The 55,770-nt window shown below is 61.0% G+C and carries 55 protein-coding genes and 4 tRNA genes (1 of these 59 only partly in view); 18 read left to right on the top strand and 41 right to left on the bottom strand.

The features are described 5' to 3' along the window. A partial coding sequence (locus tag E8E91_RS21060) for a transposase (RefSeq protein WP_280378514.1) occupies positions 1-194 on the top strand: 194 nt, incomplete at its 5' end. 52 nt (positions 195-246) lie between these two features. On the opposite strand, the gene E8E91_RS21065 is transcribed toward E8E91_RS21060, so the two are convergent. The 3 genes from E8E91_RS21065 to E8E91_RS21075 form a co-directional block, all read right to left on the bottom strand. Next, positions 247-322: transfer RNA gene (locus E8E91_RS21065), tRNA-Thr, on the bottom strand. 45 nt (positions 323-367) lie between these two features. Next, positions 368-2,020 (bottom strand): Wzy polymerase domain-containing protein, encoded by a 1,653-nt coding sequence (locus tag E8E91_RS21070; RefSeq protein WP_280378516.1) that lies wholly within the window; start codon positions 2,018-2,020, stop codon positions 368-370. A gap of 68 nt (positions 2,021-2,088) precedes the next feature. Further along, positions 2,089-2,541: a pilin gene (locus tag E8E91_RS21075; RefSeq protein WP_280378518.1), complete on the bottom strand. Its 453-nt coding sequence runs from the start codon at positions 2,539-2,541 to the stop codon at positions 2,089-2,091. 246 nt (positions 2,542-2,787) lie between these two features. On the opposite strand from E8E91_RS21075, the gene pilB reads away from it, so the two are divergent. Genes pilB through yacG form a run of 5 tightly spaced genes read left to right on the top strand, consistent with a single transcriptional unit; the run spans position 2,788 to position 7,392 of the window. Further along, a complete protein-coding gene (gene pilB / locus E8E91_RS21080; protein WP_280378520.1) occupies positions 2,788-4,491 on the top strand; it encodes a type IV-A pilus assembly ATPase PilB in 1,704 nt (567 codons plus the stop codon). Positions 4,492-4,493: 2 nt separating this feature from the next. Continuing rightward, positions 4,494-5,711, top strand: a complete 1,218-nt coding sequence (locus E8E91_RS21085; RefSeq protein WP_280378523.1) for a type II secretion system F family protein — start codon at positions 4,494-4,496, stop codon at positions 5,709-5,711. 3 nt (positions 5,712-5,714) lie between these two features. Then, positions 5,715-6,587, top strand: a complete 873-nt coding sequence (locus E8E91_RS21090; RefSeq protein WP_280378526.1) for an A24 family peptidase — start codon at positions 5,715-5,717, stop codon at positions 6,585-6,587. Beyond that, positions 6,584-7,195, top strand: a complete 612-nt coding sequence (coaE, locus tag E8E91_RS21095) for a dephospho-CoA kinase (protein ID WP_280378528.1) — start codon at positions 6,584-6,586, stop codon at positions 7,193-7,195. Before E8E91_RS21090 ends, coaE begins: the two co-directional genes overlap by 4 nt. Beyond that, entirely contained in the window at positions 7,192-7,392 is a 201-nt protein-coding gene (yacG, locus tag E8E91_RS21100; RefSeq protein WP_151131890.1) for a DNA gyrase inhibitor YacG, read from the top strand. The genes coaE and yacG overlap by 4 nt, the downstream gene beginning before the upstream one ends. A gap of 9 nt (positions 7,393-7,401) precedes the next feature. Here the strand turns inward: yacG and E8E91_RS21105 are convergent, their stop codons facing one another. The 4 genes from E8E91_RS21105 to E8E91_RS21120 form a co-directional block, all read right to left on the bottom strand. Beyond that, on the bottom strand, positions 7,402-7,617 hold the full coding sequence (locus tag E8E91_RS21105; RefSeq protein WP_280378529.1) for a hypothetical protein: 216 nt from the start codon (positions 7,615-7,617) through the stop codon (positions 7,402-7,404). 118 nt (positions 7,618-7,735) lie between these two features. After that, the gene (locus E8E91_RS21110) at positions 7,736-8,422 is read right to left on the bottom strand and encodes an energy-coupling factor ABC transporter permease (RefSeq protein ID WP_280378531.1); all 687 of its coding nucleotides are present in this window, start codon (positions 8,420-8,422) and stop codon (positions 7,736-7,738) included. Then, complete coding sequence (locus E8E91_RS21115) at positions 8,419-8,886, bottom strand: FAD/FMN-containing dehydrogenase (RefSeq protein WP_280367002.1); 468 nt, start codon at positions 8,884-8,886, stop codon at positions 8,419-8,421. The genes E8E91_RS21110 and E8E91_RS21115 overlap by 4 nt, the downstream gene beginning before the upstream one ends. Before the next feature lie 4 nt (positions 8,887-8,890). Continuing rightward, the gene (locus E8E91_RS21120; protein ID WP_280366999.1) at positions 8,891-9,313 is read right to left on the bottom strand and encodes a GNAT family N-acetyltransferase; all 423 of its coding nucleotides are present in this window, start codon (positions 9,311-9,313) and stop codon (positions 8,891-8,893) included. A gap of 133 nt (positions 9,314-9,446) precedes the next feature. On the opposite strand from E8E91_RS21120, the gene E8E91_RS21125 reads away from it, so the two are divergent. The 3 genes from E8E91_RS21125 (at position 9,447) to E8E91_RS21135 (ending at position 11,694) form a co-directional block, all read left to right on the top strand. Beyond that, positions 9,447-10,073 carry a DUF1780 domain-containing protein gene (locus tag E8E91_RS21125; protein WP_190827026.1) on the top strand — a complete coding sequence of 209 codons (627 nt, stop codon included), beginning with the start codon at positions 9,447-9,449 and terminating at the stop codon, positions 10,071-10,073. Positions 10,074-10,161: 88 nt separating this feature from the next. After that, the gene (locus E8E91_RS21130) at positions 10,162-10,335 is read left to right on the top strand and encodes a DUF3094 family protein (RefSeq protein ID WP_190827024.1); all 174 of its coding nucleotides are present in this window, start codon (positions 10,162-10,164) and stop codon (positions 10,333-10,335) included. Between the two features lie 60 nt (positions 10,336-10,395). Next, a complete protein-coding gene (locus E8E91_RS21135; protein WP_280378534.1) occupies positions 10,396-11,694 on the top strand; it encodes an NAD(P)/FAD-dependent oxidoreductase in 1,299 nt (432 codons plus the stop codon). A 138-nt stretch (positions 11,695-11,832) separates the two neighbouring features. On the opposite strand, the gene E8E91_RS21140 is transcribed toward E8E91_RS21135, so the two are convergent. The 3 genes from E8E91_RS21140 to E8E91_RS21150 all read right to left on the bottom strand — a co-directional run bounded on the left by E8E91_RS21140 (position 11,833) and on the right by E8E91_RS21150 (position 12,080). Continuing rightward, positions 11,833-11,908: transfer RNA gene (locus E8E91_RS21140), tRNA-Lys, on the bottom strand. Positions 11,909-11,918: 10 nt separating this feature from the next. Then, a tRNA-Pro gene (locus tag E8E91_RS21145) sits at positions 11,919-11,995 on the bottom strand. Positions 11,996-12,004: 9 nt separating this feature from the next. After that, positions 12,005-12,080, bottom strand: a tRNA-Asn gene (locus tag E8E91_RS21150). 204 nt (positions 12,081-12,284) lie between these two features. Here E8E91_RS21150 and E8E91_RS21155 point away from each other — a divergent pair. Next, a complete protein-coding gene (locus tag E8E91_RS21155; protein ID WP_280378537.1) occupies positions 12,285-14,570 on the top strand; it encodes a DUF1631 domain-containing protein in 2,286 nt (761 codons plus the stop codon). Positions 14,571-14,590: 20 nt separating this feature from the next. Then, the gene (locus E8E91_RS21160) at positions 14,591-14,932 is read left to right on the top strand and encodes a PilZ domain-containing protein (RefSeq protein ID WP_280378541.1); all 342 of its coding nucleotides are present in this window, start codon (positions 14,591-14,593) and stop codon (positions 14,930-14,932) included. Positions 14,933-14,991: 59 nt separating this feature from the next. On the opposite strand, the gene clpB is transcribed toward E8E91_RS21160, so the two are convergent. From clpB to rluD, 3 genes are all read right to left on the bottom strand, one after another. Further along, positions 14,992-17,556, bottom strand: coding sequence for an ATP-dependent chaperone ClpB (gene clpB, locus E8E91_RS21165; RefSeq protein ID WP_280378544.1), 2,565 nt, complete (start codon positions 17,554-17,556; stop codon positions 14,992-14,994). Between the two features lie 191 nt (positions 17,557-17,747). Beyond that, positions 17,748-18,473: a peptidoglycan editing factor PgeF gene (pgeF, locus tag E8E91_RS21170; protein ID WP_280378546.1), complete on the bottom strand. Its 726-nt coding sequence runs from the start codon at positions 18,471-18,473 to the stop codon at positions 17,748-17,750. Continuing rightward, positions 18,470-19,444, bottom strand: a complete 975-nt coding sequence (gene rluD / locus E8E91_RS21175) for a 23S rRNA pseudouridine(1911/1915/1917) synthase RluD (protein ID WP_280378549.1) — start codon at positions 19,442-19,444, stop codon at positions 18,470-18,472. Before rluD ends, pgeF begins: the two co-directional genes overlap by 4 nt. 147 nt (positions 19,445-19,591) lie before the next feature. Here rluD and E8E91_RS21180 point away from each other — a divergent pair, with 147 nt between their 5' ends. Continuing rightward, a complete protein-coding gene (locus E8E91_RS21180; protein ID WP_226283539.1) occupies positions 19,592-20,611 on the top strand; it encodes an outer membrane protein assembly factor BamD in 1,020 nt (339 codons plus the stop codon). Positions 20,612-20,670: 59 nt separating this feature from the next. Here the strand turns inward: E8E91_RS21180 and E8E91_RS21185 are convergent, their stop codons facing one another. Beyond that, on the bottom strand, positions 20,671-22,302 hold the full coding sequence (locus E8E91_RS21185) for an NAD+ synthase (protein ID WP_280378556.1): 1,632 nt from the start codon (positions 22,300-22,302) through the stop codon (positions 20,671-20,673). A gap of 172 nt (positions 22,303-22,474) precedes the next feature. Between E8E91_RS21185 and E8E91_RS21190 the strand changes: the two genes are divergently transcribed. From E8E91_RS21190 to E8E91_RS21200, 3 genes are read left to right on the top strand one after another with little or no spacing between them, the layout of a single operon-like run. Further along, complete coding sequence (locus tag E8E91_RS21190; protein ID WP_280378610.1) at positions 22,475-22,711, top strand: PP0621 family protein; 237 nt, start codon at positions 22,475-22,477, stop codon at positions 22,709-22,711. After that, a complete protein-coding gene (locus E8E91_RS21195) occupies positions 22,701-24,302 on the top strand; it encodes an ATP-binding protein (RefSeq protein WP_280378559.1) in 1,602 nt (533 codons plus the stop codon). Before E8E91_RS21190 ends, E8E91_RS21195 begins: the two co-directional genes overlap by 11 nt. Before the next feature lie 2 nt (positions 24,303-24,304). Further along, the gene (locus E8E91_RS21200) at positions 24,305-25,642 is read left to right on the top strand and encodes a sigma-54 dependent transcriptional regulator (protein ID WP_280378562.1); all 1,338 of its coding nucleotides are present in this window, start codon (positions 24,305-24,307) and stop codon (positions 25,640-25,642) included. A gap of 106 nt (positions 25,643-25,748) precedes the next feature. On the opposite strand, the gene E8E91_RS21205 is transcribed toward E8E91_RS21200, so the two are convergent. From E8E91_RS21205 to murJ, 19 genes are all read right to left on the bottom strand, one after another. Beyond that, positions 25,749-26,165 (bottom strand): type IV pilin protein, encoded by a 417-nt coding sequence (locus E8E91_RS21205; RefSeq protein WP_280366974.1) that lies wholly within the window; start codon positions 26,163-26,165, stop codon positions 25,749-25,751. Beyond that, entirely contained in the window at positions 26,162-29,614 is a 3,453-nt protein-coding gene (locus E8E91_RS21210; protein WP_280378565.1) for a PilC/PilY family type IV pilus protein, read from the bottom strand. Before E8E91_RS21210 ends, E8E91_RS21205 begins: the two co-directional genes overlap by 4 nt. A 16-nt stretch (positions 29,615-29,630) precedes the next feature. Next, positions 29,631-30,143: a PilX N-terminal domain-containing pilus assembly protein gene (locus E8E91_RS21215; RefSeq protein ID WP_280378567.1), complete on the bottom strand. Its 513-nt coding sequence runs from the start codon at positions 30,141-30,143 to the stop codon at positions 29,631-29,633. Between the two features lie 16 nt (positions 30,144-30,159). Next, positions 30,160-31,191, bottom strand: a complete 1,032-nt coding sequence (locus E8E91_RS21220; protein ID WP_280378570.1) for a PilW family protein — start codon at positions 31,189-31,191, stop codon at positions 30,160-30,162. Positions 31,192-31,201: 10 nt separating this feature from the next. Further along, positions 31,202-31,639, bottom strand: coding sequence for a type IV pilus modification protein PilV (gene pilV, locus E8E91_RS21225; RefSeq protein ID WP_280378572.1), 438 nt, complete (start codon positions 31,637-31,639; stop codon positions 31,202-31,204). Further along, a complete protein-coding gene (locus E8E91_RS21230) occupies positions 31,636-32,190 on the bottom strand; it encodes a GspH/FimT family pseudopilin (RefSeq protein ID WP_348532223.1) in 555 nt (184 codons plus the stop codon). The genes pilV (E8E91_RS21225) and E8E91_RS21230 overlap by 4 nt, the downstream gene beginning before the upstream one ends. Before the next feature lie 172 nt (positions 32,191-32,362). Continuing rightward, positions 32,363-33,454 carry a glycine oxidase ThiO gene (thiO, locus tag E8E91_RS21235; RefSeq protein WP_280366960.1) on the bottom strand — a complete coding sequence of 364 codons (1,092 nt, stop codon included), beginning with the start codon at positions 33,452-33,454 and terminating at the stop codon, positions 32,363-32,365. Between the two features lie 196 nt (positions 33,455-33,650). Beyond that, a complete protein-coding gene (locus E8E91_RS21240; RefSeq protein WP_280378576.1) occupies positions 33,651-34,190 on the bottom strand; it encodes a GspH/FimT family pseudopilin in 540 nt (179 codons plus the stop codon). An 8-nt stretch (positions 34,191-34,198) separates the two neighbouring features. Then, positions 34,199-37,363: a PilC/PilY family type IV pilus protein gene (locus tag E8E91_RS21245; protein ID WP_280378578.1), complete on the bottom strand. Its 3,165-nt coding sequence runs from the start codon at positions 37,361-37,363 to the stop codon at positions 34,199-34,201. 24 nt (positions 37,364-37,387) lie between these two features. Next, a complete protein-coding gene (locus E8E91_RS21250) occupies positions 37,388-37,870 on the bottom strand; it encodes a PilX N-terminal domain-containing pilus assembly protein (RefSeq protein ID WP_280378580.1) in 483 nt (160 codons plus the stop codon). Further along, positions 37,867-38,997, bottom strand: coding sequence for a PilW family protein (locus E8E91_RS21255; protein WP_280378581.1), 1,131 nt, complete (start codon positions 38,995-38,997; stop codon positions 37,867-37,869). The genes E8E91_RS21250 and E8E91_RS21255 overlap by 4 nt, the downstream gene beginning before the upstream one ends. Continuing rightward, entirely contained in the window at positions 38,994-39,542 is a 549-nt protein-coding gene (gene pilV, locus E8E91_RS21260; protein WP_280378583.1) for a type IV pilus modification protein PilV, read from the bottom strand. The genes E8E91_RS21255 and pilV (E8E91_RS21260) overlap by 4 nt, the downstream gene beginning before the upstream one ends. 5 nt (positions 39,543-39,547) lie before the next feature. Next, positions 39,548-39,931, bottom strand: coding sequence for a type IV pilin protein (locus E8E91_RS21265; protein ID WP_280378612.1), 384 nt, complete (start codon positions 39,929-39,931; stop codon positions 39,548-39,550). 1,018 nt (positions 39,932-40,949) lie between these two features. Continuing rightward, complete coding sequence (ispH, locus tag E8E91_RS21270; protein WP_280378585.1) at positions 40,950-41,897, bottom strand: 4-hydroxy-3-methylbut-2-enyl diphosphate reductase; 948 nt, start codon at positions 41,895-41,897, stop codon at positions 40,950-40,952. Between the two features lie 29 nt (positions 41,898-41,926). Next, the gene (gene fkpB, locus E8E91_RS21275; RefSeq protein WP_280378587.1) at positions 41,927-42,364 is read right to left on the bottom strand and encodes an FKBP-type peptidyl-prolyl cis-trans isomerase; all 438 of its coding nucleotides are present in this window, start codon (positions 42,362-42,364) and stop codon (positions 41,927-41,929) included. Beyond that, positions 42,357-42,860 carry a signal peptidase II gene (lspA, locus tag E8E91_RS21280; protein WP_280366935.1) on the bottom strand — a complete coding sequence of 168 codons (504 nt, stop codon included), beginning with the start codon at positions 42,858-42,860 and terminating at the stop codon, positions 42,357-42,359. Before lspA ends, fkpB begins: the two co-directional genes overlap by 8 nt. Next, positions 42,853-45,687: an isoleucine--tRNA ligase gene (gene ileS, locus E8E91_RS21285; RefSeq protein WP_280378589.1), complete on the bottom strand. Its 2,835-nt coding sequence runs from the start codon at positions 45,685-45,687 to the stop codon at positions 42,853-42,855. Before ileS ends, lspA begins: the two co-directional genes overlap by 8 nt. Positions 45,688-45,702: 15 nt before the next feature. Next, on the bottom strand, positions 45,703-46,641 hold the full coding sequence (gene ribF / locus E8E91_RS21290; protein WP_190826979.1) for a bifunctional riboflavin kinase/FAD synthetase: 939 nt from the start codon (positions 46,639-46,641) through the stop codon (positions 45,703-45,705). 110 nt (positions 46,642-46,751) lie between these two features. Continuing rightward, complete coding sequence (murJ, locus tag E8E91_RS21295; RefSeq protein ID WP_280378591.1) at positions 46,752-48,287, bottom strand: murein biosynthesis integral membrane protein MurJ; 1,536 nt, start codon at positions 48,285-48,287, stop codon at positions 46,752-46,754. Positions 48,288-48,504: 217 nt separating this feature from the next. Between murJ and rpsT the strand changes: the two genes are divergently transcribed. Beyond that, the gene (rpsT, locus tag E8E91_RS21300; protein WP_069082204.1) at positions 48,505-48,780 is read left to right on the top strand and encodes a 30S ribosomal protein S20; all 276 of its coding nucleotides are present in this window, start codon (positions 48,505-48,507) and stop codon (positions 48,778-48,780) included. A 116-nt stretch (positions 48,781-48,896) separates the two neighbouring features. Here rpsT and E8E91_RS21305 read toward each other — a convergent pair whose 3' ends face one another. The 5 genes from E8E91_RS21305 to rplU form a co-directional block, all read right to left on the bottom strand. After that, positions 48,897-49,361, bottom strand: coding sequence for a CreA family protein (locus E8E91_RS21305; RefSeq protein WP_280378592.1), 465 nt, complete (start codon positions 49,359-49,361; stop codon positions 48,897-48,899). A 15-nt stretch (positions 49,362-49,376) separates the two neighbouring features. Beyond that, a complete protein-coding gene (gene proB, locus E8E91_RS21310) occupies positions 49,377-50,495 on the bottom strand; it encodes a glutamate 5-kinase (protein WP_280366926.1) in 1,119 nt (372 codons plus the stop codon). 80 nt (positions 50,496-50,575) lie between these two features. Continuing rightward, the gene (cgtA, locus tag E8E91_RS21315) at positions 50,576-51,793 is read right to left on the bottom strand and encodes an Obg family GTPase CgtA (protein ID WP_280366923.1); all 1,218 of its coding nucleotides are present in this window, start codon (positions 51,791-51,793) and stop codon (positions 50,576-50,578) included. Between the two features lie 140 nt (positions 51,794-51,933). Further along, a complete protein-coding gene (gene rpmA, locus E8E91_RS21320) occupies positions 51,934-52,191 on the bottom strand; it encodes a 50S ribosomal protein L27 (protein ID WP_190826969.1) in 258 nt (85 codons plus the stop codon). Between the two features lie 24 nt (positions 52,192-52,215). Continuing rightward, complete coding sequence (gene rplU, locus E8E91_RS21325; protein ID WP_044872190.1) at positions 52,216-52,527, bottom strand: 50S ribosomal protein L21; 312 nt, start codon at positions 52,525-52,527, stop codon at positions 52,216-52,218. A 245-nt stretch (positions 52,528-52,772) separates the two neighbouring features. Between rplU and E8E91_RS21330 the strand changes: the two genes are divergently transcribed. Next, positions 52,773-53,741: a polyprenyl synthetase family protein gene (locus E8E91_RS21330; RefSeq protein WP_280366920.1), complete on the top strand. Its 969-nt coding sequence runs from the start codon at positions 52,773-52,775 to the stop codon at positions 53,739-53,741. Between the two features lie 129 nt (positions 53,742-53,870). Further along, on the top strand, positions 53,871-54,113 hold the full coding sequence (locus E8E91_RS21335) for a hypothetical protein (protein ID WP_280366918.1): 243 nt from the start codon (positions 53,871-53,873) through the stop codon (positions 54,111-54,113). 139 nt (positions 54,114-54,252) lie between these two features. On the opposite strand, the gene E8E91_RS21340 is transcribed toward E8E91_RS21335, so the two are convergent. From E8E91_RS21340 to E8E91_RS21350, 3 genes are all read right to left on the bottom strand, one after another. Continuing rightward, positions 54,253-54,870: an FKBP-type peptidyl-prolyl cis-trans isomerase gene (locus tag E8E91_RS21340; RefSeq protein ID WP_151131830.1), complete on the bottom strand. Its 618-nt coding sequence runs from the start codon at positions 54,868-54,870 to the stop codon at positions 54,253-54,255. 83 nt (positions 54,871-54,953) lie between these two features. Next, positions 54,954-55,259, bottom strand: coding sequence for a DUF6482 family protein (locus tag E8E91_RS21345; RefSeq protein ID WP_280378594.1), 306 nt, complete (start codon positions 55,257-55,259; stop codon positions 54,954-54,956). A gap of 124 nt (positions 55,260-55,383) precedes the next feature. Continuing rightward, positions 55,384-55,770: the 3' portion of a TIGR00645 family protein gene (locus tag E8E91_RS21350; protein WP_151131826.1), read on the bottom strand. 108 nt of this gene lie beyond the right edge of the window; the window shows 387 of its 495 coding nt (coding positions 109-495); its start codon lies beyond the right edge, outside the window; the stop codon is at positions 55,384-55,386.

Genomic DNA, 55,770 nt, shown 5'->3' on the forward strand with positions numbered 1-55,770 from the left:
GCTACGACTGCTACCAGAACGCCCTGGCCGAACGGGTCAACGGCATCCTGAAAAATGAACTGCTGACCCACACCCCAGCGCACCTGGAACAGGCCCGTCGGATGGTGCGCGAGGCCGTGGATATTTATAACCGGGAACGCCCTCACCAGGCCCTGCAATACAAAACGCCCGATGCGGTGCATCGGGCGTTTTGAGGCCTGGAGCTTAGCCTGATAGGTGTAAACCTATTTCAGGACTAGACAATCATGGTGCCGGTAAGAGGAATCGAACCCCCGACCTTCTCATTACGAATGAGCTGCTCTACCGACTGAGCTACACCGGCGTGCGGGGCGTAAGTTATCAACCCCGCAATGGCAATTCAATCATGTCATTCATCACGATCCATGGAAGCGAGCTGGGGGTACTTCTCCACCAACGCGTCAATCCCGTTCAGCGCCTCCCGATACAACTCCTCGCCATGCAATGACTTCAACCGCATGAGTTCGATCCTTGCCTGATCAGGGTGATTGTTCAAAGCAAGTGCTAACGCATAACGGAACAAGCAAGGCGGATAGGGATATCGATGAGCGATTTTCCGCATTTGCTCCAGTTGCCCCTCATCCATACCAGGAGCTGCTTCTGTCCGGGCAAAACGGAGAAACTCCCGCAACTGCGTCAGCAATACGATATCTGGTGCAGCCTGTTCTGCACGAAGATTTCCGATGCGAGAACTTTCGAAACGCATCAATCGATGATCTTCTTCGGCAATCCCATATTCCTGCCACACCCAACCCAACGATACAACGCCGAAGACCAGAACAAGGCCGCCCAGCCAACGAGGCAGAGCAAAGGCATTTGGCAGCCCCATATCCGCCTCAAGCATTCCAAGCAAAACCCCCGCCGGGATCAGAAAGTAAGCATATTCAAGGGGAAGCTCAAGCATTCCATGCAATAGTATCAACCCTACCGCCAAGACACCGAATACGCTTTCCTTCGACTTGGCCTTTATTGCCAGCCAACTAAACCAGCAGGCAAAGAACGCAACGATTGCCACGCCGATAACCGGCCCATTCCAGATCAGGATATCAAGAACGATGTTATGGCTGTGTTCCACAACCAGCGCAACCGGATAGACCAGCGATACGCCGATCTGCGCCACACTCACCTGGTTCCAGCCATATCCCCACGGACCACCCTGCATTACCGCCAGGATCATCTGCCACCAAAGATCCAATCGATGGAGAGCCTGCGCGTGCTTGGCCACACCTAGAGCGTACAAATGCAATATTTCTGCAATTTCAGGAAGCAGCAAGACAAATAGTGCATAAACAGCAGCCAATAAAATTACATGGAAAACCTTCAGCTGAAATTCCGCCCCCCTCGCCTTTACCCCCCACCAACCAACAAAGACCAATACTCCCATCCATGGCGTTCGAGACTCGGTCAGAGCCATACAGAAAAGCAACACAACGGCGACAAATGCTGCAGAAATCGCGGTAAACTTCCTGAACTCGTAAAGGTAGGCGAGAGCAGCCAATCCCAAACTCAATAAAGTCGCCAGATTATTCGGCTGAGCGAAATTGGCGTATGGCCGCCCCTTGATCGGAAGATCCATGATCCAAACGGTTTCAGTCACACGCAACCACTGACCAACGGCCATCAGCGCAGAGATTGTCGCCCCCAGTAGAAAGGTCCAAGTGATTGCCAAATAGACCTGTTCTTTCGAATAGCTCGACAAACCCTTGCCTATCAAGACTGCGAGCGCCAATGCAACGATATAGGCAAAAGCAATCAATGCATCACCGGCGAAATATATCTTCCCCACCAAGAACTGAATCAATGGAATGCAGGCCACGACCAAGCCTGTGAGAGAAAGCCAGGAGACAGGAAATTGACCCGAATATAAAGCTGCGCAAAACAGCGCAAAAAGCGAAAGAAATGCCATGTAGTCGCTATAAAATGCGACCCAGGGAAAATAATGATTCGGCACCAGCCAGGAAAGCATTAACAGCAACATCCCCAGCCACAGAAACCTGTTCAATCTTCACTCCCCAAAAAAAAGGAGAGCATAGCTCTCCTTTTTTCACGTAACGTATAACTTTCGATTAATTAACCGCGGCAAGAGCCTGGACGGAACTCAGCCGGAATGGTACCAGCGCAGACCCAACGAACTACCGCTTGACCAGTCGTAGGAGCCACGATGGCAGTAGCACTGCTAGACGGAGTCAGAGTAATGGTGCCGGTCACGCCTTGGCCAAGGTTGCGAGAGGTGACGGTAACAACACCAGTGGTGCCCGCAGTAGTGACACTTTGCACGAACTGAGACGTAGGGGAAGCCGACTCGCAACCCCACTGGTTATTCGCTGGCAACGAGGCGGAGGTGCTCGACTGGAACACTTCGGTGATGGTAGTGCGGCAAGCGCTTGCTGCCAGAATCACTTCCGACACACGAGCACGGACAGTGTAATTCTGGTAAGCCGGCAGGGCGACCGCTGCCAGAATGCCGATAATTGCCACAACGATCATCAATTCGATGAGAGTGAAGCCTTTTTGAGCCTTCATAATTCATTTTCCCTCAAATGGTGGTTTCCAGGCCAATCGACCTACCCCACCTCTGCACACACCGTGCCACATTGGAAACAAGTAGCAACAAAGCAATTTCCGAGGACATTTATTGATCCCACCCAGACCATGTGTGACCACGTACACCAGCAACTGCCCATTTTTGTCACTCACGCACAGAGGATTTGGCGAGGCAATACAACTACGTTATAAGGCAGTGTTAATCCCTACCCGCCGACCTTCGCCATGACAGAAACTGCTCCCCCTCTCTCGGGACTGGCCAGACAACTGGTACTGATCAACCTTCTGGATGAACGAAGCGCTCTTCAGGCTCACGCCCAGGCGCAGCGGAACAAGATTCCGCTCATTACCTATCTAGTTCAGAACAAGCTGCTTAAAAGCCGCGTTCTGGCTGAAATGGCCGCCGAGCAATTTGGCGTCGCCTTTCTTGATTTGAGCAGCATCGATCGAGAGAGCCAACCTCGGGACCTGGTGAGTGAGAAGCTGGTACGCCAGCATCGTGCAATGCCTCTGTGGCGCAGGGGCAACAAGCTATTCATTGCCATATCAGACCCTACTAATCATCAAGCGGTCACTGACATACAGTTCAGTACTGGCCTCAATACTGAGGCCATCTTGGTAGAGGACGACAAGCTCGGCGACGCAATTGAAAAGTTTTTTGACAACGCCTCCAGCGGCATGGAGGACTTGGGTGATGTCGACCTAGACGGCCTTGATGTCGAAGCGGTGGACGAGGATAAGCAAGACGGTGGAAGCGTCGATGCTGACGACGCTCCAGTCGTGCGCTTCGTCAACAAAATGCTACTGGATGCCATCCGTGGTGGCTCGTCCGACTTGCATTTTGAACCCTACGAGCGCTCCTACCGGGTTCGTTTCCGTACTGATGGCATGCTGCACGAGGTGGCCAAACCGCCAATTCAGCTCGCTAGCCGTATCGCTGCGCGCCTGAAAGTCATGGCCGCTCTGGATATCTCCGAACGACGCAAGCCCCAGGACGGCAGGATCAAGATGAAGATTTCTAAAACGAAATCCATTGACTTCCGCGTCAACACCTTGCCCACCCTTTGGGGCGAGAAGATCGTGATGCGGATCCTCGACCCCACCAGTGCGCAGATGGGGATTGATGCTCTCGGTTATGAGGAAGATCAGAAGGAGCTTTACCTGGCGGCGCTGAAACAGCCACAAGGCATGATTCTGGTAACCGGCCCCACCGGCTCGGGTAAGACGGTTTCCCTCTATACCGGCATCAATATCCTCAACACCGTGGATATCAACATCTCCACCGCCGAAGACCCGGTGGAAATCAACCTGGAAGGCATCAACCAGGTCAACGTCAACCCCAAGCAAGGCATGGACTTCGCTCAAGCGCTACGTGCCTTCCTGCGTCAGGACCCGGACGTGATCATGGTGGGCGAGATCCGCGACCTGGAAACGGCGGAGATCGCCATCAAGGCCGCGCAGACCGGCCACATGGTGCTGTCCACCCTACACACCAACAGCGCCGCCGAAACCCTGACCCGCCTGCGCAATATGGGCGTGCCGGCGTTCAACATCGCCACCTCGGTCAACCTGATCATCGCCCAACGCCTGGCACGCAAATTGTGTGGCCAGTGCAAGAAGGAGCATGAGGTCCCACGGGAAACATTGCTCAAGGAAGGCTTCCCAGAAGATCGGATTGGCAGCTTCAAGCTATACAGCCCGGTGGGCTGCGAAAACTGCAACCAAGGCTACAAGGGCCGAGTCGGTATTTATGAAGTGGTTAAAATCACGCCGGCCATGCAGCAGCTTATTATGGAAGAAGGCAATTCCATCCAGATTGCCCAGCAGGCGCGCCGCGATGGCTTCAATGACCTGCGAACCTCGGGTCTGGTGAAAGCCATGAACGGCATCACCAGCCTTGAGGAAGTCAACCGCGTGACCAAGGATTAAGCATGGCGGACAAAGCGCTTAAAAACAGTACCTTCGCATGGGAAGGTACCGATAAGAAAGGCTCCAAGGTCAAAGGTGAAATTTCCGGCCAGAACCCTGCGCTGGTAAAAGCCCAGTTGCGCAAGCAAGGCATCAACCCGACCAAGGTACGCAAGAAATCCGCCTCCCTGCTTGGTGCTGGCAAGAAGATCAAGCCCATGGACATCGCCCTCTTCACTCGCCAACTGGCCACTATGATGAAGGCTGGCGTGCCCTTGATGCAGTCCTTCGACATCATTGGCGAAGGTTTCGAGAAGCCGGCAATGCGCACACTGGTGAACGAGGTCAAGCAGGAGGTCTCCTCTGGTAATAGCCTGGCTAACTCGCTGCGTAAAAAACCCGAATACTTCGACGAACTCTATTGCAACCTGGTGGACTCCGGCGAACAAGCCGGTGCGCTGGAGACGTTGCTGGATCGCATTGCCACTTACAAAGAAAAAACTGAGGCCCTGAAGGCCAAGATCAAGAAAGCAATGAACTACCCGATCGCAGTGATCGTGGTAGCGATCATCGTTTCGGCAATTCTGCTGATCAAGGTGGTACCCCAGTTCCAATCGGTATTTGCGAACTTTGGCGCCGAACTTCCGGCCTTTACACTTTTCGTCATCGGGCTCTCAGAACTCCTGCAAGAATGGTGGTTTATCGTACTAGCCGGATTCTTCGGAGTCGGCTTCGCCCTCCAGCAGGCACATGGGAAGTCGGAGAAGTTCCGCGATTGGCTTGACCACGCTGTACTGAAACTGCCAATCGTCGGCGACATCCTCTACAAGTCAGCTGTAGCCCGTTTTGCCCGCACCCTAGCAACCACCTTCGCTGCTGGCGTTCCCTTAGTGGACGCCCTCGAATCTGTGGCGGGTGCCAGTGGCAATGTGGTGTTCAAGAACGCGGTGATCAAGGTCAAATCTGACGTCTCGACAGGCATGCAGCTGAACTTCTCCATGCGCACTACCGGCGTCTTCCCCGCCATGGCCGTACAAATGACTGCCATTGGTGAAGAGTCCGGCGCTCTGGATGACATGCTCGATAAGGTCGCCAGCTTCTATGAGCAGGAAGTGGATAACGCCGTTGATGGCCTGACCTCGTTGATGGAACCCATGATCATGGCGGTCCTCGGCGTACTGGTCGGTGGCCTGATCATCGCCATGTACCTCCCCATCTTCCAACTCGGCAACGTCGTCTAAAAAATGCAGTTGATCGACTTTCTGGCCAGCCACGCGCTGGCCTTTGTTTTATGCGCGCTCCTGCTCGGCTTGCTGGTGGGCAGTTTCCTCAACGTGGTGATCCACCGCCTGCCGGCGATGATGATGCGCGACTGGCAGGAACAGGCCCGCGAGGCTCTGAGCTTGCCAGCCGAGCCGAAAGGGCCGGTGTTCAACCTCATCCTGCCGAACTCCCGCTGCCCCCATTGCAGCCATGAGATCCGCGCCTGGGAAAACATCCCGGTGGTGAGTTACCTGGCGCTTGGTGGAAAGTGCTCCTCCTGCAAGGCCCCCATCAGCAAACGCTACCCCCTGGTGGAACTGTTGTGCGGCGTGCTATCTGCCTATGTGGCGTGGCACTTCGGGCTCAGCTGGCAGACCGGCGCTTTCCTGGTGCTGACCTGGGGCCTGCTGGCGATGAGCATGATCGACGTCGACCATCAGCTGCTACCGGATGCGCTGGTCCTGCCGCTGCTCTGGCTTGGCCTGATCCTCAATAGCCAGGGCCTGTTCGCCAGTCTGGAGGACGCGCTCTGGGGCGCTGTCGCCGGCTATATGAGCCTCTGGTCGGTGTACTGGCTGTTCAAGCTGGTGACCGGCAAGGAAGGCATGGGCCACGGCGACTTCAAATTGCTGGCGATGCTCGGTGCCTGGGGTGGCTGGCAGGTGCTGCCGCTGACCATCCTGCTGTCGTCCCTGGTGGGCGCCGTACTGGGCGTGATCATGCTGCGCCTGCGCAACCAGGACACCGCCACTCCCATTCCCTTTGGTCCTTACCTGGCGATTGCCGGCTGGATTGCGCTGCTCTGGGGTGATCAAATAACGGCGACCTATCTGCAGTTCGCCGGTTTCAAATGAACAAACCCTGGATCCTTGGCCTCACGGGCGGCATCGGTAGCGGCAAGAGCGCCGTAGCCGCCCATTTCAGCGACCTTGGTGTGCATCTGGTAGATGCCGACCAGGCCGCACGCTGGGTAGTGGAGCCCGGTCGCCCCGCCCTGGCGAAAATCGCCGAACACTTTGGCAATGAAGTACTGCAGGCGGATGGCCAGCTTGACCGCGCAGCCCTGCGCCAGCGCATCTTCGAGAACGCGGATGAACGCCGCTGGCTGGAAAGCCTGCTGCACCCGCTGATTGGCCAGGAGATCAGTCAGTACCTGGCGCGCGCCGAGTCGCCATACGCAATTCTCGTCTCGCCATTGCTGATCGAGTCCGGCCAGCATCGCCTCACCCAGCGCGTGCTGCTGGTGGACGCTCCGGAAACCATGCAGATCCAGCGCACCATGCAACGGGACAAAGTGCCCGAGGAGCAGGTCCAAGCCATATTGAAGGTCCAGGCCAGTCGTGAAGAGCGCCTGAAGCACGCCCACGACGTACTGCTCAACGACCGCGGCCTGGATTGGCTGCGCGCCGAAGTGGAGCGCCTGCACAACTTCTACCTGACCCTGCGAGGAGGCCAACCATGAGCCAACCCGTCACTGTGGAGTGCCCGACCTGCGGCGCTCCAGTGGAATGGGGCCCGCAAAGCCCTTCCCGCCCCTTCTGCTCCGAACGCTGCAAGCTGATCGATCTTGGCGCCTGGGCCGCCGAGGAGCACGCGATCCCTGGCGACAATCTGGAAGACGATCTGTTCTCCGGCGACCTACCGCCGCGCGAACATTGATCCAGCGACTCAGGGGCGCATGAAGCTGTAATCGCGCTCCGGGTCGAGGTTTTCCGCCAGGAAGGTCAGCTCCTGAGCCAGATCGTCTGCCGGGCGCAGCTTCGCGCTGTGCTCGACCACCGCGCTCAGCAAAGCGCGCAATACCAACTCCTCGCTGAAACCGTCCTGCTTCGCCGCTTCCAGACTCTGTCCCAAGGCGGCCCTTGCCCAATCGTGAATTCCCATGCTGCCTGATCCCGTGCTGGTGGATGAAGGAGCCATCCACCCTACGGAGAGCCGTGTGGCGGAAACCATGATTCAGATCAGGCGCCTGGACGGAATGGAGCGGACGAATCCGCCATCATCAACGGGATTCATCGTCCTTCCAGGGTGCCTGGAGGTAACGGGTGCGGTTGAAGGTTTCCAGCCAATCCGGGCAGAACACCACCAAGGCTGTCACTGCGGTGCCGTTGATGAAGGCTTCGGGAAACATCACCAGCCAGAGATAGCCGATGAAATCTTCAAGCCAGGGCGGCATCGGGAAGATCCCGTCCACCCATAGCAACCCCAGCCCGATCAGCACGCAAAGCAATGCAGCCAGGGCCGCCGGGAAGAAGCCGCAGCAGAAGATGTACACGAACAGGTTGCGCGGCTGGTAATGCTCGACCCACTTGGCGCATAGCTCGGTGACGAGCACCGGCAGCAGCACCAGCAAAGCACCATTGACGCCCAACGCCGCCAGATCCTGCTTGCCCAGCGCCAGCAGGCCAAGTTGGGCTACCAGGCCGCCCAACACCGCCAAAGGCCAATCCAGCAGTAGGGTTACCGCGGTCAGGCCGATGAAGTGATAGGACACACCGGACTCGAAGTCCCGCCGCATCAGCCAGAGCAGAAAGAGCGCCAGTACCGTACCGAATAACAGATGCTGGCGACGAAAATCGCTGAACAGTTCGACCCAAGGCGCGCGCCATACCGCCCAGGCGATGGCGGGCAAGTAGATTGCCCAGCCGAGCCCCAGGGTTTCTGTCGACAGGAGTTCAGCGGAGATCACGGCGCCAGGGACTCCAGTGCGGCGCGCAGGGCCGCAGCATCACTGAACTCCTTCTGCTCGGTGAGCCTGCCATGGTCAAGCTTCAGCCAGAGCACGCTGGACTCGCTCCCCGGATAACGGCTGACGACGCGAGACTCGCGATCAAGCAGGACGCGATAGCTGTAGTCGCGCATGGCAGGCACCGCGAAGAGCGAAGAGATCATCGACGGCATGCGGCTGATGTCAGCCACGAAGACGGCATGGCGCGCCTCGAGGTAACCCTTGGGTTGCCCCTCCAGCGCGGCCTTCACCAGCTTGCCGCCATCCATGCTCCGCGCCACCAGCAATACCTGCAGCCCGTCGTCCAGGCTGTAGGGCTGATCGTACTGGTCCAGCAGGGTCCAGGGCGCCAATCGCTCACCCACTTCCAGGGCATGGCTGAAGGTGGCCAACAAACCCAGAATCAAGCCAACGCAAATCCGCATCGATTCAGTCTCCAGTAGTCGAGTAGACCCGAATGTCCTCACGCTCAGACCAGCCCCGCTGCATCTGCCAGAAGGCCAGCGCCTCGGGCGCATCCTCCAGGACGAATACATGGGACTTGCGAATGCCCAGAACAGTCAGGCGTCGCAGTGCTTCCTGCAGCAAGGCCCGGGCCCAACCCTTGCCGCGGAATGGTAAGTCGACCACCAAGTGCTGCAGGTAGCCACGGCGTCCGTCATGGCCCACCAGCAGGCTGCCGGCCACCCGCCCGTGATCATCCTCAAGCAACAGGCAAAGATCGGGATTGCGCTGCAGATAGGCGCAGAACGGTTCCAGCTCGTCCTCCGCGCGCAAACGGATTCCCGGCGTGCGGCGCCAGAGCGCGAGCAAGGCAGCATGATCAGCGGCGGTGACGGGGCGAATGCGCATCGAGGGCTCCGGGCAGGTCCTGAAAGTTTACACCGCGCTCATATCAGACAAGCTGCGCGCATTTGTCGCGACGGTGCCGCCGCTGGCGCTTCGGGCTACCCAGAGCACTGGCCGGGAGGCTAAGCTGCGGGACATGAACGAGTCCGACTATCTGCGCCTGCTGACGCGGCAGGCCGAGCAAGCCAACGACTTTCTGTCGAATGCGCGCAAGTGGGAACGCGAGCGCTGGGTCTGCCAGCGACTTCTGCAGGCGCTCAACCTGCCCTATCGACTCGATGATTTCAGCACCGGCCAGGAGCCTCCGGATGTGCAATTCCGCGAGGCCAACTTCGAAGTGTTCTTCGTACTGGATGAAGGACGTCGCCTCAACGAGGAATGGCGCGCCGAACTGGAGCGCCGACGCAGTGCCTTTTCCCTTGCCCAACTGGTACGCCGGGAAGGCCGCCCCAAGCGCATCGCCGCCGCCGAACTCCAGGCGCGCCTGGCACCAACCTTGCGCAAGAAGGCTCGCAACTATGGTGAGCGCGGACTCGACCTCGGTGATCTCGATTTGCTCGCCTTCGTCAATCTCAAACGCGCCACGCCGGACTTCAACAGCCCTTTTCCACCACCCACGGAATACCTGCGCCAGGGCTGGCGTTCGTTGTCGCTGGTGGGGCCGAATTTCGCTCGGGTACTGTTCGCCCACGGGGACGCACCCGACTTCCTGCGCAGCAACCTTGGCCGGACCATTCTTTTCGATGTTGGAATCGGCCTGTAGAGGGCAGCACGCAAATTTCCCTCGCCGCGCGTTGAGCCCCTGTGAATTCGCCGGCTAGAATGCCAACCACTCCAAAGTCGAGGCCTCCATGCCCAGCCGCCTGACGCCAGAAGACCAGCAAAAGGTCGACCAGTACCTGAACCTTCCCCAGCACCAGGTGGAACGCCAGCCGTTCCGCCCATGGCGCCTGCTGTGGATAACGCTGGCCATCGTCGTCGCCCTGGGCATCCTCAGCCGCCTCCTGAGCCGACTGGTGCTATGAGCTGCCTCCTGCGCTCGCCCTCGGCGAAAAAGAATTCCTATAGCCTTGCGAGACTTTCCCATGTCCCATCGTATCGTGATCGTCGGCGGCGGCGCCGGCGGCCTGGAGCTCGCTACCCGTCTGGGTAGAACCCTCGGCAAGAAAGGCCTGGCCAAGATTGTCCTGGCCGACGCCAACCTCACCCATATCTGGAAACCCCTGCTTCACGAAGTGGCCGCCGGTTCGCTCAACTCCACCGAGAACGAGCTGAACTATGTGGCCCAAGCCAAGTGGAACCACTTCGAGTTCCAGCTGGGCCGTATGAGCGGGCTCGACCGCAAACGCAAGGTCATCCAGTTGGCCGCCACCCATGACGAGGACGGGCGCGAACTGGTGCCTGCGCGCGAACTGGCCTACGACAGCCTGGTTCTCGCCGTCGGCAGCACCACCAATGACTTCGGCACTGAAGGCGCGGCTCAGCACTGCATCTTCCTCGACACCCGTGAACAGGCCGAACGCTTCCACCGCAAGCTGCTTAGCCACTATCTTCGCGCCCATGCCCAACAGGATGCCAACGAGCAGATCAGCGTTGCCATCGTTGGTGCCGGTGCCACCGGCGTTGAACTGGCCGCCGAGTTGCACCACGCCGCCCACGAGCTCGCTGCATACGGACTGGATCGCATCCAGCCGGAAAACATGCGCATCACCCTGATCGAGGCCGGTCCACGCGTGCTGCCAGCCCTGCCCGAGCGCATCAGTGCTCCAGTTCACAGCACCCTGGAAAAACTTGGCGTCACCGTAATGACCGGCGCGGCAGTCAAGGAAGTGACCGCCGATGGCCTGCTTACGGCGCAAGGCGAGAAGATCCCCGCCAGCCTAAAAGTCTGGGCTGCGGGCATTCGCGCGCCCGCGCTTCTGAAGGATCTGGACGGACTGGAAAGCAACCGCATCAACCAGCTCGTTGTGCGCCCCACCCTGCAAACGACCCGCGACGACGACATCTTTGCCTTCGGCGACTGCGCGGCCTGTCCGCTGGGTGACGGCACCGATCGCAACGTGCCTCCTCGCGCCCAGGCGGCGCACCAGCAAGCCTCGCTGCTGGTGAAGGCCTTCAAGCTGCGCCTGCAGGGCCAGCCGCTACCGGACTATCAGTACAAGGACTACGGCTCGCTGATCTCACTGTCGAGCTTCAGCGCCGTCGGCAACCTGATGGGCAATCTCATGGGCAGCGTGAAGCTGGAAGGCTGGCTGGCGCGGATGTTCTACATCTCGCTCTATCGCATGCACCAGATGGCGCTGTACGGCGCTTTCCGCACCTTCCTGCTGATGCTCAGCGACCGTATCGGCCGCAGCACCGACCCGCGCCTGAAACTGCACTGACAGGGACCGGGCAAGGTGGAAGTCCACCTTGCCCGGCATATGGCAATGCCAGCCGGCGCGCCGGAAGAATTGCGGAAAACAAAAAAGCGGTAAGGCTTTCGCCTTACCGCTTCTTCGGACCTCCCGAGAGGTCTTGTATGGTGGGTCGTGTAGGATTCGAACCTACGACCAATTGGTTAAAAGCCAACTGCTCTACCGACTGAGCTAACGACCCAAATTTGAGGTGGTCGGGGTAGAGAGATTCGAACTCCCGACATCCTGCTCCCAAAGCAGGCGCGCTACCGGACTGCGCTATACCCCGTCTGGAAGTTGGCTCCGCGACCTGGACTCGAACCAGGGACCCAATGATTAACAGTCATTTGCTCTACCGACTGAGCTATCGCGGAACTTCGATCTTCCAACTCTTCTTCGCTTCGCTGTTTGCTTTAGCGCTTCAGAGGCGCGCCATTTTACGGATAGCGAACAAGCTGTCAACCCCTAAAAAAACGAATTCCGACAATGATTTGCAGAAAGCCGCCCGAGTGCTATACCTGACCCGTGGCGAGATCGTTGCAGGTCGTGGTCGCGGCCTGTCTCTCTACAGGACGGCTATGAGCAATCAGGATCGACCCCCACCCCCTCCAGGCCCCGTGACGACCCTGGCCAGCCGCGGCATACAGCCGCGCTTCGGTGATTTGGTACAAAGCTGCCGCAAGCTGGTGATGAACCGGCTGGCGGAGCATATGACCAATGTTTTCGGCAAGGTGGACGACACCCTCTTCGAATGCGCCGAAAAGGCCGAGAACAATCAGGTCCAGACCCTCTTCTTCGACAGCATGCGGGATATCCGCAAGCAGCGCCCGCAAATAGAACGTCTTTACCACCAGCGCATCGCCAAGAGTTTCGAAGATTTTCTCGGCGGCAAGCTGAAGGCTGGACCGAATGCCGGCGAGTTGGACGCTGACAATCTGGAACTGATAGAGAACGACGAATACGAGGAAAGCCTGCTGGTCACCAACATGGTCAGCCGGGTGAAGGCGCGGTGTTCACAATCCCTGTTCGCCCTCGACCAGCGCCTGGCGGTACTCAATGGCGGGCGCAAACTGGCGGATGACGACAATCCCTTCGGGCCGCAGGCCGTCGCACTCGCCTTCCGCGAAGCGCTCGAACCCTGCCCCTTCCCGCTGCGGATCAAGACCATCCTCTATATGCTCTTCGACCAGCACGTGATGCACGGTCTGGACAACATCTATGAAGCACTCAACCAGAGGCTGATCCAGGCCGGCATACTGCCCAACCTGAAGTACAGTGTGCAGCGCTCGGCCTGCGCACCGAGCCCTTCTTCGCCGGCCGCCGACCAGAAGCCCTCATCCGAACAGGCTGCGCAGGCACCCGGCCCCCTGGACCTGAGCGGGGCACCACCCAGCGACCCGGGCCAACTATTCAGTGGCCTGGCCACTTTGCTGGGTGAACGCCGTCAGCACCACAGCGACGCGCCACTGCCCGGTGGTACACCAAGTATTTCGAGCTTCGCCCCACGCGGCGCGACCCGTACCTACAGCGCGGCAGAATTGCTGGAAGCCCTGAACCGCTTGCAGCAGCAGTCCGCCCAGGACCTCGCCAGCAAACTGCGCCAGCCGCAGCGCGTTGAAGGCCTGAAAGCCGACCTGCAACAGCAATTGGAGAGCCACAGCAGCCTGCCGGGCCAGCAGAAACTCTCGGATTACGAAGCCGACGTGATCGACCTGGTGGGGATGCTCTTCGACTTCATCCTCGATGACGACAATCTCTCCGATGTCTACAAGACCGCCCTCTCCCACCTGCACACGCCCTACCTGAAGGTTGCGCTGCAGGACAAGGCGCTCTTCACGCAGCACCATCACCCCGCCCGGCGCTTGCTCAACAGCATGGCCCAGGCCGGCGTGCTTTACGCCAGCGAAGGTGAAGAACGCGGCCTGCTGGCGAAGATGCATTGGGTCGTGGAACGCGTCGTCCATGGTTTCAGCGGCGACCTGCTGTTGTTCGACAGCCTGCTGGATGAGTTCAACGAATACATCGGCACACTGCGGCACAAGGTGGAACTGCGCGAACAGCGCGCCGTGGAAGCCGCCAAAGGGCGCGACAAACTGCTGGGAGCCCGTCAGCAGGCCGTCGACACGGTGGGACGCCTTCTGGTGGACCGCGAACTGCCCGGCATGATCCAGCACTTTCTCGAACTCACCTGGACTGACGTGCTGGTCTTCGTACTGCTCCGCCATGGCGAGCGCAGCGGTGAATGGCAACGCTCGGTGGAAGTCGCCGAGCAACTGGCCTGGAGCGGCACTCCGCTGGACGCCAACGGCCGGGCCCGCCTGCAGCAGCTGCGCATTCCCATGCTGGAAGACTTGCGCAAAGGCCTGGAACTGCTGGGTGGCTATCACGAGGACGGCATCCGCCGCCTGCTTCAGGATCTGGTCGCCTGCCAGCATGCGGTCCAGTCGCAGCAGCCCCAGGTGGCGGCACGCATAGAAAGCCCGCTACCGGAGAGCAAGCTGGGCGAGATGCTCGGAGAAGACGCCGAGCTGGCCAAGGCCCCGCAGCCGGCCAGCCTGTCCAGCCGCGCGCAGGCACTGATCAAGGAACTCGCGGGCGTCGAATTCGGCACCTGGTTCGAGTTCATCGATGGGCCGGAAACCCGCGCCCTCAAGCTGTCCTGGTACAGCCCGACCACTCGCAATTACATGTTCGTCGACCACAGCGGCCAGCGCGTAGCAATCATGCCTATTACCCAGTTGGCCCTGGACATGGAGCAAGGACTGGCACGCCTGGTCCCGCCGGAACGCAATATCCCGCTGGTGGATCGCGCCCTGGGCGCCATCTACCGGGTACTGCAACGCTTTACCGGCCGCACCGCCTGAGCCCGCAGCAGGAGTTCACCATGGAAGAACGTCGCCAGCACAGCCGCTTTGCCACAGAGCTGCAGCTGGAAGTATTCGATCTGCATTCAGGACAGCGCCTGGGGCGTATCGTCGACCTGTCGATGGACGGTTTCATGCTGCTGAGCGAATTGCCGCTTGCCGCCGACTCGGTTTGGGAATGCCGGCTCGTGCCTCTGACCTGGGTGGAAGGACTCAAAGAAATCCGCCTGGGCGCGGACTGCCTGTGGACTCGCATGGCCGAGGACCAGCGCAATTGCTGGGCAGGCTTTCACATCATCGACCTGGCCGAAGATCAGGCCACCGTCCTGGAAGACCTGCTGCAGTCCATTCGTACGCCATAGCGCAAACGATGAAGATGAAAAAGCCCCGCAGTGCGGGGCTTTTTCGTGAGTGCTGCCGATCAGCTGAAGAGGATCTCGTCGCCCTCAACCCTCGCAGCAACGGTGGCACCCGGCGCGAACTGGCCAGCCAGGATCTGCTGGGCCAACGGGTTCTCGATCCAGCGCTGGATTGCCCGCTTCAGCGGACGCGCACCGTAGACCGGGTCGTATCCAACTGCAATCAGCTTATCCAGAGCTTCGGGGCTCAGCTCCAGACTCAGTTCACGCTCGGCCAGGCGTTTGCGCAGACGCTGCAGCTGGATCTCCGCAATACCGCCTATCTGGTCACGACCCAGGGGTTCGAACACCACCACTTCGTCGATCCGGTTGATGAACTCGGGACGGAAATGCGCACTTACCGCATCCATCACCGCGGCGCGCTGCGCCTCACGGTCGCCCACAAGCTCCTGAATCTGCGCGGAACCCAGGTTGGAGGTCATCACCACAACCGTATTGCGGAAGTCCACGGTACGGCCGTGACTGTCGGTCAGGCGACCATCTTCCAGCACCTGGAGCAATACGTTGAATACGTCCGGATGGGCCTTTTCCACCTCGTCCATCAGCACCACGGAATAGGGTTTGCGACGCACGGCTTCGGTCAGGTAGCCGCCTTCCTCATAACCGACGTAGCCCGGAGGAGCGCCGATCAGGCGAGCCACGGAGTGCTTCTCCATGAACTCGGACATGTCGATGCGCACCAGTGCTTCCTCGGTATCGAAGAGGAACTCGGCCAGCGCCTTGCACAGTTCGGTCTTGCCCACGCCGGTCGGGCCGAGGAACAGGAAGGAACCGCTCGGGCGATTCGGATCGGCCAGGCCCGCGCGGGAACGACGCACCGCGTTGGCAACGGCAACGACCGCCTCGTGCTGGCCGATGACCCGCTTGTGCAGGCCGTCTTCCATGTGCAGGAGCTTCTCCCGCTCACCTTCCATCATCTTGGCCACCGGGATGCCGGTCCACTTGGAGACGACTTCGGCGATCTCTTCGTCGGTCACCTTGTTGCGCAGCAACTGGTTCTCGGTCTTGCCGTGCTGGTCGACCATCTGCAGGCTGCGCTCGAGGTCCGGGATCACCCCATACTGCAGCTCAGCCATGCGTTGCAGGTCACCCTTGCGGCGGGCAGCCTCCATGTCCTGGCGCGCCTGTTCGATTTTCTGCTGGATCTGCGCCGAGCCTTGTACTTCGGCCTTCTCGGACTTCCAGATTTCCTCCAGGTCGGCGTATTCGCGCTCCAGACGGGCGATGTCCTCCTTCAGCTTCTCCAAACGCTTCAGGGCGGCGTCATCGTCCTCCTTCTTCAGTGCTTCCTGCTCGATCTTCAGCTGGATCAGGCGGCGCTCCAGGCGGTCCAGGGCTTCAGGCTTGGAGTCGATCTCCATGCGGATGCGGCTGGCCGCTTCGTCAATGAGGTCGATGGCCTTGTCCGGCAATTGGCGGTCAGTGATGTAACGGTGTGACAGCTTGGCCGCGGCGATGATCGCGCCGTCGGTGATGGTCACGCCGTGGTGCACCTCATAACGCTCCTTGAGGCCGCGCAGGATGGCGATGGTGTCTTCTTCACTCGGCTCATCCACCAGCACCTTCTGGAAGCGGCGTTCCAGCGCGGCGTCCTTCTCGATGTATTGGCGATACTCGTCCAGGGTGGTGGCGCCAACGCAGTGCAGCTCACCGCGGGCGAGGGCCGGCTTGAGCATGTTGCCCGCATCCATGGCGCCTTCGGCCTTGCCGGCGCCGACCATGGTGTGCAGTTCGTCGATGAACAGAATGACCCGGCCTTCCTGCTTGGACAGTTCGTTGAGTACGCCTTTCAGGCGCTCTTCGAACTCGCCACGGAACTTGGCACCCGCGATCAGCGCCCCCATGTCCAGGGCCAGCAGGCGCTTGTCCTTCAGGCCGTCAGGCACTTCGCCGTTGACGATGCGCTGGGCCAGGCCTTCGGCGATGGCGGTCTTGCCGACGCCAGGCTCACCGATCAGCACGGGGTTGTTCTTGGTACGGCGTTGCAGGACCTGGATGGTGCGACGGATCTCGTCGTCACGGCCGATGACCGGGTCCAGCTTGCCGTCTTCGGCGCGCTTGGTCAGGTCGACGGTGAACTTGTCCAGCGCCTGGCGGGATTCTTCGATGTTGGGGTCGTTCACGGCCTGGCCGCCACGCAAGTTGGCGATGGCGTTCTCCAGCGCCTTGCGGGTCACGCCCTGGCCAAGCAGGAGCTTGCCGAGACGGGTGTTTTCGTCCATCGAGGCGAGCAGCACCAGCTCACTGGAGATGAACTGGTCGCCCTTCTGCTGGGACAGGCGATCGGCCTGGTTGAGCAGGCGCGCCAGGTCCTGGGACAGGTTCACGTCGCCGGTGGGATTCTGGATCTTCGGCAGATGATCGAGTTCGCGGGTCAGGCCCTGACGCAGGGCCACCACGTCGAAGCCCACCTGCATCAGCAGGGGCTTGATCGATCCGCCCTGCTGGTCGAGCAGGGCCAGTACCAGGTGTACGGGTTCAATGGCCGGGTGGTCATGGCCAACTGCCAGGGACTGGGCATCGGAGAGCGCCAGTTGCAGTTTGCTGGTCAAACGGTCTATTCGCATGGGTTCGTCCTTCCTTCAGATAGCGGGCGGCGCGGTGACGGCACCAGATACGAAAAGCCCGCCGGGATGAAGCTTAGATAGGGACGATTCTGTGCGATTCAACCTTTCCAGATTTGATCGGGATCATGGGGCCGACTGGACAGCTGGCTGCGGGAACGAATTCATTCACGCCGCCAGCGAGGTGGAAAACCTCAGTCGGCCAGCCAGACGAGGCTGGCAAAGCGGCCCGTGCGAGAGGCGCGGCGATAGGAATAGAAACGCGGATCGCTGACGGTGCAGAAGCCGCCGCCATATACCGCGTGGATGCCGCGTGCGGCCAGCCGGATGCGTGCCAGTTGGTAGATATCGGCCATGTGCTTCCCTTCGTTGACGCTGGGCCGGAAGGCCTCGCTCGCTTCGGGATGACTGGCAATGAAGGCTTCACGCACCTCGGGACCGACCTCGAAGGCCGTCGGGCCGATGGCCGGGCCGAGCCAGACCAGCACCTCTTCCGCCGGCAAGGCAAGCGCATCCAGGGTCGCCTCCAACACGCCATTGGCCAGGCCACGCCAACCGGCGTGGGCAGCCGCGACCTTGCTACCGGCGCGGTCGCAGAACAGCGCCGGCAGGCAGTCGGCCGTCAGAACCGCGCTGGCGACGCCGGGTTCCGCAGTCCAGCTGGCATCCGCCTCGTCCACGCGACCGGGATCGGCCTGCACGACATGCACGCCATGCACCTGGCTCAGCCAGGCAGGCCGGCACGCCAGGGTAGAGGTCAGCACCTGGCGATTCCTATCGACGGCGAGTGGATCGTCGCCAACGTGGCTGCCGAGGTTCAGGCCCTCGAAAGGAGGCAGGCTGAAGCCACCATCGCGGGTGGTGACACAGGCCTTCACCCGCGCAGGCGCAGGCCAATCGGGCTTCAGCCAGTTGCTCATTGCTCGAAAGACTCGCGATCCTGGCGCAGCAGGCTGAGCAGCCAGACGAAATCGTCAGGCAGCGGGGACTCCCACTTCATACGCTCGCCGCTTACCGGGTGGTCCAGTTCAAGGAAGCGCGCATGCAGGGCCTGGCGCGGGAATTCCTTGAGGGTCTGGATCAGCGTTTGGTTCGCTGCCGGCGGAATGCGGAAACGACCGCCGTAGACGGGGTCGCCCACCAACGGGTAGTTCACATAGGCCATGTGCACGCGAATCTGGTGGGTACGGCCGGTTTCCAGCTTGACGCGGGTGTGGGTATGCGAGCGGAAGCGCTCCAGCACGCGATAGTGGCTGACGGCGGGCTTGCCGCCGGCAACGACGGCCATACGCTGGCGCTGCTGGCCGTGACGACCGATGGGAGCATCCACCTTGCCACCGGAGGTGATCACGCCGACCACCACTGCTTCATAGATGCGGCTCACGCTGCGCGCCTGAAGCTGTGCCACCAGGCTGGTGTGGGCTTCAAGGGTCTTGGCCACCACCATCAGGCCGGTGGTGTCCTTGTCCAGGCGATGGACGATGCCCGCTCGCGGCACATTCTCCAGCCCCGGCACATGGTGCAGCAGGGCATTCAGCAAGGTGCCGTCGGCATGCCCTGCGGCCGGATGCACCACCAGGCCGGCAGGCTTGTCCAGCACCAGCAGGTGCTCATCCTCGTAGACGATGTCGAGCTCGATGTCCTGGGCCACCCACTCGCCCTGGGCCTCCTGCTCGGCATTCAGCTCCAGCTGAGCGCCGCCGTACACGATGTCGCGCGGACGCAGCACGCTGCCGTCAACGGTCAGGAGCCCGTCCTTGATCCAGCCGGCGAGGCGGGAACGGGAGTGCTCGGAAAAAAGTTGTGCAGCGACCTGATCGAGACGTTGCCCACCCAATTCGGACGGGACCTCGGCGCTGAGTTGAATGACCTGCTTGGTATTAGAAGACATGCTCGGGAACGGAGGGGGCGCAGCCTTTGGTTTCGGTTGCGCGCTTGTGGTTAAATACCGCGTCTTTGTCCCGGGGGTTCCGGGGCGCCCATCATAACAGGACGGCTCCAGCCAAGACAGCCAGCCGTCACAGGGACGCAAGCCGCCATGCAAGTGAAACACCTGCTGCTGATCGCCACTCTCGCCCTCGCCGCCGCCTGTTCCTCCAATAAGGAAGTGGTGGACGAGAACCTGAGCGAAGCCGAGCTGTATCAGCAGGCCCAGGCCGATCTGGACAACAGCAGCTACACCCCCGCCATCGCCAAGCTCAAGGCCCTGGAATCCCGCTATCCCTTCGGCCGCTACGCCGAACAGGCCCAGCTCGAGCTGATCTACGCCTATTACAAGAACGTCGAACCGGAAGCTGCCAAGTCCGCCGCCGAGCGCTTCATCCGCCTGCACCCGCAGCACCCGAACGTTGACTACGCCTACTACCTGAAAGGCCTGGCCTCCTTCGAACAGGACCGTGGCCTGCTGGCACGCTTCCTGCCGCTGGACATGACCAAGCGTGACCCGGGCGCCGCCCGCGACTCCTACAACGAGTTCGCCCAGCTCACCAGCCGCTACCCGAACAGCCGCTACGCCCCGGATGCCAAGCAGCGCATGATCTACCTGCGCAACCTGCTGGCCGCCTACGAAATCCACGTTGCCCACTACTACCTGACCCGCGAGGCCTACGTCGCCGCCGCCAACCGCGGTCGCTACGTCGTGGAAAACTTCCAGGAAACCCCCGCGGTGGGTGATGGCCTGGCCGTAATGGTCGAGGCTTACCAGCGCCTGGGCCTGAACGAGCTGGCTGCTTCCAGCCTGGAAACCCTGAAGCTGAACTACCCGGACCACCCGACCCTGGTCGACGGCCAGTTCGTTCCGCGCGAAGAAGAAGCCGACAACCGCTCCTGGCTGGCCAAGGCAACCCTGGGCCTGATTGAGAGCGATGCGCCGCTGCCCCCGGGCGAAACCCGCGCCGCCCAGGACGTGATCAAGCAGTACGAAGACGCCAAGGAACAGATCCCGGAAGAGCTGCTGCCGGAGAACCAGGACGAAGTGCAGGAAGAACAGCACGAGTCCGAAGCCAACCAGAACGACCGTTCCTGGTTCAGCTACATGACCTTCGGCCTGTTCGACTGAGCGACGCCGCGATAAAGGAAGGGAGGCCAATGGCCTCCCTTCTTCGTTTCAGCCCTGCCTCAATCTCCCAACCGCCATCCCGAAGTGATGGGATAGCGCCGGTCCCGCCCGAAGCCCCGCTGCGTCACCCGGATGCCCACCGCGGCCTGGCGCCGCTTGTATTCGTTGCGATCGACCATGCCCAGCACCCGGTTCACGGTGTCCTCATCGAACCCCTCGGCAATGATGGCGTTGGCCGACAGGTCATGTTCGATGTAGAGCTTGAGAATCTCGTCCAGCACCGGATAGGGCGGCAGCGAATCTTCATCTTTTTGCCCCGGGGCCAGCTCTGCCGAGGGCGGCCGCTCAATCACCCGTGGCGGGATCACAGGGCCCAGGCTGTTGCGGTACTCGGCTAGACGGAAGACCAGCGACTTCGGCACATCCTTGAGCACATCGAACCCGCCGGCCATATCGCCATACAGGGTCGCGTAGCCCACCGCCAGCTCGCTCTTGTTACCAGTGCTCAGCACCAGGCTGCCCTTCTTGTTGGAAATGGCCATCAGCAGCGTGCCGCGGCAACGCGCCTGCAAATTCTCCTCGCTGGCATCTCGGGAATGACCATCGAACACCGGCGCCACGACCTGCTGGAAAGCCTCAACCACAGGCGCAATGGGCAGTACCCGATATCCGACGCCAAGCAGTTGTGCCTCAGCCTCGGCATCCTCCAGGCTGATCTGCGCCGTGTAGTGGTAGGGCATCATCACGGCCTCCACACGCTCCGCCCCCAGAGCATCGACGGCCACCGCAAGGGTCAAGGCCGAATCGATACCGCCAGACAATCCCATCACCACACCCTTGAATCCATTCTTCCGAACGTAGTCGCGCACCCCCATCACCAGCGCCTGATAGACACTTGCCTCCAGCTCCGGTAGCTCGGCGCAATGGGTCCGGCGTGGCCGCCAGACCCCGTCCTGCAATTGCAGATCTACCGGGTAGAGGCCTTCGACGAATGCCGGCGCGCGCTGGCAAATCATCCCGCCGGTATCCATGACGCAACTGCCGCCATCGAACACCAGCTCGTCCTGGCCACCGACCTGGTTCACGTAGATCACCGGCATCTCGCCCTCGGCCACCCGCTCGGCCAGCACCTCCTCGCGCTCCAGCTGCTTGTCCAGATGGAAGGGCGATGCATTCAGGCTGAGCATCAGCTTCGCCCCGGCAGCGCGGGCCTGGGCCATGGGTTCGGGAAACCAGATGTCTTCACAGATCGACAGCGCCACCGCCACACCCTTGATGTCGACGACGCACGGCTGCTGTCCGGACTCGAAGTAGCGTTTCTCGTCGAATACCCGGTAATTGGGCAGACACTGCTTGTAGTAGCTGGCCAGTAACTGGCCATCGGCGATTACCGCGCAAGCGTTGTAGCGCAGCTCATCTTCCAACCAGGGATAACCGACCACGAGGTAGATGCCGCGCACTTCGTCGCGCAGCCGCTGCAGCCCCATCTCGATTCGCCGCTGCATGCTGGAGCGCAGCAGCAGGTCCTCCGGCGGATAGCCGCACAGGGACAGCTCGGGGAAGACGATGACATCCGCTTCCCAGGCCTCGCGGGCGGAGTTCGCCGCCTCGATTATCCGCTCGACATTGCCCTGGACGTCGCCGACACGGAAATTGAGCTGGGCCATCACGATTCGCAGGTTTTGGCGCATGGCCGCCTCCCGAGCGTTGTGCGAGGCATCGAATGCGCCTCAAGGCCACCATACTCCGGCGCGTCCGCAGCGAAAACCACGCAAGTTGCACCAGCGTGCGGCCGATCTCTGTGCGCAGGCAACCGGCTTGGCTAAACTGCCTGCTTTCCACCAAGAAGAGAGCACCTTCGGCATGTTTCGCCTGCTGTTCTGGATTGTCGTGATCTTCGCCGCCATCTGGCTGTGGCGCCGCTTCAAGACTCCCTCGACGCCCCGCCCCAAGCCACGCCAGCAGGACGAAACACAACCGATGGTGCGTTGCGCACAATGCGGTGTTCACGTTCCTCGCAACCACGCCCTGTCCCAGGACGATCGCTGGTACTGCAGCCGGGCCCATCTGGAACAGGGCCAGGGTTCCGGTGAACGCTGATACCCGCCCCCTCCCGACCGGGCTCAGCGCCCAGGGGCGACGCATCTTCCGTCTCTACAGCCTCTACCGGCTGCTGATCGGCCTGGTGCTGGTCCTACTGATCTCCAGCGAAATGGACGACCGTCTGCTGGATCTCGCGCGGCCCGACCTGTTTCGCAACGCCAGCTGGTTCTACCTGATCCTGAACGCCCTGATCGCCGCGCTGGTGCCCCGCCCGAGGAGCATGGTGCAGGTCTTCAGTCTGGCCGTGGTGGATGTGTTGCTGCTGTCTTGCCTGTTCTTCGCGGCAGGCGGCACGCCGAGTGGCATCGCCAACCTCATCGTGGTCTCAGTGGCCATCTCCAATATCCTCCTGCGCGGGCGTATCGGGCTCCTGGTGGCCGCCGTGGCGACTATCGGGCTGATTTACCTGACCTTCTACCTCAGCATCAGCCAGCCCGCAGCCGCCAGCCAATTCGTCCAGGCCGGCGGTTTCGGCACCCTGTGTTTCGCCGCAGCGCTATTCATCCAGGGGCTGAGCCGACGCCTGCAACTCAGCGAGACGCTTGCGGAGCAGCGCGCAGAGGATGTGGCGAGTCTGGAGGCGCTGAACGCCCAGATCCTCGAGCGCATGCGCACCGGCATCCTGGTGCTTGACCCTCAGAACCTGGTCCTGCTCGCCAACAATGGCGCCCAAACCCTGCTGGGCAAGGACAGCCTGTCGGGGCGCCCCCTGAACAGCCAATGCCCGGAGTTGCTGGAAAGCCTGCAGCTCTGGCTCGCCAACCCAACCCTCCGGCCGCAGAGCCTCCAGGCGTTCGCCGATGGCCCGACGCTGCAACCGAGCTTCGTCCACCTCCAGCGGGGCGGTCAGCAGAACACCCTGGTCTTCCTCGAAGACATCTCGCAGATCGCCCAGCAGGCCCAGCAGCTCAAGCTCGCGTCCCTCGGCCGCCTGACGGCCGGCATCGCCCATGAAATTCGCAATCCCCTGGGCGCCATCAGCCACGCGGCCCAGCTGCTGCAGGAATCGGACGAACTTCAGAGCCCGGATCGGCGCCTGGCGCAGATCATCCAGGACCACTCGCGGCGCATGAACCTCGTGATCGAGAACGTGCTACAGCTGTCCCGCCGTCGACAGTCGGAACCGCAATTGCTGGATCTCAAGTACTGGCTGACCCGCTTCGCCAGTGAGTTCCGTACCTCCTCCGGCCCTAACCAGACCCTGCACCTGAGCACCCTCGGCAGCACCCTGCAGACCCGCATGGATCCGCACCAGCTCACCCAGGTGCTGACCAACCTGGTGCAGAACGGCCTGCGCTACAGCAGCAAGAAAAACACCCAGGGCCAGGTCTGGCTCAAGTTGTTCCGCGACCCCGAAAGCGACCTGCCAGTACTGGAGGTGGAAGACGACGGGGAAGGCGTTACGCCTGAGCAGGTACACAGTATCTTCGAGCCCTTCTTCACCACCGAAAGCAAGGGCACTGGCCTGGGCCTGTACATCTCCCGCGAACTCTGCGAGAGCAACCAGGCCCGCCTTGACTACAAACCGCGCGAGCACGGAGGCAGTTGCTTCCGCATTACCTTCGCCCATCCGCGCAAACTGAGCTGACCATGACCCGACAGAGAGCCCTGATCGTCGACGACGAGCCCGATATCCGCGAATTGCTGGAAATCACCCTCGGCCGGATGAAGCTCGACACCCGCAGCGCCCGCAACCTCAAGGAAGCCCGCGATTGGCTGGCCCGCGAGCCCTTCGACCTGTGCCTGACCGACATGCGCCTCCCCGACGGCACTGGCCTGGAACTGGTGCAGTACATCCAGCAGCGCCACCCGATGGTCCCGGTGGCGATGATCACCGCCTACGGCAGCCTTGATACCGCCGTGAACGCGCTCAAGGCCGGGGCCTTCGACTTCGTCACCAAGCCCGTGGATCTCGGCCGCCTGCGTGAACTGGTCAACACCGCCCTGCGCCTCAGTTCTCCCGACGAGGGCGAAGCGCCGGTAGACGGTCGACTGCTGGGCACCTCACCGCCCATGAACGCCCTGCGCAAACAGATCCAGAAGCTCGCCCGCAGCCAGGCGCCGGTGTACATCAGCGGCGAGTCGGGCAGCGGCAAGGAGCTGGTGGCGCGGCTGATCCACGAGCAGGGTCCGCGCGCCGAACGCCCCTTCGTGCCGGTCAACTGCGGTGCCATTCCGTCCGAGCTGATGGAAAGCGAATTCTTCGGCCACAAAAAGGGCAGCTTCACCGGCGCGGTGGAAGACAAGCAGGGCCTGTTCCAGGCCGCCAATGGCGGCACCCTGTTCCTGGACGAAGTAGCCGATCTGCCACTGGCCATGCAGGTCAAGCTGCTGCGCGCCATCCAGGAGAAAGCCATTCGGGCCGTGGGTGGACAGCAGGAAGTGGTGGTCGACGTACGCATCCTCAGCGCCACCCACAAGGATCTGGCCGCCGAAGTGACCGCCGGCCGTTTCCGTCAGGACCTCTACTACCGCCTCAACGTCATCGAGCTCAGCGTGCCGCCGTTGCGCGAGCGCCGCGAGGATATCCCGCTACTGGCCGAATCCATGCTCAAGCGCCTGGCCCAGCAGAGTGGACTGCCCGCCGCCAGCCTCGCCCCGGAGGCCCTCGACAAGCTCAAGTGCTACCGCTTCCCCGGCAACGTGCGGGAGCTGGAGAACATGCTCGAGCGTGCCTACACGCTCTGCGAGGATGACCAGATCCAGGCCCGCGACCTGCGCCTTGCCGAAGCCAGCGGCGCCGCCGACACCGGAGAGGCCAGCCTGGCGCAGATCGACAATCTGGAAGACTACCTGGAAGACATCGAGCGCAAGCTGATCATGCAGGCGCTCGAAGAAACCCGCTGGAATCGCACCGCCGCGGCCCAGCGCCTGGGCCTGACCTTCCGCTCGATGCGTTATCGCCTGAAGAAGCTGGGCATAGACTGACACCGGCCCTCAAGAGCCAGCTCACCAACGGGCTGGCTCCTACAAATGCCTCTGGAGTGCAGCAGGCGCTGGATGGCAAAACCACCACGAACTTACCCGCTAATACCTACCAGCACTCGGCCACGGTGCGCGTCGCATTGGCCAGCGTGCGCGCACCGGTGTGGCTGATCTGGAAGTCGCCGCACGGGTCACCCGCCATGCTGCCGGTTCGGGTGGCCCGCAGCTGGAAGGTGGTTGCGGTCGCCGCCCCTTGAGCAGCAAGGGTGAAGTTGGCCGCCCCCGAAGCGGGCGTCTGTGTGGCGAAAACGGCAGCGAAATTCCCGTTGGTATCCAGGTAGGAGCTGTGGGTGGAGTAATAGCGCTCCAATGCCTGAGCACCCTCCATCAGGGCGGCCTTGGCTTCGGCCCGCTTCCCACGTCGCACGTGCTCCGTGTAGCTGGGATAGGCAATTGCGGCGAGTATGCCGATCACAGCCACCACGATCATCAGTTCAATCAGCGTGAACGCCTTGCTGTTCTTCATCGAATCTGGTTCCAGGACTGGCGGCCTTCCAGCACGTTCAAGGTATTGGCTGCAGGAATGCAATCGTCCACCCCGGTACCGCGGCAAAGCCAATATTTCTGCGGGTCGATCAAGTCGAACGAACCGGTGGGTATGCTGCCTGTGGAGCCGATACCGGACGGCGGGAGCTTCTGCCCACCGACGTCGACCATATCGGCTTCGGTGAACTTGCCGTCCTTGTTCAGATCCAGCAAGACGTAGTTGAGCCGCCCGCCGGTGGCCATGTCGAGCACCATGGTCCAGCCGGAGCCGCCGGCCTGGCAGGGATCGGAGGACGGGATGGCAGTCTCGACGACCAGGCGATTGAGCAGAATGCGCGGGGAGAAGATCATCCGCTCGCCCTGGGCCCCCAGAGATGGTGAGGTCAAGTCGAGGTACCAGCCCCGCTTGGTGGTCCAATCCAGGCCATTGGCCGGCGCATCCACGACCCTGACATCACGCGAGAACGCTTTACCCTCAAGAAGGATTGATCGCGATTCGAGCGCCGAGCGACCAGTGAAGGCAATGGAGGAACCATTGCTGGCCTTCTTGTCCCAGATTCCATAGATGGTCTGCGTGCCCAGATCCACGACATCCCCTGAGCTATACAGGCGCCCGGTGCCGAAGTAGACCACCGCACCTTTGGCCTCGCCGTCCGGATGGTAGGCGATCTCCGGTTTGACGGTGATGGGTTGGCGTGTGCCTTGGGCATTGGCCGCCACATACAGCGGCTGCGGCTTGTTGCCTGACTTCAGGCTGACCTCGAAATCGCCAACGCCGGAACCATTGCTCTTCAGGTTGAATTTCCAAAGGTTACCGTTGAGGTCACCGGCATAAACGTCCTGCACATAGATATTGCCGGCGTCGTCTGTGGCGTACACGAACGACGGGCTGGAAAGACCACCGGTGGAGGTTCCTGCGCGGACCTTGTTCACCGCACCAGTAGCAAGATCGACGATGAACAGTACGGAGTCATCATTGGTGCTGCCGTAGCCATTGCCGAAGATGGCCGCCCAGCTGCCATCCTTCATGCGCCCCACCAACGGTTCGCCGAAGTTATAGCCCAGGTCAGCGTCGTCCTTGATCTCCCAGAGCACCTTGCTGGCACCGAAACCACTGGTGGAGACATCGGTAACGTCGAGGGCGAAGACAGTCTTCCCACCTGCTCCCAGGCTGCCGAGCAGCACGGTTCGCCACTCGTCGTTCAGACGGGCATCACGGATATGCAGCTTTCCATCCACGAAGTAGCGGTGCTTGTAATCGCTGTTGGCCAGGAGCTTGACGTTATCCAGCACGCCACTGGGCATGTAGCCGAAGAGCTCGTTGCCGTCGTTGGCGTTGAAAGCATGCAGGAATCCGTCGTTGGCGCCGACGAACAGCACCGGCGCCTTGCTTGCCTTGGCAGCAACGAACTGCGCATAGCTCTGCCCATTGTTCGGCACTGGCACGCGGCCATGGAAGCCCCAGTCCTGCTTGTTGGCGAGCACCAGGGTGGAGTTGACGATATCGCCGAGCAAGGTCGAACGCTTGCGGTACTTCAGCCCAGCCGGCGCCTCGTTGGCGCGGCTGCCCATCAGGTAGTTGAACAGCGCCTCGTTGTTGTCGAAGCGAGCCTTGAGGTCAGTCGACAGGTCACCCCAGCTCAGGGCTACGCCATGGTCCCTGCCTGCGGCGCCGTTATGGGTGAACAGGCTACGCGTACCTGTGCCCAACTTCCGCCCTGCCTCCCACACGTCCTTGAATACCACCCCGGCACTGGTCTGTGTCGGACGTTTGGCCAGCAACTTGCCGGACCAGTCTGCACTGCTATAGAACGCCTCATAGACCAAGGTATTGCTGTCCAGGCGACGAGCGTTGGGTACTGCCGAGGTATTCGACCCGGTGCGGTCGGCAATCGAGGCCAGGGTATCGCCCAGCGCTGTGGCGAACTGTTGCGGGTCCTGGGCACTGAAAAAACCACCCCGACTGTTCACTGCCGCGTGCAACAGATCATCCAGCTTGCCCGGCTCGCTAGTGGCCGGATCGGGCCAGGTCACGGAAGCGCCGGTGCCAATTGCAGCGAAAGCTGTTTTCGGATCGATGGTCCCACTCACCCCCAGGCCCACGCCAAAGGTCACCATGTGCTGCCAGAATGCGGGATCGGACGGATCGGTCGGCACCCGGTTGGCCAGGTCGGAATGCAGGTCGCGGCTCCAGTAATACATGGCCACGTCAGCCAAGGTGTCTTTCTGACTGTCGCTGAATGGGGACTTCGGCACGTAACGGTAGGACTCCCCATCCGGCCCAGTGATCACCGGGCCGTTGCTGTTGTCCACATTGGCACGCGCAGCTTTCTTGGAAGCGGCATCGTTGTTCCAGTAGCCGTCGGTGGTCAGAATCGTGTAGCTCTGGCGGCAGGAATACTCCTTGCCTCCCGTCTGGCCGGGAGTCGAACTCCACGGTCCGGGGGCGTCAGTGCGGGAGAAGTACTCACCGGCATCCCCCAGGGCCCGGCGCAATGGCGTGCCCCCAGAAGCCGAGGCGGCGAACAGCCAATTGTAGAACTCGGAGCGACCGCTACCCTCGAAACGCCTTACGCCTCGCACCAAGGTGTCGGTGTAGCCCCCGTCAACGCTTTGTCCTGTCACGTTGATCGCGCCGTAGCCTACCCGGACGTCGCCGGACAACCCCGAAAACGCCTGGCTTACACCGGCCTTGGCCGACATCATGCGGCTGCGGTAATAGGAGAACCAGTTGGCAAAGTTCTGCTGCTCGGCCGCCCCCACACTGCGCTCGGTATAGCAGGCGTCCTGACGCGGATTGCTGGAGCAGGAGCCCCCGCCAACATAGTCGTAATAAAACGCAGCAACACCGCCCGTTGCCGCCCCTACGGCGAAACCGTTGTAGTACTCCACGTCGCTGCAACGTTTGTTGAGGCACTCATAGCTGCTGGGCGAAAAATAGTCGTCCATGATCGCCATGTAGTTGCTGCCGAGGTTGACCGTCTGCCCTCCCGCATAACCATCCACGTATGCGGCCGAAAAGCTCGCATTGGCATAGCGCTGCCCGTCGCTCTTGATTGGCGGCAGGTACTGCACGGACGGGTTGTAGTAGGACTTGTTCAGGTGGCTGGAGGCCAGGTAACGATGACCGCTCTTGGGGCAGAAATGCAGATTATTGCCGGCGTACGCGCCCCGCCCCGTGCACTCCTTGCGCTCATACCAATCGCCTGTGCGCTCGAGGTAGGAAGGCTTCAGATCGTCCGGCAGAAAGCCCCAGCGCATCGACCCGGAATCGTCCAGGATGAACATGAGGTTCGGCTCGACCTGGCCGCCCAGGTTCAAAGGAATCTGCGACGGCACGAAGGCCGCCAGGGCGCTATGGCTGATGCCAGCGGTCAGCAGACCGGCGACCATTACCCGTACCGCAAATAGGATTTTCGACCTGATCATTTGCGTCTCCCTTCGATCAGTTCTGGCTGCGAATGGCAATGGCCACGGTGGAGCGCAGGTGTACTTCAGCGTCCCCGCTGCCGTATCCGGTGGCTTCGACATTGAACAGATACGTCCGGCTCAGGCAGTCAAAGGCGCGGTTCTCGGCGATCGAACCATCGGTTTCGCAAATGAAGGAGTTCGCCCCACCCGAGGCGCCGTAGAAACTGCGCACCCGGCAGTCCGGTTGCTGAGGTTTGGCATTGAGCTCAGCCGGAGGCGACCACTGTGCCTCTGTCACAACAGGACAATCAGTGCTTGCCTGGAAGAGTTGGGCCGGGTCGACGCTGGCCTCCACCTGCTGACGTACATAGGCCTCGCCGACCCGCAGTGCGCTTTCCGCCGCCTGGAACGCCACGTTGTAATCCCGGGCACCACCGGCCATGCGCTCTTGCAGGGTGCTACTGGACATCGCCGTCACCCCGAGCACGGTCAAGGCCAGGATTGCAATCAGGCAGACCAGCAGCACCGCCCCTTTTTGCTCTTGCATATTCATCCTTGTCTTGTCAGTCAATCCGATTGCGCAGGGCTACTACCGTGCTGAATACCTGGCGCAGTCGCCCATCGGCCGCCACTGTCGCGCCACCGAATTGGATGGCCTGGTCCTGCGCCCCCGTAACCCGTTCCTCGCTGACCAGCAACAGATCGAACTTCACCGTACGGACATCGCTCCAGCGGTTGGCCGCCTCTACCTCGGTAGGACTCAGGTAGGCCTGAACGCCCACATTGTTGCCCGCCGCGACACCGAAGCTGGTGCGCAGGGACTCCACGCCCTCGATGACCTCATTGGTCTGCACTGGAACCTGCGCCGTGTCGCGGACGAACAGGGCACGGACCGGCTGCCCAGTCACCGAGGTACGGCCGGTATCGGCAACGTAGAAGGTCTTATGAGCGAACCCCACCACCCGCGCCGGACTGGTGAACTGGATATCGGAAAACTTGAAACCACCGCACTTGGCGTTCTTGTCGTTGTTGCCAGCGGCATGGGTGAGGGTCACTTGACCGGAGCCGGATGAATTCGGCTTGTTGGTTATGCGGACGACCACCGCCTTTTCCATGTCCAACACCATCACCGCATGATCTTTCTGCATGCTCGGGCAATAGGCTGTGACCTTGAGATTTGCGTTCTGCCCGGGCTTGAGAAGCTCGCCGGCAGTGAGGAAGGACTCGCAGCCGTCGTTGGCGAAGATAGACAGCTCGTCGGTACCCACTGCGCCCAATCCGCCAGCCGCGGCGTTACGCTTGCCCCAGATCGGGCGATTCATCGAGCCCCATTCCGCTGCGGTCCCGTTACTGGCCACCACGCAGATATCCTTTTCATCAAGCCGGGTTCCCACCCCCACCCCTGCAGGACGTAACTCAGCAGCCAGGTACTGAAGAGCGAAACGACCATTCTCCTGCAGGTGGCCGGCCGCCCCCTGGAGCAGAAAGGTATTCTTGTTGCTGATGAATACTTGGAGCACTGCCAGGCTGATAACCAGGCCAAGTGCCATGGCCACCATCAGTTCCACCAGGCTCAAGCCGTGTTGCTTGCGCATGCGCACCCCGTCAAATCTGCGTGACGAAGGAGAATTGCTGGGCGTTGCTTCCACCTACCCTCTCCTCGTTCCATTGCACGACAACCGTGAAACGATCACCGTTCTGCACGACTCCGCCATTCCCGTCGGGCAGTTGCTGCGCCAGGTTGGCCCGCCACTCCGCCAGGTCTCGTTGGAACGGCAGGCAAGTCTCATTCGCTGGGTCGCAAGGCAACTCGGCACCGATTGCCAGGTTGTAAAACCCGGCCTGCGCATCCCCTCGGGCCGCACGCATCCGGTCCGCCATCTCATAGGCCAGGAAGATTGCGTGAGTGCGTGCAGATGCCGTCTGATTGGCCTTCAGCGCGGTGAGTTGCATGGCCGCAAGCCCCAGAACACCTATTGAGAAGAGCACCAGCGCGACCAGGACCTCTATCAGAGAGGCCCCACGCTGAAATTCGAATTTCACTGGCAATCCCCCTTCTGCTGGGAGATCGATCCGGACAGTTCGATAGAGATCGTGCGATTAAAGGCGGCGCAATCGAGGCTGGAGTCCTTCACCGCCAGATCGAGATTCACCCTGGCGGCACTCAACAGGCGCCCCTGAGAATCGAAGAGGACACTCTGCAACCCGTCGGGCTCGACTGCGAACAAAGACAGCGGCGCGAACCGCCGCAACTCCTGACTATCACGCTCGCGCAGCACCTGCCATGCGCCGTCGGCGGCCAGCGGCCCGCGCACCCTGATCGTCTGCGCGCCCTGCACAGCTTCGCGCCGCGCATAGTTGAGCATGTCGGAAAACGCGCTCAATTCCGCTGACGCCCGACTGTTGCGAAGCAATTGGGAGAGATTCGGTGCTGCCAGGCCGATCAGAACCACGAGCACGGCTAGCGTGACCAGCAGTTCGATCAACGTAAAACCTCGTTGCGACATTCCCTGCCCCTCCCAAACTGAACGGTGCGAACTCGAGCGGGCGAGTGCCCGCGCAACGAAGCTTCCTGCTCCTGCTTTGCCAGACATCCATGACAAACGGTCGAATTTAACGACCAGCGGCAAATTGTGCGCGAATAGTAGCTGAGTGGGACGTTCGTTTTAAATTGGGTTTTGCGATCTGCGAGCTTGCCCACAAGAATGGGCAAGCTCAAAGGGGCACAGCGAAGCGCGCGATACCCAAGCGGGCATCAGGATGCGGTTAGCCCAAGCGGCCCTTGGGGGCATAGGGCTGCGGGTCGATGACGGGTTCCCGGCCAAGGAGAAGGTCCGCCAGCAATTGGCAGGAGGCAGGCGCCAGTACCAGCCCGTTGCGGTAGTGGCCGCAGTTGAGCCAGAGACCGTCCACTCCGGGCACCGGCCCGATGAAGGGAATCCCTTCCGGCGACCCTGGACGCAGCCCCGCCCAGTGCCCTACCAGCTCGGCATCCGCCAGTTGCGGCAACAACTCGAAGGCAGAAGCCTTCAGGCTTTCCAGGGCTTCGTCCGTTGGCGTCTTGTCGAAGCCGGCGTGTTCCAGAGTGCTGCCCACCAGAATATGGCCATCGCGACGCGGAATCGCGTAACGCCCCTTGGCCAGAACAATGGCGGGGAGGAAATCTGGCGCGCATTTGAAAAGAATCATCTGCCCCTTGACCGGCTCCACGGGCAGCACCAGCCCGAGGCTGGCCAGCAGCTCACCACTCCAGGCGCCGGCCGCCAAAACCACGCGATCGGCCAACAGATCGCCTTCAGCCGTGCTCACGCCAAGAATGCGCCCGCCGTCGCGGATGAAACCGCGCACCTCACAGTTCTCGCGCAGGGAAACATTCGGCATCTGCAAGAGGGCTTCCCGTAACGCCCGGGTCAGGCGCGGATTGCGCACATTGGCCACACCGGCCATATGAATGGCATGCCGATAGCCCGCTCCCAAGGGCGGCACCGCAGCGTGCACCCGCTCCATGGTCACCGATGCCAGCGGCCGCCTTTCCTGTGCAGCCCAGGCTAAAGCCTCAGCTTCATCTTCAAGGTCCAGCCAGTACAGGCCGGTCTCATGGACCTCGGGGTCTATCCCCGTTTCAGCGAACAGGCGCTGACCCAGACCGGGGTAGTAGTCCTGGGACCAATGGGCCAGCGCCGTCACGGCGGAGGAGTATCGCCAGGGATAGAGAGGCGAGACGATGCCACCGCCAGCCCAGGAGGATTCGCGTCCACATTCGCCCTTGTCCAGCAGGCAGACTTCAGCTCCTGCTTGCGCCAGCGAGTATGCAGACAGCAACCCGATAGCCCCCCCTCCGACCAACAACACGCGCATGGAACCTCCAGAACAACGGAAACATCCGAAGCGTCGCTTGAGTCAGGAACCCAAAGGGCTCGCCTCACACAAACGGCGCATGGACAATAGGATCTCGACACCACGGTGAGGGCAAGGCCCGGCTCCGGGTGGGAGATTCTAAGTCAGGGAGGTGGTAATGCACGTTCTCACGCACAAAAAACCATCCAGACACCTTTCAGGAGCAGGTGCCCGAGGTGGTCTTTGACACAGAAGTCCGTCCTGTGAGACTGATCGAAACCGACCGTTCCTGGGCCCCAACAGTTGGAGATGCACGGCAGACTTTCAACACCGTACTCACAGACGCGATCCCCGAGGGCTGGAATGCAATGCTGTGGGCAGAGGCAGTGATCAGGAACCCGCTTGGTGCCGCTGGATGGCTCTGGATCACGGTGCCGGTTGAACTTCGGACGATCCAGCCTTGCTGCCAGCCCCCCGACGAGGCACAGGTCGTGCCGTTCGCAGAAGCACAGAGCGTGACCGCCTGATTACGCTTGATTGCTTCGCTTCGCGCCAGCGCGACGCCCCCTACCAAGTCGCTGGCCTGGGATCGCAGTTTGCTGCCCAAGGTCACGTCGGTAAAGGTTGGGATGGCGATCCCGAGCAGGATCGCCAGGACCGCCAGTGTGACCATCAACTCGACCAACGTGAAACCGGATTGCCGGGACCAGCCGAAAACAGCAGGGCCGGACACTTGATCGATGACTTCGCGGCTCATATCAGGTATCACTTCTCAATGTTCCAGAACACTCGTGCCTTGGGTTGTACGGCAATAGGCGGCGCGGGTGGCTCGCCACCCTCGAGCGAGGAGTCTTTGCCGCAGCCAATACAGAAGGGCACGGTGGGTCCGTTGTCGAGCTTGACCAGGCCGGCTACCGGCGAAGGCGGCAAACCATCGCCTACCAATTCAGCGTAGCGCTCTCCGTTCTTGCCTTCGGCATTCTTGAAGTTGATGTTGTAGACCCTCGCATCCCCCAGGTTTGGCGTACAGGATGCCGTGTCCAGAGGTCTCGGCCTGTGGGTACTGAAGCTCACGTTACCGAATATGGTCAAGGCAGAAGTCACAACCTGCTCGGTTGGAGACATTGCGAGGTACCAGCCTTTCTTCAGGTCGAGCGCATCCTGGGCTGGGGTCGATGTGCCGGTAATGGCAAACAAAGACGCTTTGCACAGGATGGAAGCCCCCAGGCAGTTACCCGTTTCCGAAGAAAGCCATTCGGTGTCCGTGGGGCGGTCCTTGAGCATGAAGAAATAGTTTTGTACCCGCGCCGCATCATCATAGGCGCTGATGGGCTTTTCTCTGTCTCCCGACCCGAGCAGAAGGACATAGGTCCCATTGTCGTTGACCACATCGGGGCCAAAGATGAACTTACGTGCATCCACCCCGGTTCCACCCAGAGACGCAATCTGCGTAATGGTCCAGGAGCCCGGAGCGGTCGAACCAATTGGCGAATTGGGGGTAGCGCCCGAGATGCGATAGACGTTTCCGCTCAAGTCGGCCGCATAGGCGAACCTGACCATGCCGTTGGCATCCTTGGCAACGGTGATATCACCCACTACACCGCCAGCGGTCGGGAAGGATTGCTTGATCACCCCTGTTTCAGCATCGATCAGATAGATCACATGCCCTTTACCAGAAGACTTGCAATCGCTGGTCGCAGGATCGGCGTCTTCGCAGGTGTCATATCCACCGCCCATGATCAGCATCGGTGCTGCAGTACCGCTGCTGCCCAGATATCCGGACGACTTGAGCACCACGGGACTCGCCCAGGTCTGCCCGATACCCGATGAGCCGACTGTGCAGCTGGCGTCATCCGCGGAAGTGCAGCCCAGCTTCCAAAGGAGCGTCGGCGCGCGCGTGCCGAGGGTGGACACATCAAATGCGTAGACCGCACGACCGCCACGGCGCATGGTCGCGTAAATCCATGCCTTGCTACCGTCCTTATAAGCAACGACCGGCCCGTCGAACCCATAGGATTTAGGCAAGCCCGTCGTGCTGTTTGGGAAACCTATCTGGGATGTATTTTCCTTGTTGCGCAGGAACATCCCGTAGTTCTCCGGCGCCACAAACGACCAGATTTCCTCACCCGGCGCTTTACTGTCGATGCTCAGCCCACCGTCACGATTACCATTCACAGCCCTGAGCATGCCGTCGTTTGCGCCGTAGAAGACCACGACTTGCGGAGAATCACTGTCCGAAGCGGCATAGTTGATCGCGACTGGACGCGAATGAACCACGTCACCATGGGAAGTCCGCCTCATCATAGCAGCCGCTTCGGCGGCAGTTTTTCCACCGATGGGTTCTCCCGCGATATTCAAGCCACGCGCCCAATTGATTAGAGCGACCCGATCGGCGTCAGTCATGTTGGCATTGCCCAACGCCGTTTTGCTGATGGCACCATTGGTAGAATCAAAATTACTCAGGGCACTGACGCATGTCGTGCCACATGTCTTGACATTTCGATTGGCGGGCGTAATAGCCCTGAGCTTGTAGCCCTGCCCCCCCTTTTCCACCACGTTGCCATCACGGGTGTTGGAGCTGGCGGGCTCGGAGCAATTCTGTACGTCGAGACCTGTCCAATAGTTATCCGTCGCTGTCTTGATCGGCGTCCAATAACTACGCGCACACTCGGCGATGAAGCCCGAACCACTCGACGAAATGGCAGATATATTATCAGCGTCGGCCAGCTTCAACTCGCCATTCAAAAATGCCAACTTGTATTGCTTCAGGTTACCGTGCCATCTGGGAAGTGCGTTCCTGTCCGGGCGGAACATTCCGATGAACACTTGATTCAGGTAAGTACCTTGAGTATTCACGCTGACCGGCAAGCTTACCGAAGCGAACACGCTGTTGGTGGACTGAATCTCAAAGAAGATCGTTTCCAGGCTCTCGGCAATCAGCGCCGCACTGGTGGCCTCGAAATATTTACCACCCCCCACCCCTTCGGACATGCTTTTCAGCATGGCCGTCAACTCTGCGCTGGGACGATTCTTGAAGACATCGATCGCGTACGTAATGACATTCTGCTTGCCCGCCGCGGAACTTACGTCGGTCTGATAGAGGAAACGAGCCATCTCGTCCGCGTAGCGCACATCCGCAGTGGAGGTTGCGTATATCTGACTGGTACTTCCCCCCACATTACCCAACAGGGTCTCGCCGATAAAAGTGTTGCCACTCTTCTCGGCAGGTGACGGCCAACCATTGCCGATGACGATCAAATAATTCCTTCCCGAGCAGGAAGTGGAACTACCTGAGATCACCGGGATGTAATTATTTTTTGTTGTTTGATCGCTGAATGCAAATCTATCCGTTTTGGCGTCGGGATTACCCGAATACCGTATCGCACCAAAATGGGTTGCATCCAGAGTCCCGCCCGCCTGATCCAGCGAGGACTTGGCAACACTCGTATATCCACCGAAATACTTGAAGACTTCGAACATCGCCTGGTCATAGCCAACCGAAGCGGGAACCGTCTCACTATTATCGTTGACATTTATTCCATCAAGAAGCGTTGACAGTGCAGCCCGATTGGCAACGGTCATTGGCTTTACTGCCGAACGTACATAGCCTCCGGAATTGCTCCTGTTCCCTTGCCCCTGCGTCAGGAACATCAATCCCAGATTGATCTTTGCATCCTCGTTAGCAGGTGCCAGCGAGTTGACGACGGTCTTGATCGCATCGAGCTCATAGCGCCCCTGAGTCGCCCCACTGGGCCAGCCCTGGTTTTGCGCGGACCAGTTGGTGGTGTTGTCGATCAATATGATGACATTGGGATTGTCCGCGGCCTGGGTGGGAGTCACCCCAACGAACAGGTCGATGTCTTCAGCCGCAACGGCCATTGGCAGCATCAGCAATGCTGCCATTACCTTACTCAACCATTGAGCATTCATGACTGACTCCAATCAGTGCAAATCTCACGGACAAATTGCATTCTTCTTCGCATCAGTCAGCAGCACGCGAACGCCGGAACGGACCTTCACGGTCCCGCCGGTCTTATCGTCAGAAACCGTGGCGTCGACGCTCCACACGGTATTCCAGGTACTGCTCGACATGGTCAGGTTTTCACTACTTGGCGCGACCACTTGTGCCACCGACGCCTGGATACATTCGGGCGGAGCAATATCGACCACGTAATCCACGGTTCCATCGTTATCAATATCAACGTTGGAACGCGTTTGCGTGGGGGCTGCAGTAAAGTCAGTGCTCACGACCAATTCAATCGCCGTATTGGCAGCCGCGAGTGCCTCCTCACGGACCTGCATATTGCCAACGGACTTGAGACTTACCGAACTCATGGTAAATGCACTCGAGACCAGCATTGTCAGCAGCAACAGCATGATCAGCCCGACCACAAGTGCTGCCCCCTGCTCCCCGCCTTTTAATCTGATCCTGTTCACGGAGTCTCCCTCCGCCCTGCAACGTTGTTCAAACGAACTGTGGTGGTGTAAACATGGCGTTTGAAGCCATCATTGAAGGGTCCAACATCAGTCGAACCCAATTTATAGGTCTTGCTGTCAGAGTGACCAAGTGAAGCCTCGGTGCTCCGGACCAACACGTAAATACGAGCAGCTACGATATTGACCAACTCATTCACACCACAGGGAGATGCTGTCGTGCAACGGATGAAACTCCCGTCCGGAACACCGTCCCCCCGATTGGTGGGAGACACCTTGTTCAACGGATTGGCCCAGGTAACGGCCTGCGCGTAATTGATGGCGGCACCACTATCGCTAAGGCTGTCCACACCCAACTCGACAACCAGACCTTCAACCCCGTCTACGATTGGCTGTACGTTCCAGCCACTGCCGCCACCATCAGTAAACTCCGCCCGCATCAACGTATTATCATCCCGAACAAAATATATGTTCGAGACATACTTGCGCTTCTCCGCCAACGCAGTAGAAAGACAGTTTCTTTTCTGAAGAGTGAAGCCGGACTTGCTCAGCACATAGGCATACGGCGACTCAGTGGAACACCGGGAAAACTGAAAATAAACCTTGGCAGCATCTTCAGCTTCACAGTTCGCGGTACCGGGAACGCAGTTCTCCACACGACGAACTACCACGACATCGGTACCGTCTTTCTTGTTCTGCACCACGGCGGAACAACCCGTTGGAACCGCATCATACGTCTGTAGCGATATGCCCAGGATCCTCTTCTTGTAAGCGGCACCCCAGGATGAATAGGCAAGGCAAGGCTCGGGGACCGCATCCGGAAGGTCGGCGGGTACCGCCGTCGAGGTCAGATCATCGAACTGCGGGATATAACCATTCCAGAATCCGCCATGAACCAGGTCCTCGGCAATCAGCTGGATGGCAAAACGTCCGTTCTCGATCTGGGCGTTGGTCTTCTCCATCTCCGTATTCGTCCGTGCGACATCGACGAAGAGTTTGAGAATGGCCGCCATCATCAGCAGGCTGACTGTCACCGCCACCATCAACTCAACCAGGCTGAACCCTGATTGGCTGCTCGAACTGCTGCACTGGCCGCTCGAGGAGCCCGGTACAACTCCATTCATTTTCATAAATTCGCAATTCGCACGATGGTGGTCACAACCCGGCGGCACATGTCGTCAGTGCAACCTGAACCGCCGTCATATTGATTTTTCCCACAAGCAACACTTGCAGGTGGTGCTGACAGCGGCCCCAATCCTTGCCAGGCAACGGTTACCAGATATTCACCTCCGCCCAGGGACTCGACACACCCCCTCCCGCCGATCATAGCGCCAAGCTTGCTGCTGCCCTGCACCTCGCCCGCCCCTTGCAAGGCAGAGCACCATTCCACCTTGTTGGTATTCCCGAGAGAGGCGCATGACGCGGTATTGGCCCCCAGACTCGTGGTACCGGTTACCAAGGCGGCGACATTATTGCGACTAATGGTGAGCCGATTCGCCATATCGTTCAGAAGCAGCAGGGCCTGAGAACGTTGGTACGCCTCCATTTCGGACTGCTGCAGACGCGCCTGCAGTGCCGCCATGCCGAGCAGCCCGACCGAAAGAATAAGGATGGTTACCAGCACCTCGATCAACGTCATACCGCGCTGAAGGCTCGATTGAGATGGAACGCTCATGGCACCTACCATTTCCCGGGAGGAGTCTTGGCCCCTGCACTATCGAGCGTCAGGTTACCGTCGCTCGCTTGTGCACCGGTGGCGGTGAAGGTGATGGTGAAGCTGGGAACAGTTCCGGTGCCAAGCGTAATGCTATCGGTGTACCTGCCGACCAGATCACTTTCCAGGCTATAACCCAGCTGCGCCTTGGTCGCGTATGTGCGATTGGCCAGAAGGTATTGCTGCTGGCGATTCGCAATATCCATCATCTGCGCCTGCGCGGCTGCACGATTACCGCGAATGACATATTGCTGGTAACTGGGATAGGCAATTGCAGCCAGAATGGCAACTATTGCGACGACGATCATAAGCTCGATGAGGGTAAAACCACGCTGCTTTGTTCTGCCCACTGAGTCACCTTCTTGGTTTGACGACCGGAGGAATGCCTGATTTGACTTCTTGATTCCAAGTTCAATTGGAAATCCTTCAGTTACGGCCATTTTGCATCCTCCGACTCCTGTCGCAACTTCATCCGACCTTCACCTCAGTTCACTTCACGCTTTCGCCTTACAACCAAAGGCAGCGTAAACGGGCCCTCCACGCGTGTCCCAGTGAATTCGTACATACAGGATGCGTCATTCCTGTACGACGCAGAGTGATCTGCCGCCAATTTCAAGAGTTTTCTTTGCGGCTTCCAGGAACAGGCGACCTTGAGAAATTCTTTCATTTCCAGAAGCTTAACGGTCAGTTCTCATTCAGGTCCTTTTAGCGGCGACGAGCGGGCAAAGGCCAAGGATGACAGGCAAATCCCGTTGATCTTTCAATCAAGGCAAGGATGCCATGACCGGGAATACTCGCGGTTTCACCCTGATCGAGCTATTGGTAGCCGTCACGCTCCTGGCCATTTGCATTGGCCTTGGGACACCGTCGCTTACTCAATTCATAAGGGCGCAACAGCTGACTGCAGCCAGTCAGGTTCTGTCTTCAAGCCTCGCCCTTGCACGGCAGGAGTCTGTCTTCCGGAAGGTTGCCGTCCTCGTGGACAACCAGGACGGAGACTGGTCGACCGGCTGGTGGGTCTATGCCGATCAGAATGGAAATGGGCGATGGGACGAAAGCGACGTATTAATCAGGCAAGTCGGTCCGCGACCGGTGGGAGTCGTCATCAAGGGTAACTCGCCCGTCAAGCGCTACATCCGTTACACACCGACAGGCAGGGCAACCATGCTGGGAGGTGCTTTTCAGGCCGGGACGCTCGCACTCTGCCATACCGATCGCAAGTCGCATGTCAGGAAGTTGGTGATCAACGCAGTGGGAAGAGTACGCAGGGCCAAGCAACCGCCGGGCCCTTGCTGAAACACCACTATGCCCGCGAATGAAATCGCATGAAGTTCGCAGGCATTTTTGGCCAGGCTTTGGTCGCGAGCCCTACCCGACGTTGACCACCCGCAATTCCTTCGGCATGGAGAAGGTCACGTTCTCCGGTCGACCATCCAGCTCGACGGCGACTTCGGCGCCCCACTCCCGGAGCTGATTGATCACACCTTGCACCAGCACTTCGGGGGCAGAAGCGCCGGCGGTGATGCCGACGCGTTTCACGTTCTCGAACCATTCGCGTTTGAGGTCTTCGGCACCGTCGATCAGGTAGGCCGGGGTGTCCATGCGCTCGGCCAGCTCGCGCAGGCGATTGGAGTTGGAGCTGTTCGGGCTACCGACTACCAGCACCACATCACTTTCGTGGGCAAGCTGCTTCACCGCATCCTGGCGATTCTGGGTGGCGTAGCAGATGTCGTCCTTGCGCGGACCGCCGATGTTGGGGAACTTGGCGCGCAGCGCATCGATGACGCGGCTGGTGTCGTCCATGGACAGAGTGGTCTGGGTGACGAACGACAGGGCATCGGCATTGCGCACCTGCAGCCGCTCGACGTCCGCCTCGTCCTCCACCAGGTAGATGGCGCCGCCGTTGCTGACGTCATACTGACCCATGGTGCCTTCCACTTCCGGGTGGCCGGCGTGGCCGATGAGGATGCATTCGCGGCCATCGCGGCTGTAGCGCGCGACTTCCATATGCACCTTGGTCACCAGCGGGCAGGTGGCGTCGAACACCTTGAGGCCGCGACGAGCGGCTTCCTGGCGCACGGCCTGGGATACGCCGTGGGCGCTGAAGATGACGATCACGTTGTCCGGCACCTGGTCGAGTTCTTCGACGAACACGGCTCCGCGAGCGCGCAGGTCTTCGACCACGAACTTGTTGTGTACCACTTCGTGGCGCACGTAGATCGGCGGACCGAACACCTCGAGGGCACGGTTGACGATCTCGATGGCGCGATCGACGCCGGCGCAGAAGCCGCGAGGGTTGGCGAGTTTGATTTGCATGGTGGTTACCTCGTCCGAACGAGTGAAGATCAGGCCGGCTTGACCGACAAGATCTCCACCTCGAAGGAGAGCGGCTTGCCCGCCAGCGGGTGGTTGAAGTCGACGGTCACATGGGTGTCGTCGACCAACTTCACCACGCCAGGCAGTTCGGCGTTGGCCGCGTCATTGAAGATGATCAGCAGGCCTTCGGAGAGTTCCATGTCCTGGAAGTTGCCGCGGGGCATCACCTGCACGTTCTGCGGATTGGGCTGGCCGAAGGCCTGCTCAGGTTCGACGGCCAGGACCCGCTTGTCACCACTCTTGAGGCCGAACAGCACGCTTTCGAAGCCTGGGAGCAGGTTGCCGTCGCCCACTTTGAAAGTGGCCGGGTTCTTCTCGAAGGTGCTGTCCACCACGTCGCCGTTATCCAGCTTGATGGCGAAATGCAGGGTGACTTCCATGTCCGGCCCTATGCGATGTTCAGTCATGGGCAGGTTCTCCGGACTTCTTCGCTTTGAACATATCCAGCGCCAGCATCACGGCGCCGACGGTGATGGCGCTATCGGCCAGGTTGAACGCCGGGAAGTACCAGCGGTTCTGCCAATGCACCAGGATGAAATCGACCACATGGCCAAGCACCACGCGGTCGTAGAGGTTGCCGAGGGCACCGCCCAGGACCAGGGCCAGCGCAATGGCCAGCCAGGTTTCCTCGGGCTTCAGGCGCTTCAGCCACACCACCAGTACACCGCTGACCACCAGGGCGATCAGGGCGAACAGCCAACGCTGCCAGCCCGAACTGTCGGCCAGGAAGCTGAAGGCCGCGCCGGTGTTGTAGGCCAGGGTCCAGCTGAAATAGTCAGGGATGACCACGATCTGCTGGTAGAGGTTGAGTTCACTCTCGAAGAACCATTTGGTCGCCTGGTCCAGCACGAACACGAGGCCAGTCAGCCAGAGCCAGCCGAGACGGCCATATGCCTTAGGCATAGTGTCGAACCTCACCGGCACCATCGATGTTTTCTACGCAACGACCACACAGGTCCGGGTGCTTCACGAATTGGCCAACGTCGGCGCGGTGGTGCCAGCAACGGCCGCACTTGGTGTGGGCGGACTTGTGAATCTTCAGCTTGAGGCCGGCGACCTCGGTCTCCACGGCGTCGGCCGGAGCGCTGGCCAGCGGCTGGACGTCGGCGGCCGAGGTGATCAGCACGAAGCGCAGCTCATCGCCCAGCTTGGCCAGGCCCGCAGCCAGGGCGTCTTCGGCGAACAGAGTCACTTCGGCCTGCAGGTTGCCGCCGATGGCCTTGTTGCTGCGCAGGTTTTCCAGCTCCTTGTTGACCGAAGCCTTGACCGCCATGACCTGTTCCCAGAACTCGCGGCCCAGCTCGAAGCCTTCCGGCAGCTCGCTCAAACCCTGGTACCAGGTGTTCAGCATCACCGACTCATTGCGCTCGCCCGGCAGGTACTGCCAGATCTCGTCGGCGGTAAAGGCCAGGATCGGCGCGACCCAGCGCACCAGCGCCTCGGCGATATGGAACAGCGCGGTCTGGCAGGAACGGCGCGCCACGCTGTCGGCGGAGGTGGTGTACTGACGGTCCTTGATGATGTCGAGGTAGAAGCCGCCCAGCTCCTGCACGCAGAAGTTGTGCACTTTCGAGTAGACGTTCCAGAAACGGTACTCACCGTAGGCTTCTTCCAGTTCGCGCTGCAGCAGCAGGGCGCGGTCCACAGCCCAGCGATCCAGGGCCAGCATGTCCTCGGCGGGCAGCAGGTCCTTGACCGGGTCAAAGCCATTCAGGTTGGCCAGCAGGAAGCGCGCGGTGTTGCGGATGCGGCGGTAGGCATCGGCGCTGCGCTGGAGAATCTGCTGGGAAACGGCCATTTCGCCGGAGTAGTCGGTAGCCGATACCCACAGGCGCAGGATGTCGGCACCCAGGCTGTCGGTAACTTGCTGCGGAGCGATCACGTTGCCCAGGGACTTGGACATCTTGCGACCGCTCTCGTCCACGGTGAAGCCGTGGGTCAGCAGCTGGCGGTACGGCGCGTGGCCATCGATGGCGCAGCCGGTCAGCAAGGATGAGTGGAACCAGCCACGGTGCTGGTCGGAGCCTTCCAGGTACAGGTCGGCCGCCGGACCGCTGGCATGGCCCAGCTCGGCATGGGAGCCGCGCAGCACGTGCCAGTGAGTGGTACCGGAGTCGAACCACACGTCCAGGGTGTCGCTGATCTTGTCGTACTGGCCGGCTTCGTCGCCGAGCAGCTCGGCGGCGTCCAGCTTGAACCAGGCCTCGATGCCTTCCTGCTCGACACGCTGGGCCACCTGCTCCATCAGCTCGACGGTGCGCGGGTGCAGTTCACCGGTGGCCTTGTGCAGGAAGAACGGGATCGGTACGCCCCAGTTGCGCTGGCGGGAGATGCACCAGTCCGGGCGACCGGCGATCATGCCGTGCAGGCGCGCCTGGCCCCAGGCGGGAACGAACTCGGTCTTGTCGATGGCGGACAGGGCGCGCTCGCGCAGCGTGGAGCCCTGCTCCGGCTGTTTATCCATGCCGACGAACCACTGTGCAGTGGCGCGGTAGATCAGCGGAGTCTTGTGGCGCCAGCAGTGCATGTAGCTGTGGTTGATCGCCTCGTGCTTGAGCAGCGCGCCTACTTCTTCCAGCTTGGCGACGATGGCCGGGTTGGCCTTCCAGATGAACTGGCCGCCGAAGAACGGCAGGTCCTGCACATACACGCCGTTGCTCTGAACGGGGCTCAGGATGTCGTCATTGCTCATGCCGTGCTGTTTGCAGGTACGGAAGTCGTCCTCACCGTAGGCTGGCGCGGAGTGGACGATGCCGGTACCGGCACCCAGCTCGACGTATTCGGCCAGGTAGACGGGCGACAGGCGCTCGTAGAAGGGGTGGCGGAAGCGGATCAGGTCCAGCGCCTCGCCTTTGGCGGTGGCGATGACTTGACCGTCCAGGCCGTAGCGCGAAAGGCAGGATTCCACCAGCTCTTCGGCCAGCACCAGCAGGCGCGCGCCGGTATCCACCAGCGCGTAGTTGAATTCGGGGTGGACGTTCAGCGCCTGGTTGGCCGGGATGGTCCAGGGAGTGGTGGTCCAGATGACGATGGCAGCGGGCTTGGCCAGGCTCGGCAGGCCGAAAGCGGCAGCCAGCTTGTCGACGTCTTCGACCGGGAAGGCCACGTCGATGGCGTCGGACTTCTTGTCGGCGTACTCGACTTCGGCTTCAGCCAGGGCCGAGCCGCAATCGAAGCACCAGTTAACCGGTTTCAAGCCCTTGAACACGAAGCCCTGCTTGACCATTTCGGCCAGGGCACGAATCTCGCCGGCCTCGTTGGCGAAGGCCATCGTCTTGTAGGGGTTGTCCCAGTCACCCAGCACGCCCAGGCGGATGAAGTCGGCCTTCTGGCCTTCGATCTGCTCGGCGGCATAGGCACGGCACAGCTCGCGGGTTTTGTCCGCGGGCAGGTTCTTGCCATGGGTGGTCTCGACCTTGTGCTCGATCGGCAGGCCGTGGCAGTCCCAGCCCGGCACATAGGGGGCGTCATAGCCCGACAGGGTCTTGGAGCGGACGATGATGTCCTTGAGGATCTTGTTGACCGCGTGACCGATGTGAATGCTGCCGTTGGCGTAGGGCGGGCCATCGTGCAGGACGAACTTCGGGCGACCTTCGCCGATCTGCCGCAGCTTGCCGTACAGGTCGATGCTGTTCCAGCTCTGCAGCAGTTCCGGCTCGCGCTGGGGCAGACCGGCCTTCATCGGGAATGCCGTCTCGGGCAGGTTCAGGGTCGCTTTGTAATCGGTCATTTCAGTCCAGGCTCTTCAATTTGATTGAGTACCCTGCCAATAGGCACGGGCGGCAGCGACATCCGCATCGATCGCCGACTTCAACGCCTCCAGGGAGGCAAAACGCTGCTCATCACGCAGCTTGTGATGGAAGGTCACGCTGATCCGCCGGTCATAGAGATCGCCGGCGTAGTCCAGCAGGTGGACCTCCAGGTGGGCGCGCCCGTCACCCTTCACGCTCGGGCGCACGCCGATGTTGGCAACACCGGGCAACTGCCGGCCATCCAGCTCCACACTGACCAGGAACACACCATTGAGCGGCACCCGGCGGCGCTTGAGTTGCACGTTGGCGGTCGGAGTGCCCAATTGCCGACCGAGCTTCTGCCCATGCAGCACCCGGCCGGTAATGGTGAACGGGCGCCCAAGCAGGCGTTCGGCCAGGGCGAAATCACCCTCGGCAAGCGCCTGACGGACGCGGGTGCTGCTGACCCGCAGGCCATCCAGCTCCACGGTGGCCGCGGCTTCGACGCTGAAGCCCTCCGCCGCGCCAGCCTGCTGCAGGAATTCGAAATCACCGGCGCGGTCGCAACCGAAGCGGAAATCGTCACCAATCTCCAGATGCCTGGCACCCAGCCCCTCGACCAGGACCGCATGGACGAACTCGGCGGCGCTGAGCTCACGCAGGCGGCGGTTGAACGCAAGGCACAGCACCCGGTCCACGCCTTCGCGCGCCAGCAACTCGAGCTTGTCGCGCAGACGGGTCAGGCGCACCGGTGCGGTATCCGGGCCGAAGAATTCGCGCGGTTGCGGTTCGAAAATCACCACACAGGTGGGCAAACCCAGCTCAGCCGCACGCTCGCGCAACCGCTTGAGAATGGCCTGATGGCCGCGGTGCACGCCGTCGAAATTGCCGATAGTGGCGACACAGCCCCTATGTTGGGGCCGCAGGTTGTGGAGGCCTTGAACCAGCTGCATAGCACAAGTCTTGTTCACAAAGTGGTCGATTATACGCACAGCCGGCGCTGGACAACAGGCGCTATAGGCCCGCCAGCGCGACAAGTGGCGACGAGTCGCGACTCAGCGATTCACACGGCTCGCCGGGCGAAGTCGCGAAGCCTGAAGCCCAGCAGGGCCAGCATGCCGAAATAGGCAATCACACCCGCCCCGACGAGCACGCCAAGGCGCAGCAGACGCTCGAACATGCCGCCCAGCTCCCAGGCCGGCAGCAGGCGCATAACGCCCAATAGCACCGCGCACATCACCAGCACGGCCAGCACCAGCTTGGCGAGGAAACGGCCCCAGCCGGGCTGCGGCTGGAACAGACGCTGCTTGCGCAACTGCCAGTAGAGCAGCCCGGCGTTCATGCACGCCGCCAGGCTGATGGCCAGGGCCAGACCGGCATGTTTCAAGGGGAAGACGAAGGCGAGGTTCATCAACTGGGTCGCCACCAGTGTGAAAACGGCGATCTTCACCGGCGTGCGGATGTTCTGCCGCGCATAGAAACCGGGCGCCAGAACCTTCACCAGAATGATCCCGAGCAGCCCCACGGCGTAGGCGATCAGCGCACGCTGGGTCATCAGGGCGTCGTTAGCGGTGAACTTGCCGTACTGGAACAGCGCCACCGTCAGCGGCTCGGCCAACAGGGCCAGCGCCAGAGTGCAAGGCAGCACCAGCAGGAAACACAGGCGCAGGCCCCAGTCGAGCAACTGCGAGTAGGCATGGCGATCATCACTGGCATAGGTCTTGGCCAGGGAGGGCAGCAGGATGGTGCCCAGGGCCACGCCCAGCACGCCGGACGGCAACTCCATCAGGCGGTCGGCGTAGTACATCCAGGACACGGAACCGGCCGCCAGGAACGAGGCGAAGATGGTGTTGATGATCAGCGAGATCTGCCCCACGGACACCCCGAAGATCGCGGGCCCCATCTGCTTGAGCACACGCCAGACACCGGTGTCACGCAGGTTCAGCCGTGGCAGTACCAGCATCCCAATGCGCTTCAGCGCCGGAAGCTGGTAGAGCAGCTGCGCCAGGCCACCGACCAGCACGGCCCAGCCGAGGGCCATGATGGGTGGGTCGAAATAGGGAATCAGGAACAGCGCGAAGACAATCATGCTGACGTTCAGCAAGGTCGGCACGAAGGCCGGCACCGAAAAGCGGTTCCAGGTATTGAGGATGGCACCGGCCAGGGAAGACAGCGAAATCAGGAAGATATAGGGGAAGGTGACCCGCAGTAGATCGGTGGTCAGGGCGAACTTCTCAGGAGTATCGGCGAAACCCGGCGCGGTCACCCAGATCACCCAGGGCGCCGCCAGGATCCCCACCAGGGTCACCAGCGCCAGGACCAGGGTCAGCAAGCCAGAGATATAGGCGATGAACGTGCGGGTCGCCTCCTCGCCCTGCTGGGTCTTGTACTCGGCGAGGATGGGCACGAAGGCCTGGGAGAACGCACCCTCGGCGAAGATCCGGCGCAGCAGGTTCGGCAGCTTGAATGCGACGAAGAAGGCGTCGGTCGCCATGCCGGCACCGAAGAAACGCGCGACGATGGTGTCGCGTACAAAGCCCAGGACGCGGGAAAGCATGGTGATGGAGCTGACAGCCGCCAGCGACTTGAGCAGATTCATTCAGGGGGTCCGGAGAGAAAGTGCGCCTTCCGCCGGGCAGCGCTGCCGGGGACGGTCAAGGCTGCCGAGTGTAGAGTCCGGGCAGGATAAAATCATCCGGAAGAAAAGCTTACGCTCGTCGCCCCACTCACCTGATCGCCCTTGACAAGGCCAAAGCGCGTGGGCATGATTCGCGGCCTTAATTTGATTCAATCCCCCAGTTTCGAGGAGCTTGACGGTGGCCAACACACCTTCTGCCAAAAAACGCGCCAAACAGGCTGAGAAGCGTCGTAGCCATAACGCCAGCCTGCGCTCCATGGTCCGTACCTACATCAAGAACGTGGTCAAGGCTATCGACGCCAAGGACCTGCCGAAGGCCCAGGCCGCTTTCACCGCTGCTGTTCCGGTGATCGACCGCATGGCTGACAAAGGCATCATCCACAAGAACAAAGCCGCTCGTCACAAGAGCCGCCTGAACGCCCATATCAAGGCGCTCGGTCAAGCTGCTGCCTAAGCTTGAGTTCTTGTAAAAAACCGGCCTTCTGGCCGGTTTTTTATTGCCTGGATTCTTTGAAAACGATCTGAACACCCATGAAAAAGCCCGGATCATCCGGGCTCTTTCCAGCTATCTCAGGGCCTGCTTGGCCATGGCAGGATCGGAATCGCCGTGACCGCATTCTGCGGACTGCCCTCAATCACGCGGTCGCTGTAGACCAGATAAACCAGGGTATTGCGCTTGCGATCGAAGAAGCGCACCACCTGCATGCTCTTGAACACCAGCGAAGTGCGCTCCTTGAACACCTCCTCGCCATCCTTGAGCTCACCATTGAAGCGGATAGGCCCGACCTGGCGACAGGCGATGGACGCCTCGGCACGATCCTCTGCCAGCCCCAGACCACCTTTCACACCGCCAGTCTTGGCCCGGGACAGGTAGCAGGTCACACCCTCCACCTTGGGATCGTCGAACGCCTCTACCATGATCTTGTCGTTCGGACCGACCCACTTGAACACCGTCGACACCGAACCAATTTCTTCAGCACCAACCAGCAGCGGCATCGCGAGCAAGGCCGCTGCCATTCCTTTGATCAGTCGCATCCCTTCCTCCACGCCTCAGACCAGGACCAGGTTGTCGCGATGCACCAGTTCCGGCTCGTCGACATAGCCCAGCAGCTTTTCGATGAGATCAGAGGACTGGCCAATGATCTTCTGCGCTTCGAGGGCGCTGTAGTTGGCCAGGCCACGAGCGATTTCCGAACCATCAGGCCCGACGCAGACCACCATCTCGCCGCGACGGAAACTGCCCTGGACAGCCTTCACACCCACCGGCAACAGGCTCTTGCGGTCTTCGCGCAGCGCCTTGACTGCACCCGCATCGAGCACCAGGGTGCCGCGAGTCTGCAGATGCCCCGCCAGCCATTGCTTGCGCGCCGCCAGCATGCCGCGCTCAGGTGCCAGCAGCGTACCCAGGCGCTCGCCAGCCTTGAGGCGATCCAGCACTCGCTCGATGCGACCACCAACGATCACCGTATGAGCACCGGAGCGCGCCGCCAAGCGAGCCGCCCGCAGCTTGGTCTGCATGCCACCGCGCCCCAAGGCGCCACCGGTTCCGCCAGCCACGGCATCCAGAGCCGGATCATCGGCACGGGCTTCGAAGATCAATTGGGCATCAGGGTTGTGACGCGGATCGGCGTCGAACATGCCGTCACGGTCGGTGAGGATCACCAGCAGGTCAGCCTCCACCAGGTTGGCCACGAGCGCCGCCAAGGTGTCGTTGTCGCCGAAACGAATCTCATCGGTGACCACAGTGTCGTTTTCGTTGATTACCGGGATTGCCCCCAACTCCACCAGCGTGCGCAGGGTGCTGCGGGCGTTCAGGTAGCGCTTGCGATCCGACAGGTCGTCATGGGTGAGCAGGATCTGCGCCGTGTGGCGGCCATGCTCGGCAAAACTGGATTCCCAGGCTTGGACCAACCCCATCTGCCCCACCGAGGCGGCAGCCTGCAGCTCATGCACGGCACTCGGGCGGCTATGCCAACCCAGGCGACTCATGCCGGCCGCTACAGCGCCAGAGGACACCAGCACAAGCTCCACGCCCGCATCGCGCAGGGCCACCATCTGCTCGACCCAAACCGCCATGGCCGAACGATCCAGCCCACGACCATCAGCCGTGAGCAATGCACTTCCGATCTTCACCACCCAGCGCTGCGCGCCAGTCACCTTGTCCCGCATATCGTCCAACCTTAGCTAGAAGGCCGCGCGGCAAGGCGCGCGGCCATGCGAACACTCCACAACGCCGGGTGGCGCTGGGCTCAGGGTACGTAGAAGATTTCCGGCCCGTCGCCGTCATCCTCGTCGTCATCGAAATCGTCGTCATCGTCGACACCGGCATTCTTCAGGCCGGCACGGCGCAGGGCGCGCTGGTCGTCCATGGCCTGCAGACGGGCACGCGCTTCGTCTTCGATGCGCTGATCCAGCTCAGCGAGCTGCTCGGCGTAATCCGGCTCCTCTTCCATGCGCAGTGTGCGCTCGTCGAGGTAACGCATGATCTCCTGGGAAAGCGCTTCGGTACCTTCGCGCTCCAGGGCGGAAATCACGAACACCGGACCATCCCAGCCCAGACGCTCCAGCACAGCCTTCAAGCGCGCATCACGATCCTCATCGAGAAGCTGGTCCGCCTTGTTCAGCACCAGCCAGCGATCACGCTCGGTCAGTGCAGGGCTGAAGCGAGCAAGCTCTTCGATGATGGTCGCAGCAGCTTCGGCCGGATCACTTTCATCCAGCGGTGCCATGTCGACGATGTGCAGCAGCAGGCGGGTACGCGCCAGGTGCTTGAGGAAACGAATGCCCAGGCCAGCACCTTCGGCGGCACCCTCGATCAGACCGGGAATGTCGGCCACGACGAAGGACTTGAAGCGACCCACGCTGACCACACCCAGGTTTGGCACCAGAGTGGTGAAGGGATAGTCGGCGACCTTCGGCTTGGCGGCGGACACCGCACGAATGAAGGTGCTCTTGCCAGCATTTGGCAGACCCAGCAGACCAACGTCAGCCAGCACCTTCAGCTCCAGCTTGAGGTCGCGGGACTCGCCCGGCTTGCCCTTGGTGGTCTGACGCGGTGCGCGGTTGGTACTGGACTTGAAACGAGTGTTACCCAGGCCGTGCCAGCCACCCTGAGCCACCAGCAGGCGCTGACCAGGCTTGGTCAGGTCGCCGATGATTTCCTGGGTGGCCGCATCGATGATGGTGGTGCCCACAGGCACCGGCAGGACCAGGTCATCACCCTTGCGCCCGGTGCAGTCCTTGCTGCCGCCGTTCTCGCCGCGCTGAGCGTCGAAGCGACGGGTGTAGCGGTAGTCCACCAGGGTATTGAGGTTCGGATCGGCCTCCATGAACACGGAGCCGCCATCGCCCCCGTCACCACCGTTGGGGCCGCCCTTTTCAATGAATTTTTCGCGACGGAAACTCATCAGGCCATTGCCGCCGTCGCCCGCTTTTACAAAGATCGATACTTCATCGACGAATTTCATCAGGACGCCTCCCGCCACGGGGACGGGTTGAGTGAAACAAAGCACATAGGATACAGGGAACCCCGCTCGATGCAGAGTTTCCGTGGAGCAGAAACAAAAAAGCCCCGTCGCAAGACGGGGCTCTTCCAGCGAGGTCGCTATCAGGCAGCGACGATGCTTACGTACTTGCGGTTGAAAGCACCTTTGACCTCGAACTTGATCACGCCGTCCACTTTCGCGAACAGGGTGTGATCCTTGCCCAGGCCTACGCCGACGCCGGCGTGGAACTTGGTACCGCGCTGACGCACGATGATGTTGCCGGCTTTGACAGCCTGGCCGCCGTAAAGCTTCACGCCAAGGCGTTTACTTTCTGAGTCGCGGCCGTTGCGGGTAGAACCGCCAGCTTTTTTGTGTGCCATGAGTCAAATCCTCCAAAAAGGAAATTAGGCCTGGATGCCGGTGATCTTGATTTCAGTGAACCACTGGCGGTGGCCCTGGCGCTTCATGTGGTGCTTACGACGGCGGAACTTGATGATGCGCACTTTGTCGTGACGGCCTTGGGAGACCACTTCAGCGACTACTTTGGCGCCATCTACAACCGGAGCACCGATTTTCACGTCTTCGCCATTGCCGATCAGCAGGACGCGGTCGAAAGTCACGGATTCGCCGGTGGCGACTTCGAGCTTCTCGACTTTCAGGAATTCACCTTCAGCGACTTTGTATTGCTTGCCGCCGGTAACGATAACTGCGTACATGGATTTTCTCCGTTAAACCTGCTCACCCGACGCTTTATAAGAAGAGGTATGGGTCGGCATGGCTGCATGGGGCCGGAATTGACGCCCGTGCAATTGCGTAAGGCAGGAAAATGCCCAAGGAAAGTTCAGGGGCCGCGATTGTACGCAAGCAGCGATTGCCGCGCAAGCACCGCCAGCGCTCGCCTTGACAGTCCCCGGCCCGGTCCCTAGCATGCCGCGCATCCCAATAGGAGCACTTCTGGCTGATGCAACCCCAGGCTTTCTACCGCGTGGTGGCGGACGATTTTACCGCAGTCGACGACATCATTCGCCGGCAGTTGACCTCCCGCGTTCCTCTGGTGGAAAAGATCGGTGATTACATCGTCTCCGCTGGCGGCAAGCGCCTGCGCCCGCTCCTGGTCCTGCTGAGCGGCAATGCCCTGGGCTTCGGCGGCGACCAACTGCGCCTGCTGGCCGCCACCATCGAATTCCTGCACACCTCCACCCTGCTCCACGACGACGTGGTGGACGCCTCTGGACTGCGCCGCGGCCGCTCCACCGCCAATGCCCTGTGGGGCAACGCGCCGAGCGTGCTGGTGGGCGACTTCCTCTATGCCCGCTCCTTCGAAATGATGGTGGAACTCGGCTCCATGCCGGTCATGCGCATCATCTCCCAGGCCACCCGGGTCATCGCCGAAGGCGAAGTGCTGCAGCTGTCCAAGATCCGTGACGCCAGCACCACCGAAGAAACCTACATGGAAGTCATCCGCGGCAAGACCGCGATGCTCTTCGAAGCCTCCACCCACAGCGCAGCGATGCTGGCCGGCGCCAGCGCCGAACAGGCCGAAGCCCTGCGCCAGTTCGGCGACGCCCTGGGCATCGCCTTCCAACTGGTGGATGACCTGCTCGACTACCGTGGCGATGCCGCCACCCTCGGCAAGAACGTCGGTGACGACCTGGCCGAAGGCAAGCCCACCCTGCCGCTGATCGCTGCCATGCGCGACGGCACGCCGGAGCAGGCCAGCCTCGTGCGCAAGGCCATCCAGCAAGGCGGCAGCCAGGACCTGGAAGGCATTCGCGCCGCAGTCGAAGCCGCCGGCGCCCTGGACTACACCGCCCGTCTGGCCCGCGATTACGCCGCCCGTGCCATCGCCTGCCTGGACACGCTGCCGTCCAACGCCTACCGCGACGCCCTGATCGAGCTCACCGAATTCGCCGTCGCGCGGACCCACTGAGTCCCGATCCGCTGAAAAGCCCGTCCTGGTGACGGGCTTTTTTCTGTCTCGACGAAAGGTATCGATTGGCACTTGCCATTTCGATAATAGGAATTATTCTCACCTCAACGCTTTTCAAGGAGATGAGCCATGACCTACCTGATCGATGCCTGGCTGGATCGCCCCCACCCCTACCTGCGGATACTCCATCGGGAAACCGGTGAGGTTTGCGCCGTACTGGAAGAAGACGATCTCGACGAACTACGCGACCAGGGCGACCTTGACCTCGCCGGCCTGAACTCCAGCGAACCGCTGGTACTCAAGGAGCTGGTGCGCAATCTCTTCCTGTTCTGCTACGCCAGGGCGCTGCGACCCCACGGCGAGGTGCACTGAAAGGGATTCGGGAATCTGGGTGACGCCAGGACGCGTCATCCGCAATGCCGGCGCCCGGGCGCCGGCTTGCAGCGAGGGCAAAGGCGCCCTCGCGGGTTCCTGGGCGGGCCAGGGACGGCACGCCCAGGGGTCACCTGGATCAGAGGATGTCCAGGAGCTCCACGTCGAACACCAGCACGCTGTGCGGCGGGATGCTGCCAACAGCCTGACCGCCGTAGGCCAGTTCGCTCGGCACGTGCAGACGCCACTTGCTGCCAGCGTTCATCAGTTGCAGGGCTTCCACCCAACCAGCGATCACGCCGCCCACCGGGAATTCGGCAGGCTGGCCACGATCGTAGGAGCTGTCGAACACGGTGCCGTCGATCAGCGTGCCGTGGTAATGGGTGCGCACGGTGTCCTCGGCCGACGGCTTGGCGCCCTCGCCCGCTACCAGCACCTCGTACTGCAGGCCGGACGCCAGGACGGTCACGCCCTCGCGCTTGGCATTCTCTTCCAGGTAGGCACGACCGGCGCCAGCGGCGGCTTCCGCCTTGGCCTGGGCTTCGGCCTGCATGCGCTCGCGAATCACGCGGAAGCTGGCGGACAGGGCAGCACCATCGACGCGGCTTTCCAGGCCCTGGAAGGCATCGCTGAGGCCAGCGATCACGGCGTCCAGGCTCACACCGGGCGGGGGATTGTCACGGATCTGGTCGCCGAGCTGGCGGCCGATGCCATAGCTGACGCGGGTTTCGTCGGTGGAAAGGTCGAGTTGGGACATCGCGGAGCTCCGCTCAGGGTAAAAAGGCCGGCCAGACTAGCACAGCTTCCCCTCCCCGGCGCGGGCTCCGATCTGCTCCCCGTTCAGTGGGAAACGCGTGTCGAGATCGGGACCTTCACGGTGTCCTGACTATCAGCATCCATTCCGCACATCTCGTCATGCACCACGTTGTGCACCAGGTGGAACGGCAGGTCCGGGAACTCTTGGAGCACCTCCCGTGCATGCTCAACCGAGCGCAGGTGCGTGGCATGGCCTTGACCATCGTCCAGATGGTGGGAACGGCCGTCGATCCGTGCTTCCAGCAGATAGATACCCCCTTCCAGGGAGATCAGGTTGATTTCTTCGACGTGCCCGGCACGGGCATGGCTGGTGAGGTCGTGCAATTTCATGGCTTCGCCCTCGCGCGCTGTACACCTCAAATCTAATGCACAGGGCCGGCAGCAGACGGCAGAAACGCAACCGCCCGTCCGCTTTTCAGCGGACGGGCGGCCTGGGAGGGAGGTAAAGCGAGAATCAGTGGTCGTGCTTGGTCATCTTGTCCAGGTAGCCCATGGCGAAGGCCGAGATGACGAAAGTCATGTGCAGGACCACGTACCACATGATCTTGCCGTTATCGATGTTCTGCGCGTCCATGAAAATACGCAGCAGGTGGATCGAGGAGATCGCCACGATGGAGGCCGCCACCTTCATCTTCAGCGAGCCGGAGTCCATCTTGCCGAGCCAGCTCAGCTTCTCCTTGTCGTCGTCGATGTCCAGTTGCGAAACGAAGTTCTCGTAGCCAGAGATCATCACCATCACCAGCAGGCCGCCCACCAGGGACATGTCGATCAGCGAGAGCAGCACCAGGATCAGGTCTGCCTCAGTCTTCTCGAAGACGTGCGGCAGGATATGAACGATCTC

Origin of the sequence: Pseudomonas sp. BN515, assembly GCF_029873155.1 — a bacterium.
Lineage (GTDB): Bacteria > Pseudomonadota > Gammaproteobacteria > Pseudomonadales > Pseudomonadaceae > Metapseudomonas.

Excerpts from the sequence above, each read along its gene's own strand:
- E8E91_RS21075 (WP_280378518.1), bottom strand. The coding sequence starts at position 2,541 with ATGAAGGCTCAAAAAGGCTTCACTCTCATCGAATTGATGATCGTTGTG.
- pilB (WP_280378520.1), top strand. The coding sequence starts at position 2,788 with ATGACAGAAACTGCTCCCCCTCTCTCGGGACTGGCCAGACAACTGGTA.
- E8E91_RS21085 (WP_280378523.1), top strand. The coding sequence starts at position 4,494 with ATGGCGGACAAAGCGCTTAAAAACAGTACCTTCGCATGGGAAGGTACC.
- E8E91_RS21090 (WP_280378526.1), top strand. The coding sequence starts at position 5,715 with ATGCAGTTGATCGACTTTCTGGCCAGCCACGCGCTGGCCTTTGTTTTA.
- coaE (WP_280378528.1), top strand. The coding sequence starts at position 6,584 with ATGAACAAACCCTGGATCCTTGGCCTCACGGGCGGCATCGGTAGCGGC.
- yacG (WP_151131890.1), top strand. The coding sequence starts at position 7,192 with ATGAGCCAACCCGTCACTGTGGAGTGCCCGACCTGCGGCGCTCCAGTG.
- E8E91_RS21105 (WP_280378529.1), bottom strand. The coding sequence starts at position 7,617 with ATGGGAATTCACGATTGGGCAAGGGCCGCCTTGGGACAGAGTCTGGAA.
- E8E91_RS21115 (WP_280367002.1), bottom strand. The coding sequence starts at position 8,886 with ATGCGGATTTGCGTTGGCTTGATTCTGGGTTTGTTGGCCACCTTCAGC.
- E8E91_RS21120 (WP_280366999.1), bottom strand. The coding sequence starts at position 9,313 with ATGCGCATTCGCCCCGTCACCGCCGCTGATCATGCTGCCTTGCTCGCG.
- E8E91_RS21125 (WP_190827026.1), top strand. The coding sequence starts at position 9,447 with ATGAACGAGTCCGACTATCTGCGCCTGCTGACGCGGCAGGCCGAGCAA.
- E8E91_RS21130 (WP_190827024.1), top strand. The coding sequence starts at position 10,162 with ATGCCCAGCCGCCTGACGCCAGAAGACCAGCAAAAGGTCGACCAGTAC.
- E8E91_RS21135 (WP_280378534.1), top strand. The coding sequence starts at position 10,396 with ATGTCCCATCGTATCGTGATCGTCGGCGGCGGCGCCGGCGGCCTGGAG.
- E8E91_RS21155 (WP_280378537.1), top strand. The coding sequence starts at position 12,285 with ATGAGCAATCAGGATCGACCCCCACCCCCTCCAGGCCCCGTGACGACC.
- E8E91_RS21160 (WP_280378541.1), top strand. The coding sequence starts at position 14,591 with ATGGAAGAACGTCGCCAGCACAGCCGCTTTGCCACAGAGCTGCAGCTG.
- clpB (WP_280378544.1), bottom strand. The coding sequence starts at position 17,556 with ATGCGAATAGACCGTTTGACCAGCAAACTGCAACTGGCGCTCTCCGAT.
- pgeF (WP_280378546.1), bottom strand. The coding sequence starts at position 18,473 with ATGAGCAACTGGCTGAAGCCCGATTGGCCTGCGCCTGCGCGGGTGAAG.
- rluD (WP_280378549.1), bottom strand. The coding sequence starts at position 19,444 with ATGTCTTCTAATACCAAGCAGGTCATTCAACTCAGCGCCGAGGTCCCG.
- E8E91_RS21180 (WP_226283539.1), top strand. The coding sequence starts at position 19,592 with ATGCAAGTGAAACACCTGCTGCTGATCGCCACTCTCGCCCTCGCCGCC.
- E8E91_RS21185 (WP_280378556.1), bottom strand. The coding sequence starts at position 22,302 with ATGCGCCAAAACCTGCGAATCGTGATGGCCCAGCTCAATTTCCGTGTC.
- E8E91_RS21190 (WP_280378610.1), top strand. The coding sequence starts at position 22,475 with ATGTTTCGCCTGCTGTTCTGGATTGTCGTGATCTTCGCCGCCATCTGG.
- E8E91_RS21200 (WP_280378562.1), top strand. The coding sequence starts at position 24,305 with ATGACCCGACAGAGAGCCCTGATCGTCGACGACGAGCCCGATATCCGC.
- E8E91_RS21205 (WP_280366974.1), bottom strand. The coding sequence starts at position 26,165 with ATGAAGAACAGCAAGGCGTTCACGCTGATTGAACTGATGATCGTGGTG.
- E8E91_RS21210 (WP_280378565.1), bottom strand. The coding sequence starts at position 29,614 with ATGATCAGGTCGAAAATCCTATTTGCGGTACGGGTAATGGTCGCCGGT.
- E8E91_RS21215 (WP_280378567.1), bottom strand. The coding sequence starts at position 30,143 with ATGCAAGAGCAAAAAGGGGCGGTGCTGCTGGTCTGCCTGATTGCAATC.
- E8E91_RS21220 (WP_280378570.1), bottom strand. The coding sequence starts at position 31,191 with ATGCGCAAGCAACACGGCTTGAGCCTGGTGGAACTGATGGTGGCCATG.
- E8E91_RS21230 (WP_348532223.1), bottom strand. The coding sequence starts at position 32,190 with ATGTCTGGCAAAGCAGGAGCAGGAAGCTTCGTTGCGCGGGCACTCGCC.
- thiO (WP_280366960.1), bottom strand. The coding sequence starts at position 33,454 with ATGCGCGTGTTGTTGGTCGGAGGGGGGGCTATCGGGTTGCTGTCTGCA.
- E8E91_RS21240 (WP_280378576.1), bottom strand. The coding sequence starts at position 34,190 with ATGAGCCGCGAAGTCATCGATCAAGTGTCCGGCCCTGCTGTTTTCGGC.
- E8E91_RS21245 (WP_280378578.1), bottom strand. The coding sequence starts at position 37,363 with ATGAATGCTCAATGGTTGAGTAAGGTAATGGCAGCATTGCTGATGCTG.
- E8E91_RS21255 (WP_280378581.1), bottom strand. The coding sequence starts at position 38,997 with ATGAAAATGAATGGAGTTGTACCGGGCTCCTCGAGCGGCCAGTGCAGC.
- pilV (WP_280378583.1), bottom strand. The coding sequence starts at position 39,542 with ATGAGCGTTCCATCTCAATCGAGCCTTCAGCGCGGTATGACGTTGATC.
- ispH (WP_280378585.1), bottom strand. The coding sequence starts at position 41,897 with ATGCAAATCAAACTCGCCAACCCTCGCGGCTTCTGCGCCGGCGTCGAT.
- fkpB (WP_280378587.1), bottom strand. The coding sequence starts at position 42,364 with ATGACTGAACATCGCATAGGGCCGGACATGGAAGTCACCCTGCATTTC.
- lspA (WP_280366935.1), bottom strand. The coding sequence starts at position 42,860 with ATGCCTAAGGCATATGGCCGTCTCGGCTGGCTCTGGCTGACTGGCCTC.
- ileS (WP_280378589.1), bottom strand. The coding sequence starts at position 45,687 with ATGACCGATTACAAAGCGACCCTGAACCTGCCCGAGACGGCATTCCCG.
- ribF (WP_190826979.1), bottom strand. The coding sequence starts at position 46,641 with ATGCAGCTGGTTCAAGGCCTCCACAACCTGCGGCCCCAACATAGGGGC.
- murJ (WP_280378591.1), bottom strand. The coding sequence starts at position 48,287 with ATGAATCTGCTCAAGTCGCTGGCGGCTGTCAGCTCCATCACCATGCTT.
- E8E91_RS21305 (WP_280378592.1), bottom strand. The coding sequence starts at position 49,361 with ATGCGACTGATCAAAGGAATGGCAGCGGCCTTGCTCGCGATGCCGCTG.
- proB (WP_280366926.1), bottom strand. The coding sequence starts at position 50,495 with ATGCGGGACAAGGTGACTGGCGCGCAGCGCTGGGTGGTGAAGATCGGA.
- cgtA (WP_280366923.1), bottom strand. The coding sequence starts at position 51,793 with ATGAAATTCGTCGATGAAGTATCGATCTTTGTAAAAGCGGGCGACGGC.
- rpmA (WP_190826969.1), bottom strand. The coding sequence starts at position 52,191 with ATGGCACACAAAAAAGCTGGCGGTTCTACCCGCAACGGCCGCGACTCA.
- rplU (WP_044872190.1), bottom strand. The coding sequence starts at position 52,527 with ATGTACGCAGTTATCGTTACCGGCGGCAAGCAATACAAAGTCGCTGAA.
- E8E91_RS21330 (WP_280366920.1), top strand. The coding sequence starts at position 52,773 with ATGCAACCCCAGGCTTTCTACCGCGTGGTGGCGGACGATTTTACCGCA.
- E8E91_RS21335 (WP_280366918.1), top strand. The coding sequence starts at position 53,871 with ATGACCTACCTGATCGATGCCTGGCTGGATCGCCCCCACCCCTACCTG.
- E8E91_RS21340 (WP_151131830.1), bottom strand. The coding sequence starts at position 54,870 with ATGTCCCAACTCGACCTTTCCACCGACGAAACCCGCGTCAGCTATGGC.
- E8E91_RS21345 (WP_280378594.1), bottom strand. The coding sequence starts at position 55,259 with ATGAAATTGCACGACCTCACCAGCCATGCCCGTGCCGGGCACGTCGAA.